This window comes from Agrobacterium sp. CCNWLW155, from assembly GCF_036888815.1.
Taxonomy (GTDB): Bacteria; Pseudomonadota; Alphaproteobacteria; order Rhizobiales; family Rhizobiaceae; genus Agrobacterium; species Agrobacterium radiobacter.
Map to the genome: position 1 here is coordinate 1 of NZ_JBAKFW010000020.1, position 41,034 is coordinate 41,034.

The following is a 41,034-nucleotide window of genomic DNA, read 5'->3' on the forward strand; positions in this document are numbered from 1 at the left end:
GCGACCACCGCCGGCGTGCGGCCCGAGCACCTGACGCTGTCGAAAGAAACCGGGCTGTGGCAGGGCAAGGTCACGGTCGCCGAACATCTCGGCTCCGACACATTCCTCCACCTCGACGTCCAAGGCATCGGCCCGATCACCGCCAGAACCGATGGTGAGTTCGAATGCAGACACGGCGATACCGTCTTCATCACTCCCGATGACAGCAAAATCCACAGGTTCGATGACAAGGGTATCGCCATATGAGGCCTTAAGTTCAGGCCTCACCGATCCTGACACCGTTTCGGTCAAAAACATGAAGCCGTTCCTGCGGGAAACCGACCCGCAGGGACTTGCCCGGCTGCAACAGCGCGCGATCAGACGAAAACAGCTTGAAGGGCAATCCATGCACGGTCAGGTGCAGGATGATGCCGAGACCCGTCGGCTCGACGAGATCGATGGTCGCCTCGACAGCACCATCCGCAGGCGAGACGGTGACATGTTCCGGCCGGATACCGAGTGTGACCGGCTCACCATCGGCAAGCTTCACGTCGCGGCCGAGTTCGAGGCGTGTGCCATCGCCGAGCACGACAAAACTACCGCCATTCTCCCGCCCGAGCCGTCCTTCCAGAAAATTCATGCCCGGCGAACCGATAAAACCAGCGACGAACAGATTGGCTGGGCGATCGTAAAGATCGAGCGGTGCGCCGATCTGCTGCACATGGCCGGCATTCATCGCGACGATACGGGATGCAAGCGTCATCGCCTCGATCTGGTCATGGGTAACGTAAACCGAGGTGGCTCCGAGATCAGCATGCATGCGCTTGATTTCGGCCCGCATCTGTTCGCGAAGCCGCGCATCTAGGTTGGAGAGCGGCTCATCGAACAGAAAGGCCTTAGGCTGGCGCACGATGGCGCGGCCCATGGCGACGCGCTGGCGCTGGCCGCCGGACAGCGCCTTCGGGCGGCGGGCGAGATAGGGATCGAGGCCGAGCTTGGCGGAAGCACCGGCCACGGCAGCCGCGATGGTTTCCTTGGTGCTGCGGCGCAGGCGCAGGCTGTAGCTCATATTGTCTGCCACGCTCATATGCGGATAGAGCGCATAGGACTGGAATACCATGGCGATATCGCGATCCTTGGGCTTGCGGTCGTTGACGCGTTCGCCATCGATGGTCAATTCGCCCGCTGAAATCTCCTCCAGACCGGCGATCATGCGCAAAAGCGTCGACTTTCCGCAGCCGGACGGACCGACGAGGACTATGAATTCTCCGTCCTCGATCTTCAGATCGACCCCGTGCAGCACGGCGAGGTCGCCATAGGTCTTGCCGACATTCTTCAGCTCGATGGAAGCCATGGGATTATCCTTTCACCGCGCCGGCCGTCAGGCCCTGCACGAGATAACGTTGAATGAGCAGGAAGAAGAGGCAGGCCGGAATGAGCGCCAGAACGCCCGCGGCCATCATCTGCCCGAAATCGACGGAAAATTTGGAAACGAAGGTCAACAGCCCGACCGGGAAGGTGGCGCTCTGGTTGCCCGAAATCAGCATCAGCGCAAACAGAAGCTCGCTCCATGCGGCGGTGAAGACGAAGCCGAGGGTGGCGGCGATGCCCGGCAATGTCAACGGCAGGATGATCTGGCGGAAGGCCGTAAACCGGCTTGCTCCGTCAATCATCGCCGCCTCTTCCAGATCCTTCGGAATACCGTCGAAGAAGGATTGCATGAGGAAGGTGGCAAAGGGCACGTTGAAGGCCGTGTAGACGATGACGAGACCGGTCAGACTGTTGGTGAGGCCGAGCGGCGAGAGCATCTTGAAGATCGGCGCTACCAGCATGACCAGCGGAAACATCTGGGTGATCAGCATCAGCGCTACTATCCAGTATTTGCCCTTGAAGCGGAAGCGCGACAGGGCATAACCTGATAGTGACGAGAGTACCGTAACCGCAAGTGCCGTGGAGCCGGCAACGATGACGCTGTTCTTAAAAAACGTCGGGAAGGCACTGTTTTCTATGACATATCTATAATGATCCAGCGTCGCGTGAGACGGCCACATCCGCACACCTTCGCTATAAAGCAGGTCGTTCGGCGTGACCGAGACCTTGAGCAGCCAGAACAGCGGAAACAGCGCAAAGACGATATAGGCGAGGATCGCCAGGCGATGGGCAAGGGTGAGGAATATCCTTGATGTCATCGGTCAGTCCTTCTCGATAAGGCGTTGGCGCAGGAGCACGATGAGCATGGAATAGGCCAGAAGCAGCACCAGAAGCACCAGCGCGATGGCCGAGGCATAACCGAAATCGAGCCGCCGGAACGCCTGCGTGAAGATGTAACTGGCGACAATCTGGGTGCGGTCTGCCGGTCCGCCATTGGTCATGACGATGATGAGATCGGCGAAATTGGCGATCCAGACGGTACGCAGCAAAACTGTGATGGCGATAGTGGGCGCCAGAAACGGCAGCGTAATCGAGGTGAAACGCTGCAACGGGTTTGCCCCGTCGATGGAAGCGGCCTCATAAAGATCGCGCGGGATGGCCTGAAGTGCGGCGAGCAGGGTGATCGCGAAAAAGGGAATGCCCCACCAGACATTGGCGATGATCGGCCCCCACATGGCGAGATGCGGATCGGCGAGAATATTGTTCGGCGCGGAGAGAAGCCCGAGCGAGACCATCCAGTGCGGCAGCGGCCCGATGACGGGGTTGAACAGCCACGCCCAGTTGAGACCAGCGAGGAACGTTGGCACGGCCCATGGCAGGAACACCAACGCCTGCGCCAGCCCCCTGCCCGCGAAAGGCTTGTCCAGCAGCAGCGCCAGAATGAGGCCGAAGAAGAATTGCAGGAACACCGAAGCACCGGTCCACCACAGCGTATTTTTCAAGGCCCGGTAAAAGGCCGCATCCTGCGACAGCGCCTCCAGATGTTTCAGGCCAACGAAACCACCGGAAAACGGATTGAGCAGCTGCACATCGCGAAACGCATAGGACAGGCCGAGCACCAGCGGCACCAGCATGACGGCGACGATGAGCACAAGCACGGGCGCACTGTAGAGCCAGGGTTCGGCCCAGTCGGCAAACCTTCGCATCGCTGGTTTGCCAGCCGGTTTGCGCGCGGCCACCGGCCCGGCGCCATGGGCATAGGACATTGTATCGCTCCCTGATCGGACGACGGAACGGACATGTTTCCAGCCTCGCGCCGGCCGATCCGAAAATTTCAAGAATAGGCCCGCCGCAGCGAAGGCCCGGCAAGACCGCCGCACGGGCATAAACGCCCGCGCGGCCGACCCGTATCGTTACTTGGAGGCCAGGAACTTCTGCTGCGCCTTGGTCATGTAATCAGCCCATTGCTTGGCGAGGTCTTCCGGCGTGATATCGCCGAGCAGCGCTTCCTGCGATGTCTTGATGACAAGCGAATCCTTGAAGAAGGCGAATTCCTCAAGATAGGTCGGCATCGTCGTGGGTATGGCGTTCTTGTCCGCCAGCTCATCGAACCAGCCTTTGAACTGCTCGCTGGCATAGAAGGGGTCCTTCTCCGCCGACTTGTGCACCGGCAGCGCGCCCGTCTTCTTGTTCCACTCGATATTGCCTTCCGGCCCTTCCAGCGTCTCGACCAGCTTCCACGAGAGGTCCTTGTTGGCGGAGGCCGACATGATCGACCAGCCGGCGAAACCGATGGTCGGGAAGGTCTTGCCGTCAGGTCCCTTCGGCATGGTCATGACACCGAAATCTTCCGGCTTCATGCGCTGGGCAATGGCGATAAGGGCATCCGGATCCTGATCGAGGAAGGCGCATGTGCCGGAATAAAAGCCCGCGACGATCTCGTTGAAGCCCCAGTTGACGCTGTCCTTCGGTGCCAACCCGTTCTTGTAGAGATCGATCACATAGGTCAGGCCCTTCACCCAGCCGGGGCTGTCGAAGGTGGACGTGCCGTCCTTGGTGAAGAACTCGTTCGATCCTGCCATGGACGCGCCGAACATGACCCAGCCGTTAAGGCCGCCGGGCCCCCCGCGCAGGCAATAGCCATATTTTCCGGGAAGTGCCGCGACCTTTTTCGAAGCATCGGCGAATTCGTCGAGCGTCTTCGGCGGCTCCTTCACCCCTGCCTGTTCAAGCAGCTTCTTGTTGTAGAACATGGCCCGGAGGTAAAAGCCGTAGGGCAGCATATAGGCCGTATTCTTCACATCGCGGCCGAGTTCGAGCGTGCGCTCGCTCAGACCCTTGGTGTGTTCCCACTTGGCAAGATAAGGTTCCAGGCTCTCGAGCATGCCGTTATTGGCATAAAGCGACAGCCATGTGTCAGGCATTTCCATCACATCAGGCACATCGCCGGCCGAGACCATCGTTGCGAATTTCTGGAAGGCCTCGCTCCAGGGCAAGGAGATGATCTCCACCTTGGTGCCGGGATTGGCGCTTTCGAACTTCGAAACGATGCCCTTCAGCGTTTCCGTCCGTTCGGGACTTGTAATGACTTCAACCAGTTTCAAGGTCGTGTCCGCCAGCGCCGTTCCGGTCATCAGGGCGGTGAAGATTGCTGCTGCTACCAGTTTTTTCATGTCGTTCTCCCCTTTTTTGTCGTCAGGTTTAAAACGCGTCAGGCGGCCGTGGCCGCCTTGATCGCGGGTTCGAGATCGTTCCAGAGCGCTTCCGTGCCCTCCAGTCCGACATGCAGGCGCACCGAACGCGCGCTGATGCCGAACGTGTGGGCGGAGTTTGGCTGCGCCTTCTGTTCAAGCACCACTTCACCGGGAACGATCAGGCTTTCATGCCCGCCCCAGGAAACACCCAGTTTGAAAAGTTTGAGGCGGTCGGCAAAAGCGCGCACATCCACCCCTTCCTTGAAAATGAAGGAAAACAGGCCGGACGTGCCGTTGAGGCCGGGCGGCAGGCGGTTCGCCAGTCCCGGATGGCAGACCTTTTCCACCACATCGAGCGCCTGCAGGCGGGTTGCGATATCCAGCGCCGAGGCCTGATGCGCCTTCATGCGCAGCGGCAGGGTACGAAGCCCGCGAATGAGCAGCCACGCATCGAAAGGCGACATCTTGCCGCCAAGATAAGGATAGGTTTCTGCCCGGATGCGGTCGATCATCGCCTTGGAACCGGCAACCACGCCGGAGACCACATCGCTGTGCCCGCCGAGATATTTTGACGCCGAATGCACGACGAGATCGACACCAAGCGAAATCGGCTGCTGGAAGACCGGGCTTGCCCAGGAATTATCGATGACGGTGACGGCACCATGGCGCTTGCCAATCGCGGCGAGTGCACCGACATCATGGGCCTCCATCACCCAGCTGGTGGGGCTTTCCATGTAGAACAGCTTCGCGCCCGGCATAGCCTTTTCAACCGCCGCCTCGTCGCGGCCGTCGACATAGACCACCTCGATATTCATGCGCTGCATAAAGGTGCCGAACAGGCGGAAGGCATCGGGATAAACGTGGCGCACCGCGACGATGCGGTCGCCCGGCGACACGAAGGAAAGAACGGTGGACGAGATGGCCGACATGCCGCTTGCAAAACCGAGCGCGTCTTCCGCGCCTTCGAGCTTCGCCAGCATTTCCTCAAACATCCTGACGGTCGGGTTCAGCCCGCGCGTATAGACCGGCCGCACCTTTTCGCCGCGATATGTGGAAACCATTTCGTCGTAGCTGGAAAAGGTGAAAAGCGAAGTCTGCACAAGGGGCGGCACCACGGCTTCGAAAGCGTGGGTCTCGTCATGGGCGACGATCAGGGAGGCGGGATCGAAGAGATCGTTGCCTTGGTTCATTTCGACATGTCCTTGATATCCTCCTCGACGACGGCGAGGATTTTCAGTGTTTCTTCACGGGCGGTCTCCGCATCGCCGGCGGCGATGGCGTTGAACAGCGTGCGGTGAAAGGGAAAAGAGCGACCTGCAAAATCCGGGCGGTCGAACGGCTTCGACCAGAAGCGTTCGAAGCCTTCGCGCATCTGCTCCAGAAGCTGCTTGAAAAGCGTGTTGTGGGTGGCGTCATAAATCGAAAGATGGAAGGCAAGGTCGGCCTTGCCGGAGGTTCCTTCGGCCAGATGCACCCGCTCCATCTCATCGAGCCGCGCTTCCATCGTCGCTATATCCTCGGCCGTCCGGCGGCGCGCGGCGGCCATGGAGGCCTCAACCTCAATGCCGCGACGCACTTCCAGCGTCATCAACAGCGCGTCGCGCAAGCTTTCGGCATCGATGGAAATCGGCATATGCACGGTGGCAGCGGAAATCGGCTTCAGCAGATAATTGCCGCTGCCCTTGCGGCTGTCGATGACACCCAGCGCCTGAAACTTGCGGATGACTTCACGGATGGTGGATCGGCCCACGCCCAGCGCCGCCATCAGTTCCCGCTCCGCCGGCAGCCGGTCTCCCGCCTTCAGCCCTGCCCGCTCCACATAGTCGGAAAGAGCGGCCTCGACCTGGCGCACGCGATCGCTCGGCGGAATCGGCTGCATGAGTTCCCGGCTGGATCTGTCCAAGACGCACCCTCTAAATTGGTCTGACATCTTACCATTTCAAAGGGTGGATGGATTGTCAACCGGCAAGGACGGATGCTGGTGGAGCCACTCCTTCACGATGTCCTGTTGTGCCTCCGAAATGGCACAAAATACCTGAAACGATTCAGGTCGCCGTGCGTGATTACGTGGGTTGACGTTGCGGTAAAAAAGTACCGCGCAACCGCCCGATACGGGAAAAGATCGAGACCGAAAGTGACTGGAGTTAAGAGCTTAGCGCACCGAATCTCGGCGACTGACGGCCGCCGGCTAAGCCACCGTAGCGCGGGCTACCCCACGCGCCAATGCATCGGCATACTCATTGCCGACAGTGCCGGAATGCCCTTTGCACCATTCCACGACCACATGGGGATGCCGCTCCAGCAGATTGTCGAGCTTCTGCCAGATTTCCCTGTCGGGGATCGGTCTTCGGCGGGTGCGCTGGTTAGGTGTGATCCGCTTCCAGCCATTGGTGCGCCAGATGGCCCTATATCGGCGGCAGCCTTCAATGACATGAACAGCGTCCGTCCAGAGCGTGACTGCCCGCGTTGGCGCCTCGGCGGCGATCCAGGACATTGCGTTCAGGACAGCGAGGACCTCGAACGTATTGTTCGATGCGCCAACCGTCTTGCCCGAGGCGGAATGGACTTGATGGCCTGCTTCATGAACGACGAACGCCCATCCTCCGGATCGGGAGGCATTATCGAAGGAGCCGTCGGTGAAGATGTGAAGCGCATCAGCCATGAAGATGGTGTGTAGCACCAATATGGAAATCGCCAAACGAGCCGTTCCGGGGCCATTGCGAAGGGATTGTCGCTCTGATGCTGTCCCGCCTTCTCGCTCAACAGCAGACGACATGTTTGCGCCAGCAAGTGGGTGTGACAACAGTGCATTCATAAACTATCGAATACATTCCCAACGGTCAGTAATCTACGGAGATGGAAATGCCTCTCGTGACTATTCAGCGTGTTTTGGAGCCAGCGGAAGAGGATCGAAAGGCCATCCTCGAGCCTCTTCTTGCTTACAATCTCTCAAAAGCGGGAGATGAAAATTACAAGCCGCTGGCGCTCTTGCTCCGCGATAACGAAAATGAAGTTCGCGGCGGCTTGTGGGCGAAGCTCTATTACGACTGGCTTTTCATCGAGCTGCTGTTCGTTCCGGAAGCCATGCGTGGCGAAAATCTCGGATCAAGGTTACTTCGAGATGCGGAAGACTGGGCAAAAGGTGAAGGTTGCAAAGGGACCTGGCTCGATACCTTCGCATTTCAGGCTCCCGAATTTTACAAGAAGCAAGGCTACGAGGTCTTTGGCACCATTGAGAACTATCCCGGGCCGCACAGCCGGTTTTTCCTGCGCAAGGTTTTTTGATGACGCAGCGAAATCTCGACGGCTTCTGCGCCTGCGGTCGAACTGCATAAATATCTGCACGGGCAAACCACAAAAAGCAGAGAGGGCGGCGCATGCCACCCTCCCCAGCTCATAGCGAAACTGCCCGTTTTACTGGCTGAGAACGGCCGCCGTAATCGTCTCGATATTGTGGTTGATCATGTCGATATAGGTGGCAGCCGGGCCGTCGGCGGTCGAAAGCGCGTCGGAATAAAGCGTGCCGCCAACCTTGAGGCCGGTTTCGCTGGCGATCTGGTCGATCAGCCGCTTGTCGGTGATGTTTTCTACGAAGATTGCCGAAGCCTTGTCGTGCTTCACCTGATCCACCAGCTTGGCGACATCGGCAGCGGAGGCTTCAGATTCCGTCGATACGCCCTCCGGCGCGAGGAAGTTCAGGCCATAGGCATGCTCGAAATAACCGAAAGCGTCATGCGAGGTGATGATGACGCGCTTTTCCGGCGGGATGGCGGCGATCTCGGTCTTCACCTTCTCGTTCAGAGCGGCAAGCTTGGCGATATAGGCATCCGAATTGGCGGTGTACGTGGCGCAACCGGCCTTGTCGACCTCGCAAAATGCGCCGGCAATGTTCTTCACGTAGATTTCGGCGTTCTTGATCGACTGCCAGGCATGCGGGTCGAACTCGCCGTGATGGTGATGCCCCTCATGGCCGTGATCGTGATCATGGGCCTCGGCCACCTCGTGCTTGTGGCTGGCTTCTTCTGCCTTGTGATCGTGACCTTCCTCTTCCTCCGCTTCCGGATGGGCGTGACCGGCCGGCTCTTCGGAAAGCTTGAGCGGCTCCACACCCTTCGTCAGTTCCACCACCGGCGCCTTTGTGCCGCTTGTGTCGATCAGCCGCTTCAGGAAGCCTTCGAATTCCAGACCATTGACCAGCACCACATCCGCCTTGCTGACGGCGACGGCATCGGCCGGGCGCGGCTCATAGACATGGGCATCGCCATCCGGCCCGACCAGCGTGGTGATTTCGACACGGTCACCGCCAACGTTTTTGGCGAAATCGGCAATGATCGAGAAGCTCGCCACGACCTTGAGTTCGGCGGCGGACGCCTGCGCCATCAGAACCGGGGAGAGGGAAAGAAGGCTGACGCCCGTTGCTAGACGGAGGGTTTTGAACATGAAGGTTCTCCTTTTTTCGAACGCTGTTTTCAGGCCGCTCTGTGACGGCCGGAACCGAGAAGATCGCTGAGCACGCCGCGCGTGCCGACGAGGATGGAGAGCGCATAGATGACGCCCGCGGAAAGGATGATCGCCGGGCCTGATGGCAGCGACGCGTGATAGGACAAAAGCAGGCCCGCAAAGCAGGAAACCATGCCGATGCCGATGGAGATGAAGCACATGGGCGCGACGCGGTTGGACCAGAAGCGGCTGGCGGCGGCGGGCAGCATCATCAGGCCGACCGACAGCAGCGTTCCCAGCGCCTGGAAGCCGCCGACCAGATTGAGCACGACAATGGCGAGGAAGAGGAAATGCACCGGGCTGCCCCAGTTGCTGACCGAACGCAGGAACAGGGGATCGAGGCATTCCGCCAGCAGCGCCCGCCAGAAGGTGATCATCACCAGAAGCGTCACGATGCAGATGCCGCCGATCAGGCCGAGCGCCTCATTGTTCAGCGCCAGCACCGTGCCGAACAGCACATGCATGAGATCGACGCTCGAACCGCGCCACGAGACGAGCAGCACGCCGAGCGCCAGTGAAATGAGATAGAAGGCGGCAAGCGAGGCGTCTTCCTTCTGGATAGTGAAGCGCGACACAGCACCCGCGCCCAGCGCGACCAGTAGGCCGACGGCCAGCCCGCCGATGGTCATGGGCAGGATTTCCAGCCCGTAGAACAGAAACCCGACCGCCGCCCCCGGCAGGATGGCGTGGGACATGGCGTCGCCTGTCAGGCTCATGCGGCGCAGCATCAGAAACACCCCGACCGGGCCGCAGCTGATGGCAAGGATCAAGGCACCGGCAAGCGCGCGCTGCATGAAGACATACTGGACGAAGGGTTGGATGAAGATATCAGCCATGGGCATTCAAATTCGCGTGTGAGTGGGCATGGGAATGGACGGATGCCGTTTGCGGACTTGCCCCGACTATTTGGGCCGAAGGCTCGTCGGCCGGCTCACACCAGGGTGCATTTTCCTCCCATGCCTCGTGGAAATGCCGCGCCTGCCGGATGTTCTCCGCCTTGAGGACATCAGCTGTCGTGCCCAGACCGACGAGCTTCCGGGCAAGGAACAGGGTCTGAGGAAAGTGCTGCCGCACCAATTGATGGTCATGAAGGACGGCCAGAACCGTGCGCCCCTCCGCCACCCATGATTTGATCAGCACCATAAGGTCGGCAACGGTGCGCTCGTCGACGGCGTTGAAGGGCTCGTCGAGCAGGATCAGCTGCGCATCCTGCAGCATGGCGCGGGCAAACAAAGCGCGCTGCATCTGGCCGCCGGACAACGAGTCGATATTGCGCCTCTCAAAACCGGAAAGCCCGACCGCTTCCATGACGCGGCCCATCGCCGCCCGGTCTGCGGGACGGTGGCGGCCGAGCAAGCCGCGTTTCGGCCAGAGACCAAGTGCCACCAGATCCCGCACCTGCGCCGGAAAGGAACGGTCGAGTTCCGATTGCTGTGGCAGATAGGCGACGGAAATACCTGAACTCAGCCGGCACTCGCCGCCGAGCGGCTTCAGAATGCCGGCAATGCCTTTCATCAGCGTCGATTTTCCAGAACCATTGGCGCCGACCACCGCAGTGAGCGAGCCTTTGGCGATATCGCCATTCAGATGATGCACCGCCGCGCGGCCGGCATATCCAAGTGTCAGGTTTTTGAAGGCAAGGCACGGATCGTTCATCGATCCCTCCGGGGCAGGATGTCATTCGATGACACCTAATATGTAATGTTATTACATTCGTCAAACGAATATGTAATGAAATAACATTAACTCTTGGAAAGATGACGTTGCGCTCTGTGCAAGCCACAGACCACCTCGCGTTGCGGGAGGTTTTTTTCTGTCGCCCGTTGACATGCGGTCAATATGTAATGTTATTACGTTACAGAATACGGACGGGGCAGCATTGAACCCGTCGTTTCCAGATCGTCCGCGTGTCCGCCGTGAGGTCCACGCGAGCGTTGCTAAAGAACGAGGTCCACATGTCAAAAAAACTTCCCGTCACCGTGCTTTCCGGCTTTCTGGGCGCCGGCAAGACGACGCTTCTCAATCATATTCTCGCCAATCGAGATGGTCTGCGCGTGGCGTTGATCGTCAATGACATGAGTGAGATCAATATCGACGCCGCGCTGGTGCGCGATGGCGGCGCCAATCTCTCCCGTACGGAAGAGCAGTTGGTGGAAATGACCAATGGCTGCATCTGTTGCACGCTGCGCGACGACCTGTTGACCGAGGTGCGGGCGCTGGCCGAACAGGGCCGTTTCGATTACCTGCTGATTGAATCCACCGGTATCGCCGAACCGCTGCCGGTCGCAGCAACCTTCGATTTTCGCGATGAAAACGGCCGCAGCCTTTCCGATGTCGCGCGTCTGGACACCATGGTGACGGTGGTGGATGCCGCCAATCTTCTCAAGGATTACGGTTCTTCCGATTTTCTGGCCGACCGGGGCGAAACGGCGGGCGAAGGTGACAACCGCACGATCGTCGATCTTCTGGTGGAGCAGATCGAATTTGCGGATGTCGTCGTCCTCAACAAGATCGGCACCGCCACGCCGGATGAGAGGGATGCCGCACGCAAGATCATCGTCGGGCTGAACCCGGATGCGAAACTCATCGAGGCCGATTTCGGCAAGGTGGCGCTGAAGGAGGTTCTGGGCACCGGCCGTTTCGATTTCGCCAGGGCCGACGAACACCCCCTGTGGTTCAAGGAATTGCACGGCTCCAAGGATCACATTCCCGAAACCGAGGAATATGGCATCCGCTCCTTCGTCTATCGCGCCCAAAAGCCGTTTGACCCCGTACTGTTCCAGCGCTTCATCGACCGCGCCTGGCCGGGGGTGGTGCGCGCCAAAGGCTTCTTCTGGCTGGCAACGCGTCCGCGTTATGTCGGCGAGATCAGTCAGGCCGGCGCATTGGTCCGCACCGGCAGGATGGGCCTCTGGTGGTCCGCCGTGCCTAGGGAGCAATGGCCGCGCGAAAAGCAGTTTCTGGATATGATGAAGCCCTATCTCGACCCGGTCTTCGGTGACCGGCGACAGGAAATCGTCTTCATCGGCTCCGATCCGATGAGCGAGGCGCGCATCCGCGCACAGCTCGATGCCTGCCTTATCGATACCGAAGCATTCACGCCGGATGCATGGCGGCACCTGCCGGACCCCTTCGCCAGCTGGGACAGGCAGGCAGCCTGATTGACTCCACTGCCCGCATTTTAGCCGAGCGGATGCGTCTTTCGCCTTCTCCCCGCCGGGGAGAAGGTCGCGGCAGCGGGTTGAGGGGGCAAGCTCTCCGCAAACCTCTGCGCTTGCCCCCTCATCTGACCCTTCGGGCCATCTTCTCCCCGCCGGGGAGACGAAAGGGAACACCCTCTCGCGAAAATAAACAATTGAAACACTACAGAAAATTCAGCGTTACCAACGCCAGCACAAGATAGCGCCCGACCTTGGCGATGGTGACCAGCAGCAGGAAGACCGGTAGCCGCTCCTTCATGATGCCGGCGGCAACCGTTAGCGGATCACCGATCAGCGGCGCCCAGCTGAGCAGCAGGGACCATTTGCCATAACGACGATACCAGTTCTGCGCGCGCTCCAGCGCCGCCTCCCCGACCGGAAACCAGCGTTCACGCCGAAAGCGCTCAATGCCGCGGCCGAGCAGCCAGTTGGCAAAGGAGCCTGCAACATTGCCGGCGCTGGCCACGGCGACCAATAGCCAGACAGGCTGGGATTTAAGAAGGATGAGGCCCGCCAGTGCCGCCTCCGACTGCATGGGCAGAATGGTCGCCGCGATAAACGCCGTCAGAAACAAACCCGCATATACTGCCAGATCGGCCATTGCCTGCCCTTCATCATCCGCGAATCTCACGGTCTTTGCCGAAGTGCCGGATGACGCCCCCGGCGTCAAGCGGGCTACATTTCACACGGCCTTACAGCACATCGGCGGCAATGGCCTGAACCACATCATGGCGGGCTACATCCAGCAGCGCCTTATGAACCGACAATTGCCGAGTCTTGCCCGATGCGGACAGAATGAGGATTACGGTTTCCTTCGGCGGGCAATTCGGCAGCGCGCAGGAAATCTCGTGGACGGAGACGATGTCGTCTTCTGAAAGGAACAGCAGTTCACGCGTCCAGTCCTTCATGATGCGGGCCTGCGAGACGATCGCGGAGCCGCTGCGCGCAAGCGGATTCGTTTTTACCGTCATCGGAATACCTTCCGCCCCGCCTGCGAGGCCAATGTATCGAACAGATCGCGGATCGGCTGCTGCGGCATATCCATGCCGATCAGGACGATGCGCGTTGCGCGGTTGCCATCCGGCCAGCTTTCCAACCGGGTCAGTGGATAAAGCCGATGCTGCACCGCATGGGCGACAACCGGCCGCTCCGGGTCGTCAGTCGCACCGAAAATTCCCTTGAGCCGCAACAGGCCGGAATGCACATTGCTGGTGACGAGTTCAAGAAAAGTGACAATCGCCTGCGGATCCAAAGCGCCGTCAAAGGTGAGATCGAAGGCCTCGACCCCGACACCATGGCGGTTGATATCGTGCTGATGGGCGGCATGAAGGCTCAGCCTGTCGGCCGCCAACCATCCCGGCGCATCCTCCGGCTTGCCGCGCAGCGAATAATCCGATGCCTTAAATAACGACATCAGGTCGAAGCCGGCCGCATTACGGTCATGAAACGACGCCGCAGGATTGAGATCGGCGAGGCTTTCGCGGTCAATAGCCGCAGCATCCGCAAGATCGGTTTTCGTCAGGACGACGTGGTCGGCAAAGGCAAGCTGTTTCCAGCCCTCGATAAAACTGTCGAGCATCGCCGGGCCGGCGACAACGTCGAAAGCCGTCACCACGCCTGAAAGATGGAAATGCCGGGCGACAATGTGATCACGCAGGCCAAGCGCCGGCGTGCCGCCGGCGATCAGGCTGTTGATGATCGGTGCGGGATCGGCAAGGCCGGTGGTTTCGATAACGACGCGCGATACACCAGGCACCACCCCTTCCAGAAAGGCCTGATGCAGCTCGTAAAGCGAGGTGCGGATATCGCTGGTGGCGGTACAGCAGATGCAGCCCGTCGTCGTTCTGAAATATCGTTCAGAACCCGTCCGAACCAGACCGTGATCGATGGGCACCGCGCCGAATTCATTGACGATGACAGCGGCATCACCCATGGCCGGCTCAGCCAGAAGCTCGTTCAGCAACGTCGTCTTGCCCGCCCCCAGAAAACCCGTCAGCAGGGTGACCGGCACCGTGCTGACGGATGGCGCGACGGTTGGGTCGTCCCTGCGCTCCACCGCCTTCTTCCGCTTCATTCCGAACACGTCAGCACCTTCGCTATCCATAAAATTCACGGCACCATAATACGTAATGTAATAACATATCAATGACGATTACGGGATTTCCGGCGAGAGCAATTCCCTTATGCCGGATAAGAAAATGTCATGACCACATGCTCCCAACTCTCGGGCGCATGAAAAAACCACGGAACGAAGGAAATGGAATAATAAATCCGTTTCCTTCACTTTCGTTTTAATCGTTCCACGTTCTCTTGCATTTTCGTTAGAGTTCGCTTTTAATCGGTAGTGCTAATACAGGAAAGATCACCCGCAGCCGGATCGAGGAGGATAGGCTGCAATTAAGGGGCTGTATCTTTTACTGTTTTCATAATGGGAGGAATCACCTTGAAAAAACTCAGCTACCGCCTCGCCGCGGCATCCGCGCTTTCGTTTTTTGTCACATCGAATGCATATGCAGTAACGGAAATCCAGTGGTGGCACGCCATGACCGGCGCCAATAACGAGGTCGTGGATACGCTGGCGAAAGAGTTCAACGAGAGCCAGAAAGATTACAAGATCACGCCCGTCTTCAAGGGCACCTATCCGGAAACCTTGAATGCCGGCATTGCCGCCTTCCGCGCCAAGCAGCCGCCCGCGATCATTCAGGTCTTCGACGCCGGCTCGGGTGTGATGATGGGTGCCGCCGGCGCCATCAAGCCGGTGGCGGATGTTCTGAAGGAAGGCGGTTATACCTTCAACAAGGACGAATATCTGGCCGGCATCGTCGCCTATTATTCCAAGCCTGACGGCACCATGCTGTCCTTCCCCTATAATTCGTCCTCGCCGATCCTCTATTACAACAAGGATGTCTTCCAGAAAGCCGGCCTCGATGCCGCCAACCCGCCGAAGACATGGCCGGAAGTTTTCGAAGCCGCCAAGAAGATCAAGACCAGCGGTGCCGCCCAATGCGGTTTCACCTCCACATGGCTCACCTGGATTCAGACTGAAAACTTCGCCGCGTGGAACAACGTTTCCTATGGCAGTAATGAAAACGGGCTTGGCAGCACCGATGTGAAGCTTGCCGTCAACGCGCCGCTCTTCGCTGAACACTTCCAGGCGATTGCCGATCTGGCGAAAGACGGCGTCTTCCGTTACGGCGGCCGCACTTCGGAAGCCAAGCAGCTGTTCATGTCCGGTGAATGCGGCATCCTGACCGAATCCTCCGGCGGCCTTGGCGATATCGTCAAGACTGGCATGAATTACGGTATCGGCCAGCTTCCCTATTATGAGGGCCATGGTCCGCAGAACACCATTCCGGGCGGCGCGAGCCTCTGGGTCTTCGGTGGCAAGAGCGATGCCGAATATAAGGGTGTGGCCGAATTCTTCCATTTCCTTTCCCAGACCAAGATTCAGGCACGCCTGCATCAGGTCTCCGGCTATATGCCGGTGACGATCGCGGCCTATGAGGAAACCAAGAAATCCGGCTTCTACGACAAGAACCCCGCCCGCGAAACGCCGCTGCTGCAGATGATGGGCAAGCCGCCGACGGAAAATTCCAAGGGCGTTCGTCTCGTGAACCTGCCGCAGGTGCGCGACATCATGAACGAGGAGTATGAGGCGATGCTGGCCGGCAAGCAGGACGCAAAGACGGCGCTCGACAAGATTGTCACGCGCGGTGATGCGGCCATCAAGCAGGCCATCGGCAACTAAACGATCCCTGCCCCCGCCCGCATCCTTATCCGGTGCGGGCGGCACTCCCATCTCATCAGGAGATCGCCGTGCAAAGCGTCGTATTCCCCAACAAGATCCTGCCCTATCTGCTGGTCGCACCGCAGATCATCCTCACGGTGATCTTTTTCTTCTGGCCTGCAAGCCAGGCGCTCTACCAGTCGACCATGCGCGAGGACGCCTTCGGGCTGAGCAGCAATTTCGTCGGGCTGGCCAATTTTTCCGCCGTACTTTCAGACGAGAGCTATCTGAACTCGCTGCAGGTCACGGTCATCTTCAGCATCCTGACCGCACTCGTCTCCATGGGGCTGGCGCTGCTTCTGGCAACGGCGGCGGACCGCGTGGTGCGCGGCAAGGGCTTTTACCGCACCATGATGATCATGCCTTACGCAGTGGCTCCCGCCGTGGCCGGCATGCTCTGGCTGTTCATGTTCAACCCGGCCATGGGAACCTTCTCCTATATCCTGCGCCGCAACGGCATCATGTGGGACCCGCTGCTCAACGGCAACCAAGCCATGCTGCTCGTCGTCGCCGCCGCGGCATGGAAGCAGATCAGTTACAATTTTCTGTTTTTTGTCGCAGGCTTACAGGCAATTCCTAAATCATTGCTGGAGGCAGCCTCCATTGACGGCGCGCGTGGTGCGCGACGCTTCTGGACCATCGTTTTCCCGCTGCTTGCGCCGACAACCTTCTTCCTGCTGGTCGTCAACACTGTCTACGCCTTCTTCGATACCTTCGGCATCATCCATGCCGTCACCGGCGGCGGGCCTGCAAAGGCCACGGAAACGCTGGTCTACAAGGTCTATAATGATGGCTTCGTGAACCTCAATCTCGGCTCTTCCGCCGCGCAATCCGTCATCCTGATGGTGATCGTCATCGCGCTCACCGCCTTCCAGTTCCGCTTCGTCGAGAAGCGCGTGCATTACGGCTGAGGATTTCCCATGATTGAAAATCGCCCCGTCGCACGCGTGATCGCCCATCTGATGCTGGTACTCGGCATCATCATCGTGGCCTTCCCAATCTATTACACCTTCGTCGCCTCCTCGATGACGTCGAACGACATCATCCGCCCGCCAATGTCGCTGCTGCCCGGCGGCCATCTCGGTGAAAACTATACCGACGCCATGGTCGGAGGCGTCGAGCGTGTCGTCGGCGTCAGCCTCGAGCGGCTGCTGTTCAACAGCTTCGTCGTGGCGCTCGCCATCGCCATCGGCAAGATCGTCATCTCTTTCCTGTCGGCCTTCGCCATCGTCTTCTTCCGCTTTCCCTTCCGCATGGGCTTTTTCTGGATGATCTTCATCACGCTCATGCTGCCGGTGGAAGTGCGTATCCTGCCCACCTACAAGGTCATCGTCGATCTCGGGCTGATCGACACCTATGCGGGGCTGACGCTGCCGCTGATGGCTTCCGCCACGGCAACATTCCTGTTCCGGCAGTTCTTCCTCACCATTCCCGGTGAGATGGTCGAGGCGGCGCGTATCGATAATGCCGGCCCGTTCCGCTTCATGCGCGATATCCTGCTGCCGCTGTCGAAAACCAATATTGCTGCCCTCTTCGTGATCCTGTTCATCTATGGCTGGACCCAATATCTCTGGCCGCTGCTCGTGACCAACGACGCCAAGATGAACACGATCATCATCGGCCTCAAGCGCATGGTGGATTTCACCGATGCCTCGACGCCCTGGAATTATGTGATGGTGACGGCGATCCTCGCCATCATCCCCCCTGTTATCGTTGTGGTGCTGATGCAGCGCTGGTTCGTCAAAGGTTTGGTGGAGACCGAGAAGTAATGGCAAAAATTGCGCTGAAAGACGTCCGCAAGGTTTATGGCGGCAATGTCGAGGCCATCAAGGGCGTATCGATGGACATCGCCGACGGCGAGATGATCGTGCTCGTCGGCCCCTCCGGCTGCGGAAAATCCACCCTGTTGCGCATGATTGCCGGACTGGAGGGCATTTCGGGCGGCCAGATCATAATCGGTGATCGCGTCGTCAACGATCTCGAACCGTCGGACCGAGACATCGCCATGGTGTTCCAGAATTATGCGCTTTATCCGCATATGACGGTGCGGCAGAACCTTGCCTACGGCCTGAAGAACCGCAACACGCCGAAGGACGAGATCGATCGGCGTATCACCGAGGCGGCCAAGGCGCTCGAAATCGAACAGTTCCTGGAGCGCAGGCCGCGCCAGCTTTCCGGCGGCCAGCGCCAGCGCGTCGCCATGGGCCGCGCCATCGTGCGCAAGCCGGCAGCCTTCCTGTTCGACGAGCCGCTCTCCAACCTCGACGCCAAGCTGCGCGTGCAGATGCGCGTCGAAATCCGCCGCCTGCAACGCTCGCTCGCCACCACCAGCGTCTACGTGACCCATGACCAGATGGAGGCCATGACGCTGGCAGACCGGCTGGTGGTGCTGAATGCCGGCCGCATCGAGCAGATGGGCACGCCGATCGAGCTTTACGAAAAACCGGCCACCACCTTCGTCGCCACCTTCATCGGCTCCCCCTCCATGAACCTGCTCAACCACGGCACGGCGACGGCCAACGGCTCTTCCGGCTGGTCGGTGCAGGGAACCACTGCACTGCCACAGGGCGTCGCCACGCTCGGCATTCGCCCCGAAGACATCACCCTTGCCGATAAAGCCCCCGCGGATGCCGCCTTCACCGGCACCGTACAGGTGGACGCCGTGGAACTGGTGGGTGCGGAAAGTTATGTGCACGGATCCTTCGCCGATGGCACTGCGATCGTTTTCCGCGTCCACGGCCGTTCGCAGTTGCGCATCGGCGAGACGCTGTGGATCGCCGCACAGGCAAAGGATTTCCACCTGTTCGATGCGGCGGGGACGCGGATTTAGGCTGGTCAAAGAAACGGGACACCCGCCACTCGGCGGGTGCTCGCGCCATCGCTGGAACCTTCAGCGCCTCCTTACCAGACGAGTTCCACCTGCGGCCGACCGTTGGAGGTTTTCTCCACCGTCCGGCCGGATGTATCGACGTTGCAGTGAACCCGCTGCCGGAAGGCGGAAAAGCTTTCGAAAGTCACCACATCCACCGGATCGTCGAGATGCAGGGTCAGCCGGTAGCGTTCGGGATCGCCGCCGAGCGCCTGTACGCCCAGCACCGAAGCCACGAAGGGCTGGCCTAGATAAAAGCCTTCCACCCTTGAGCCCAGAAGGTAGGGGTTGAAGGCGGGGCGGTTGCCGGCTGATGCGTGGAGGGTATTCCAGTCGCGGAAGCCATATTGCGCGGCGATGAGTTCCAGCGCTTTCGAATGGGTGATTGCCTGCCCCTCGCCTGCGAGAGCGGCGCGCAGGCGTTTCGCCTGTTCCTTCAGCCCCTCAAGCGCGGGAAGCGGTTTGGACACGTACATAACGGTTCTCCAACATGCGCATGCCGAATGTTCCGAAGGGGGTCCGCGTTGCCATCGACGACATGCAAAACATGGGGATGACCGTTATTCTGAAAAGAGCTTCACCAGGGGCGCAAACGCCTGCGGACGGCCGGGGCTCTTCTGCCCGTGGCCGTCCCTATAGCCGATATGACGCCGCCCGTCAAAGGCGGCGCAGCATCGAACCGTGATCAGAAGCGATAAGTAATACCCGCGCCGATCAGCCAGGGATCGAGCTTGGCCTTGCCGCTGATCGGCGTGCCACCCAATTCGGCAGTCCAGTCGGTCTTCAGGAAGATCTTCTTCACATCGAAGTTCACGCCCCAATGCTCGTCCAGCATATAGTCGAAACCGACCTGCACGGCAGCACCAAGCTTGTTCTTCACGTCGAGATTGCTGAAACCGGGCTTTTCCGACTGGTTGTAGAACAGCGAATAGTTCACGCCCGCGCCGATATAGGGTTTGAAGGCGCCGAAATCGGTGAAGTGATATTGCAGCGTCAGCGTCGGCGGCAGCAGCCATGTCTTGCCCACTGGCGTTCCGGCGAGCACGCCCTCGCCGTTGATCTTGGCGTAGGTGGTGCCAAGAATAAGCTCGGCGGCGATATTCGGGGTGAAGAAATAGCTGATGTCGAGTTCCGGGATCACGGTGTCCGAATAGGACAGGCCCGCGCCCGGCACACCGTCGACGCTGCCGCTGTCATTGGTGATGACGCCGAGGCCGCGCACGCGCAGCATCCACGGGCTTGCCGCGGCAATCGCCTCTTCGGCGGTGGGCGCCGGCGCTGCCGGGGCCAGATCGGCCGCCATGGCATTGGCGGATATCAGCGTGGCCGCAACACCAGCCATGACACTGGCAAGCAAGGCGGTTTTTCTGTTTCTGTTCGTCATTCCATCTCTCCTATAGCGCACCGCAGCCGGGCAAGTCCCCGGAAACCGGCTGATGACGGCGGGTCTGGCGAATCTTCGCTTGGCCGCAACCGCTTGGGAGCCAGTATGACAACGGGAAAGGCAGGCCGATTGAGATGGATCAAACCGGCGTGCCGATCACGCAAGGGAGCTGATAACCGGCACGCATTGTGACAATTGCGCAACAAAACCGTCCGGCGATCGAGCAGCGGTGCACGCCGCACCCGGCACATGCTCGGAAAATACAAAAAAGGCCCGCATCAGCAGGCCTTTTCCAGTGCATCACCTCTCTCACGCGGTCTGGGGCGTGAGGCTCGCGGAACCGGGCTTGCGCAGAAGCAGAACCGAGACGGCCGCGATCATGCACATCAGACCGGCAATCTGCAGCGCGGGCATATAGGTGTCGAAGTCGCTCTTGAAGAAACCGGCGCCAAAGGCGGCGGTGGCGGCTCCCAGCTGGTGGCCGGCAAAGACCCAGCCGAAAACGAGACCGGCCTTTTCGCGACCGAAATTCTCGGCGGCAAGCTTCACCGTCGGCGGCACGGTCGCCACCCAGTCCAGCCCGTAGAAGACGGCAAAGACCGAAAGTTCCACGAAGCTGAACCCCGAGAATGAGAGATAGAGCAGGGACAGGCCGCGCAGACCGTAGAACCAGAACAGCAGGAAGCGATTGTCGAACCGGTCGGAAAGCCAGCCGGCGAAGATCGTGCCGAAGAAATCGAAGATGCCGATTACCGCCAGTGTGCCCGCCGCCGTCACCGCTGCCATGCCGAAATCACCGCAGATTGAAATCCAGTGTGTCTGGATAAGACCGTTGGTCGAAAGCCCGCAGACAAAAAATGTGCCGAAAAGCACCCAGAAGACCGGGTTGCCCGATACGCTCTTCAGCGTCACCAGCGGCGATAGCAATGTGGCGAGAAGATTGTGATCCTGCTTGACCGGCTTTGTCACCACTGTCTCGCCATAGGCCGGCAGGCCGACATCGGCAGGATGGTCGCGCATCAAAAGCAGGACGAGAACCATGGCCGTGGCAATTACCGCCACGGACAGGGTAAGGGCGGTTCGCCAGCCATAGGCTTCCGTCAGCGCCGCCAGCAGCGGCAGAAAGACCAGCTGGCCAGTGGCATTGCTCGCCGTCATGAGGCCGATCACCAATCCGCGACGCTTGGAAAACCAGCGAGCCGCCACGGTGGCGCCCAATACCAGGGCGGTCATGCCGGTGCCGACACCGATCACCACGCCCCAGAGCAGCAGCAATTGCCATACCTCGGTCATGAAAAAGGAGGCGACGATGCCGCCCATGATCAGGGCGAGCGCGGTGGACACCACCTGCCGGACGCCGAAGTGATTCATGAAGGCGGCGGCAAAAGGCCCAAGCAGGCCGAAAAGCACCAGCCTGACGGCCATAGCGGAGGAAATATCGGCAATATCCCAGCCGAATTCCTGATGCAGCGGCTGGATCATCACCCCTGCAGATCCCATCGCACCAGCGGTGGCCAGCATGGTCAGAAAGGTGGTTGCGGCAACGAGCCAGCCATAATGCAGATTTCTGCCGGCCATCCAGCTGGCGAGGCTTGTGGAGAGCATGTTCAAATTCCCTTTCCAGCGGCCGTGGCCGATATTTTACGGGTATATACCCTATATTGCGGGCAGATACCCGCATATCCCCAAAAATTACAGGGCTGCGAGCAGTTCCTGCAATTGTGCTGTCTTTTCGGGCCCAAGCCGGGCCTCGATTTCATCCTGTACCCCATCCCAGAGCGGCGCACCCGCCTTCAGGATCGCGTGTCCTTCCGTCGTCACCGTCAGCATCGCTTCCCGCTGATCCTCGCCATGGCCGATAGCCACCAGACCCATACGAGCCAGCACCTTGGCATTGCGGCCAACGGTGGAGCGATCCAGTTCCACCCGCGCGGCCAGATCGGTTAGCGAGACGGGCGCGGTGCGGTTGATGTTCCGCAGCAGGCTGAACTGACCGATATTGACGCCAAGCGGCGCCAGGGCCTCGTCATAATAGGACGAGACCTTACGGGATGCTTTGCGCAACAGGATGCAGTGGCAACTATCGTTTGGCATTTGTCTCGGGTATATACCCGTAAATTTTTGCGTGCAAGAGGTGCTCGGGAATTATCTGTGCGGAGTCAGAGGTTTTGACCGGGACTCATCGAAATGACCCGAGAACTGCTGCAGATTAGATAAACAAACAAATGAAGAAACGAACAAACTCATTAATTTAATCAAATTTCACAGGTAAATTTCGGCTATCGTATAAATAAAATTCTAAAATTCTGCGAAAACACCCGTGAATTAGACCTCACTTTGAAAAATTTTCCGGTATCCCACTTAGATATTTGGGATTTTGCATTATATAAACCAAATAGTTATCATGCGGAACTGTAGGTGTACGGCGACCCGTCAGTAGATAGATCGGCTAAAAGCGAGGCAGTGGAGGCATAAATGCGACGACTCGGACGGAACGCGGGAGGTAAAGACGTGGCGGGAAGGCTTACTTCTTAAAGCGTGGCTGCGATCCGGCCCAATACGAAGCCAACGTCGCCGAAAGGAGAAGGCTGCAGAATACAAGGTAACTGGCACCCACGACCGCCCGTAGCCTACAAAACATAACTCAAGTAATTAAAGTTGGCATTCCCGAACTACCCCGATACGGAACCCTGACGCATGCAATAGCGCCTCTCAATCGGCACCGGACCTGAACCAACGCTCGAACACGCTCTTGACCTTCCGCTCACCATAGAAAAGCCTGCCAAGCACAATCGCCCGATCTTTCTTCTCCGGCTTCTCCGCGAACGTGTTCATCGCCCCTTGGAGCTTTTCACGCGTGCTCTCCTGTGAAGCTCCGATCATGTCTTTGACCTTCGTTTGGCCCAATGCCTCGAAGTCGTTGATGACAGTGTCGAGCCCACCTTCGAGGGCTGAGCACAGGAAGAAACGGACAAGCACGTCCTTCTCATCCTTTCGCAGCTGCTCCCAAGTTCGAATAACGTTGCTGACGGTCACGGGAAGGTATTGAACCGCGACCTTGAGGTTAGTCCGAGTTACATCCTTCACCCTCTCGCGCACCTGGCGGTACATGTCGCCGTGAAACCTCGGGTCGATGGCTTCCACAAGCAAATCGAGGCGGGTCTTTCCAGTTGGCGTCGCCCCACCCTCAAGGACATCAAGCACCATTTGAACGACGACATCACGGAACACCGGGTCGGCAATTCTGAAATCCGATCCCTCAATCATCTCGAGCAACAGGTCTCCCAAGTGGTCGCTCTCTAAAACATGCGAGGGCCAATCCGTGACAGGCACGGCGTCCAGCTCACGGGAAACACGCTCACGGAGCTTTGTCCAGTTACCGTTCCTGATTTCCCTGACATGGTGGAGAAGTCCGACAGAGCATTCACCGAGCGTGATGTGATGTGTGTCCTCATCAGCAATCCGTTCCTCCAGGCATACCAATACCTCGGTCATTGACTTACCGAGAATAGACTTCAGGAACTCAAAGTGAGTATTCAGTGTTGGCAAGTCGAGAGTCGGCACATTATCATTTCGTAGCCCGCGACCTATGGCCTCCCTCGTTAGCTTATTATCTGGCTGAGCTGCACCAAGACTGATGAGGCTTCCAAAGATATCTGCTGCCTTGAAGAGTTGAGCGAGCCTGTCAATTTGTTCGGGGGCAATGCCTTCGCCAGTTGAGAGAACGCCTGTGAACTTTGTGAAGGCCTCCGATAAATCCGCTAGAATTGAGCCATTCCGTGCTTTTTTCAGAGGCGTCGCCAGCGGTAGCCCAACGGCCTGCATGGCCAGGAAAAGTGCGTCGCCCAGGGCTGGATCACTCGGGGACTCCAAAGCCGCACTCAGATGGTCGAAGAAGCTCGACGCTTCAAATATCTTTTCGGCACCGAGACCTGCCCGCCCGTCTGTCGAAAGCATGGAGTATATTTCCGCGGTAAGCTGCAACTGCTCCCTAAATCGCGGCAGATCGTCGATCTCCGGTGCCTGGAGCTGCTCCGCGAGAGTTGAAAAAAGGCCAGCAACCATAGTTGTGTGAAGTATGTCAGCCGATACGATTTCGGGTAATGCCATTCGCATCTGCGCAGGATTATGCACGGCAAGGTCAAAGTACAGACGATTTTCGCCACCGAAATCGATGCCACCGTGCTTGAACCACGCTAGGCGCATTCCCTCTTTCGCGGCCTGCGCCGCGACGCCGAAGGTAAATCTTGCGTCGTGTGATATCTCGATGTCCTCAAGCACGCTCGGAAATATGTCGCCCGAACCCTCCGCTGCCACCTTTCGGCGCAACGAGCCGACTACCGAAACCCAACGAACTCCTTCGTCGACCTGCACCAAAGAATGACCGCCGACCGCAGCAGCGTGACTTTGCTCGATCAACGCCCTTACCAAATTCGGTAATCTCTCGGGTTCTGCCAGCTCAGTCACCGCAAGAAGCTTCTCAAAATCTTGCCGACTGGAACTCGCGTCTCCCATATGCATTACGGACGACACTAAGCTCTCTTGGTAATAATCCTTAGCGTCGCCAACGTACACTTTTGAGAGAGCGGCAAAATGCGACACGACGTCTGAAAAGTCGCCGCTTTTTTTCCACTCGTCCACGTTCTCCTGTATGACGTGATTAACCCGCACATCGAAACCAGCAGACTTCGAAATCTCGATCAACCTTTCGGAACTGTCGACCGCGGCGTCTTTGATGCGCTGATCGAGCAGCAGCTGAAGCGCTAGGTCAGGCTCGACGTTGAAGATCATCGCCGACAAGTTCTTTTCGAGCTCTTCGTCGTTGGCGATCTCGCGAACGCGCTGGTCGAGTGAGTTTGGATTGTTAAGGAGGTTGGGATCGGCTTCCAAGGCATCCTGATACGCTATGTAAACGGCCACCGTCGGCAGTTTAAAACGCCCGCTATGCAGGTCGTACATTCCGGCGAGTTCATTAATAAATCCAATGATTTGCCTCGGCGTGGCGCTCCCGCTCTCGGCTCGGATTATCCGGTCGAAAATGAGGTACACCCGAAACAGTTCGTCTCGATCCATAACCTCGGGTAACGCGTCACCCATTTTCTCTATGAAAAATTCACGGGTGTTTGACATGACAGGCGGCGAGACCTGGAGGATTTCATCGAAGGTCTTTGTAAAAATCTCGCGCGCACCCAACGGAGTCAGTGCGACTGGAACCTTCTTTTCCGAATCCGTCTTTTTTTCAGAATCTGCCTGCGTCTTTTCTTCAACCAGGTGACGATCGTAGGGAACGATAACGGTGACCGAGCCCGACGCGTCCTTTTCCTTGACCGCCGGGCTGCCGGAGAATACGGCACGCACCTGCGCCCAATAATCGTTGAGCTCTTTCTTCGGCAAACGGTCGATGTTGTCGAGAACGATTACGACCCGCACGTTATCAGACTGCACGATCGACAGAATTTCTCGAAGTGTCGTCTGGAATTCGAAGTCGTTGGGATCGACCTCCCGTATGTATTGGGTGACCGTTTGGTTTTCAAATTGCTTCGAGCCAATTAGCAGCGTCTGTGAAAGCGCCGACTTGAATTTGCCCGGCACACCTCTCCAGGATCGTCGTTTCGCCCGCCGCCATTCACGAATTGCTTTGAAAAATGACCACCCGATAGTAACGCCGACAAACAAGAGAAGAGCCAAGAACGAGTATGACCCGAGAAAGCCGATTCCGTTGGCCTCAGTAAATTCTTTCCGCGCCCAGAAATAATAGATGGGAAGAAAAGGAAGAAACGCAATTACGAGGACTCCCCACCAATCTAGGATCGACCTGTTATTGGAACGGACCTCTCGCACTTTGCCCTTTACCTTCTCTTCGACCTCGTTGAGCGCCTTGGCGTGAGCCGGAAAAGAGACAATCGTCCACTCGAGGAAGTGCTCGAGTAGTGATCTGCGGAACGAAGACCCCTGAGATTGCCAGATATCGAAAGTGAAGAAATGGTAGGCGCGGTTCTCGGAGGTCTTGCGTTCATAGAGGATTTTTCGTGCGATCTCGACAACGGTCGATTTGCCGCTGCCCCATGGGCCGTCGAGACCGATCGCGCGGTCGTCTTCGGAGAAATTCGCGATCGCTTTTGACAGCGCGACGGCAGTCCGTTGATGACCCTTGCCGTTGAAATGATCCTCGTTCGAAGGCTCGTCGATGAGGATCGACCTGCGTACAACACCCATAGTTACTGTGGACCCCCGCCCATGAAACAACTGATGAGTGTAGGAATATGTCCAGTTAGCCCTTCCGACAACGGTATTGGGGCGACAACCAAAGACGATCAACAAATAATATTTTGTATGGTGTCAGCGTCGCCTAAAAAACTGCCGACGCGGTCAAGCTAATGCCTGCTTGAGCCTCTACGGCGATAAGCGCCATGTTGATCTGAAGCAGCGTTATTAGCGCCCGCGGCGATGGCTGAGACGGAGCGCAGGCGAAGTGCAATTGAAGCGCTAGTCGCCATCGACGTGGGGTGCCGAGGCGGCTTGGAACTCGTGGCTGCGGTTGTGGACGCCGTTTGGTGGGCAAAGAGCGACCGAACTCGATGAGAAGTCCGAGACAATCTGCAAAATCCAAGGAACTGCCCGAAGTTTACAATCCGGCTTTCTCAATGTGGGTTGTCGAACAATCGAAAAATCCAAATGGAGGAACCTATGCGACGGTAAGATACGCTTAGCGATCTTTCGGCCCGCCACGAGATAGCAACGCGCCAACAGGGCCCTTGGGCCGAGGCTTGAACGTGATTTCAAAGAGTCCATTCTCGTCGCGTACGGTCTGAGGGCGATCACGCGCAGCGTCGAAGACTTCGGATATCCGATCTTCAGCGTCTCTCCGCTCCCAGGTAGCTACAAAATTCCGCACGTGACCCTCATAAACTGGAGTCTCACATTAAACGATTCCTTGAGAATTGTGAACGTCGGCGGACCAATACCGAAACGCGAGTCCTTCAAATACGTCTTTGCCTATGGGGCGGCCTCAGCCGCACTGACGAGCGATCGAATTCAACCTGGTCGGAGAATATCTACCAGATCGGGAGTCACAAAACGAGTTTACAGGGCAACGGAAGCGACAACCAGTCAGGTTCTGAAGGCATCGCCTGTCGCATTGAGAACATGCCTCCTAAGACGGGTATGGTCGATGTCTGCCGCGACACCTTACACCCGTCAAATTCTGAATCACAAATAGTTACGGTTGACCAAACGACACCTGCAATCAACATTTACCGAACCACCTCCACATTGTCCCGACGGAGACCCGGGCATGTTTCTGTTAGACACGAGTGTTTTAAGTCAGGTCCAATACAAAAAGGCGCACCCTTCTGTTGCTGGTTGGCTCGCCGAACAAAAAGATTTGGCGATACCCTTTCCGGTGCTTTTAGAAATTCAACAGGGCATCGTTGAAATAGGCGTGAGCCAGCCGGCTCTAGCCGCGGAGATCATGGCTTGGTTCGATGAGCTGCTCGAATGGGAATTCCTGTACCCCGACATCAACCACGAAGTAGCCAAAACTCTAGCCAAGCTCCATTGTTGCGAGCCACTAAGGCATCTCTGGTACACTAATCCAGAAAACACCAAGAAGCGAAAACCTGGTCAGGACCTCTTCATCGCGGCCGTCTCTATCGCCCACGATCTACCAATAGCCACGCTGAATGCCAAAGACTTTTCCCTGATCAATAAATATCATGCGCTCCCCGGCGTTTACAATCCGGGCTTTTCGGTGTGGGTGGTTCAACCGGGGAGTAGTCCAGAGATCATGACCCAACAGGCGATTCGGTTTGCCTAAAGCACTCTCGGGCCACGTGCGGAAAGATAAGCGCCAGTTGGCGCTTTACCCTCTGCCTTGATCGTGATTTCGAGGAGACTTTCATCGTCACCAACAATCCGCGGCACGCAGTTTTCGCCAACTGAAAGACTTCCGACATTCGAGCCTTGGCCTTGGAGCGCTCCAAATGTGCGCCGGTTTCATCAAGCGCTACCAACTCCGCTATCTGCGAACGATAAGGAATAGATGCTAGAAAGGTTCGTGTTTGCGCTACGTCGGACACACATGGGAAGTCGGTTGGCTTCTTGAAATTGCGGCAACTGGCTCCTGAGTAGAATATTCCAAGCGACACATAATTTTTGCATTTCTGTATCGTGCGAATGCATAGAGCCCATCCTATATGCTTGGGCAATCGAAATCCGCTAAAGGAACCCGGACATGGGCTGGATCAAAAGAATCGCCACTGCAACCGCACTTCAGGCAATAGCTTTCTCTCCGTCGATAGCAGGCGAGAACCTCGACCAGATCAAATCGGCAGGCGTCATCAAGATCGGCACCGAAGGAACCTACGCTCCGTTCACGTTTCATGACGCCTCTAACAAGCTGGTCGGATTCGACGTTGAGATCGGCGAAGCCGTAGCAAAGAAGCTTGAGGTGAAAGCTGAATTTGTCGAAGGCAAGTGGGACGGTCTTATCGCTGGTCTTGATGCAAAAAGATATGACGCGGTAATCAACCAAGTTGGCATCACGGAGGCACGTAAGCAAAAGTACGCGTTCTCAGAACCGTATATCGCCTCGAAAGCGGTCCTGATCGTTCGCGAAGGCAACACGGATATCAAGGGGTTTGAGGACCTGAAGGGCAAGAAGTCCGCGCAGTCTCTCACTAGCAACTTCGGTAAACTCGCCGAAGCTGCAGGAGCCGAACTGGTTGGCACCGATGGTTTTGACCAGTCCATCCAACTGGTATTGACCCGCCGCGCGGACGCAACCATCAACGACAGCCTGTCTTTCCTAGACTTCAAGAAGCATCAGCCTGATGCACCAGTGAAGATCGTTGCAGAAAAATCCGACGCTGACTTCTCGGGAATCATCGTCCGCAAGGGAGATGACGATCTGGTCGCGTCGATCAATAAAGCCCTTGCTGACATCAAGGCAGACGGAACCTACAAGGCCATTTCCGACAAATACTTCGGACAGGACGTCTCCAAGTAAACCTGTCGTCGTACGGCACGTTGCGTAGTTACGTTCAATCGGTCGTCCGGCGTTTTCGCCGGGCGGCTTTGTTTTAGAGGTGAGCTTTGCCCCACTGGCTTCAATTGATGTTGGATTCGTTCCCCACCCTGTTGTGGGCAGGCATCCGCTTTACCATTCCACTTACGCTGCTCTCGTTTGCGCTCGGACTCGCACTTGGTTTGGTGACGGCTGTTGCTCGACTCTTCGGACCTGCACCTATCTCGGCGCTTGCTCGTTTTTACGTGTGGATCATTCGTGGCACCCCTCTGCTTGTGCAGCTCTTTGTTATCTTTTACGGGCTGCCGAGCATCGGAGTTCTTCTTGACGCATTTCCGGCCGCACTGATCGGTTTCACGCTGAACGTTGGGGCTTACACATCTGAGATCATCCGCGCGGCGATCAGTTCCGTTCCCAAGGGGCAATGGGAAGCGGCTTATTCCACCGGTATGAACTGGCAGCAGGCGATGCGCAGAACGATCCTGCCGCAGGCCGCAAGGGTATCTGTGCCGCCTCTCTCGAACTCATTTATTTCACTCGTCAAAGATACGTCTCTCGCGGCGGCAATCACGGTTCCGGAGCTGTTTCAAGCTGCACAACGGATCGTAGCTACCACCTACGAACCACTCATTCTTTATATCCAGGCAGCGCTTATCTATCTTGTACTGAGCTCTGTCCTCTCCGCGTTGCAGTCGCGGCTAGAGATAAGGTTTTCGCGTTATGGCGGGCTGTTGGAGGCCAACCGATGATCGAACTCAGTAAGATCGAGAAACGCTTCGGGGAAGCGGTTATCCTCAAGGGCGTCTCGCTGCAGTTTCCAGAGGGAAGCGTGACAGCGCTCGTCGGTCCTTCCGGCGGCGGCAAGAGTACTTTGTTGCGCTGTATAAACCTGCTGGAACAACCTGCCTCGGGAACAGTAAGTGTCGGCTCCGAGCTCGTCGAGTTTCATCCCGGACGCAAGGCTCGTTGGCAGGACATCCAAAAAATCCGGAAGCAAACCGGAATGGTCTTCCAGAACTTCCAGCTGTTTCCCCACCGAACCGCCATAGAGAATGTGATGGAAGGTCTCCTCGTCGTCCAAAAATGGACGAGAGAGAAAGCTCAGGCCAGAGCCATGGAGTTGCTTACGAAGGTCGGCATGGCGCACAAAGCGGACGCTTGGCCTGCAAATCTTTCAGGTGGGCAACAACAGCGTATCGCGATCGCAAGGGCCCTGGCCCCCTCACCTCAGGTCCTTCTTTGCGATGAGCCTACTTCTGCTCTTGACCCAGAGTTGGCTGCTGAAGTGGTGGACGTTCTCGGCACGCTCGCGAGGGAAGGCACTACGATGGTCATGGCGACGCATGATCTGCGGCTCGCCTCTCAAGTGTCGAACCAAGTGGTGTTTCTTGAGGCAGGCGTGGTAGTGGAGGCTGGGCGTCCGGAGGACCTTTTCCGTTCGGCCCGGCATGAACGCACGCGTCAGTTCGTGTCCTCCATTAGCGCGGCGCAAGCTTTTTGATGAAAACTCTGGCTACAACATAGCCCCCTTTTTTAGCTCGTCAAAAGGAGCGGTGTTGGTTTCCGCGCAGAACTGAGCCGGTTAGGCGCAGCCATGTGAACCTTCCCCCAACGCGGCGAGCGACGGGGGCAACGGAGTGAACCACATGGGACATTTAAACAACCTCCGCCGGATGGCGCTGCGCGAGAAGCAGTCAATCCGAGAGATCAGCCGGCGCACTGGGCTGTCACGCAACACGATTGCGAAGTATTTGGGCGCTGGTACGGTTGAGCTGACGTTCACGGTATCTGGAGTTCTCTTAAACGGTTAATGTTGACGAGAAACCTTTTGCAGGCGATCCGTGCGAACCGCGAAGCCAGTGCCACACCGTCGATTGGAAACAGGTCACCATACAGCTTCACAAATCTTCGGATGGGCGGCAGGCACACGGAAGGCGGGCGGCCTAAAGAAGCCGGCAGGCCGCCCAAACCATTTCAACACTCATCATCCAATCAGTAGTCATTAGTGACTACTGATCTTCAAGGCGGACTTTGCGCAAAACGCGCTGTCTGCCTTGAGAGAAGTTATGGCCGGCAAACCAAAACACCGGCGGCGTTGTGTTCACCGTGGGGCGCTTCTCTTTACCTATGCCAGAGCCGCATTCTCGAAGTGTGGACTACTTGCAAGAATGGAATTCAGAATGGCGCGAAATCGATTTCGATGAAGTTATGGATAGGTGGCGAGGAAAGGCTAAAGACCTTGAAGTCGCCCGTCCAGAAAATCCTCAAAGCGTAGCAGCACCTCGTTGAATTTGCGGGTCTGCTCCCAATGTAGGGCATGACCGGCATTCTGAATACGGATCGGCTTTCCGCCCCAGACGTTCGCAAAATGGAGGCTATCGATGTAGTCTAAATTGATGACTGTATCGTTCTCACCGTTTATGATCGCAAGTGGGATCGTAGACGTCTCAGCTGTGTGCCGCTGATTGCTACCCTCCCCGGCAATGGCAGCTTCGATCATATATTGGCGAGCTAGGCCATCTGTTCGGCGAACGGCATCAAGAAAGAATTGATCACCAGATGCGCCGCGCCCCAAAGCGAGTTCGACAACCGTGCCGATTTGCTGCTCGGTCAAGACTGCACTCCCCGTATATTCCATCTCTGGGGTCGGCTTAAATCCGGCTTTCAGCCCGTCAAGGTTGTTCGCGATCGGCGGGGTACCGAAAATCAAAGCGCCGTCGACAGAGGCCTCTTTTGCAAGCATTTCAAGGACAACATGGCCACCTAGCGAGTGTCCGACGGCGACAAACCTATCGACGCTCAAGCCCTTCAAAGCTTCCAGCAGCGCGTCCGCGTAACCGGTAATGCTGTAGGTACGTCTAGGGTCGACTGCGTTTCCAGAGGCACCATGTCCGGGAAGATCGAATGCAATGACACGTCGCAGGCCCGCCAGCGCCGAAATCTGTGGTTTGAACGATTCCTTGCAAACGGAGTTTGCGTGGATCATCACCACGGGGACACCAGTCCCTGCCGTATCGATAAAAGCGATAGACCCGTGGCTGGTTTCTATTATCTGGTTGGACATCCCATCTCCTGCCGAATCTGTCCGTCAGAAATCAACAGTTCCGAATGTGTCCGTCAAGCCACGCGGCTGCGCGCTCGGATATGCAGTTGGTGCGGGAATGTCAACGTGATCACCTCAAGTTTCCCGCAGACGCTACGCCCGTTATCGGGCACGAACGGAAGCACTGGAAACAAATCGTTCGACGATTTACATTAAATTTTGAAAAGGTGGTACGCCGTCCCCGGTCCTGAACCTCCCAAGATTTTGGAAAGGCACACAATGATCCGCAGGTTTTCTCTTGTTATCGCCGGCGCATTGATGAGCGCAACTGCGATGAGCATCATTTATTCGTCTGTGGCACCTGCCGAAGCCGCCAATGAAACCACGTATAGGGAGTTGGCGATTTTCGGCGAAGTGCTGGAACGTGTCCGGGCGCAATATGTGACGCCGCCAACGGATGACAAGCTTATCGAGAATGCCATTAACGGCATGCTGTCGTCTCTCGACCCGCATTCCAGCTTTATGAACGCCAAAGACGCCAATGATACGCGCACCCAGATCAAGGGGGAATTTGGTGGCCTTGGTATTCAAGTGTCAATGGAGAACGAACTGGTGAAGGTGATCGCTCCGATGGACGATACACCCGCAGCGAAGGCTGGCGTTCTGGCCGGGGACTTCATTTCCGAGATCGATGGCCAGCCGGTGCGTGGCCTGAAGCTGGAGGAAGCTGTCGAGAAGATGCGCGGGCCGGTTAACACACCGATCAAGCTGACACTGATCCGCGAGGGCGCGGACAAGCCGATTGAATTGACAATCGTGCGTGACATTATTGCCGTAGAGGCCGTGAAATCCCGCGTCGAAAATGATGTCGGGTATCTCCGCATCGTTTCCTTCACCGAGAAGACCTATGACGACCTGGAAGCCGCGATCAGCAAACTTAAAAAAGACATTCCAGCCGACAAGCTGAGGGGCTATGTGCTCGACCTGCGCCTTAATCCGGGTGGGCTGCTGGATCAGGCTATAAATGTTTCGGATGCGTTTCTTGAGCGCGGTGAAGTTGTTTCCACACGGGGCCGCAATCCCGATGAGACCCGACGCTTCAGTGCAACCGCTGGTGATTTAACGGATGGCAAGCCTGTTATTGTGCTGGTCAACGGAGGGTCGGCCTCAGCTTCGGAAATCGTTGCCGGCGCATTGCAGGATTTGCGCCGTGCGACTGTTATCGGAACGCGTTCTTTCGGTAAGGGGTCAGTTCAGACGATCATCCCAATGGCTGATGTGGGCGCGCTACGTTTGACAACCGCGCTTTACTACACGCCGTCCGGTAAGTCGATCCAAGGGACAGGTATCACACCAGACATCACTGTCGAACAGCCGCTACCACCCGAGCTGTTGGGCAAGCTGGAAGCCACTGGTGAAACAAACCTGCGCGGCCACATCCAAGGTCAGAGTGAGACTGATGACGGCTCGGGGTCCTCTGCCTACGTACCACCTGAAGTCAAGGACGACCTTCAGCTTCAGTACGCGTTGGACCTGCTCCGCGGGAAGAGGATCAATCAAGCTTTCCCGCCGAATCCGGAAAAGGCAGCTTCCCTCAAGTAAACAAACATCGACTGGCAATAATCTATCGTGTCGCAAATGAGATGGCTAAGCAGCCAGATCACCTCGATGTTGTAATGGGTACTGCCTACAGAGGCCGGCTGGATCAAACGCGGTTGATGTAACTGTAAGCTTCAAAAGGTCGGCAGGATCGTAAATCGGACCGTCGGTTTCCTTTGCAGCCGGCGGCCTTGAGATCGAGGCCGTTCACGAAATACCTAACGGAGCGGACCCGGTGTCCTACTTGATCCCTTAGACTAGGGCAGGAAATATGGTGGGTTACCGCACGACGAATTCTACATCTACGGGGACTTCCAACGGTCAGTGCCACCTCACAAGACGGCCTTCACCGACTAGCCGCATTGGTAGAGAATGTCGTCGTGTATATCCAAGGAGGTAACGGTGTTTCATTGGGTTCATCGATTTCTGGCGGTTTTGGGAATTTCTATCAGCTCAGCCATTGCGGCGGACGGCGACGCAGTGAGGACTTTTCACGACGCTGTCCATGTGGGCGAAGTGGAAACTGTTCGGACGATGCTCGCGACAGAACCTGGCCTGGCGATGTCTAGGGACGAATATGGTTTCCAGCCGGTACACCTCCTCGACATGTATCCCGATGAAAAAGTACTCGATCTCCTGCTTGCAAACGGAGCCGACATCAACGCCGCGAACGACGACGGCGTGACCATTCTCCACATTGTCACCGACCCGGATGCTGTCCCGCTCCTTGTGGGACGAGGCGCAAATATCGAAGCTCGCGACAAAAGAGGATGGACGCCTTTGATTATGCAGGCGAACAACCAGCAAAATGGGCCAGACGTCGTGGCCGCCCTTCTTGCTCACGGCGCTGATCCGAATGCCGAAGGACACAATGGTGAGACTGCTCTTTCCTTCGCAAGGGAAACTGGCGATGGATCGTTTATCGAGGTCTTGATCGCTAATGGCGCAGTGAAGTGAAGTGAAGTGAAGTGAAGTGACGACCGTTTCAGCTTCGATGCTCCTACGCAAGCTGCATGACTGCTTCCGGCCCGAAGCGGACTATCTTCATCTCCCATGATATTGTAATTCTCTGGAAAGTATCCCCATCATCAGGTCGTCATGCCAGACGCCGTCAACGAATACAGTTTCGCGCTCCCGTCCCTCAACGATGAAGCCGCACTTTTGATAGGCCCTAATGGCTCGCTCATTATAGGCTAGGACCCGTATGCCAATCCGGTGGAGGTACAGCTCCGTGAAAGCGTGGTGCAAAAGCAGTCGGATTGCTTCGCTTCCAAATCCCTTTCCTAGCTGCTGGGAATCGTAGATCGCAATTGCCATCGACGCTCGTCGATCCTGAGCATTTACGCTGTGAAGTTTGATTTCACCAATCAACTGCCCAGCAACTTCAATGATCCAGGCGTATGGGTTGACCGAGTGGGCACGAGCCCACGCTTCTGCCGCATCCATTGTCATAGGTTTGGTATCAGCGTGGCTGACACCGAACATGCGCACAATTTCCTGGTTGTACCCCAACGAAAAGCGGGCTGCGGCATCATCAGCTGTCGCGGGCCGTAGGCGCAAGCTTGGCCCTTCCATGCAGGTCATTATCGCCTCAATCGGAGTGTCTGGTGAAGGTATTCTATGCGAAACCAAGGTTCGCACAATGACTGCATTTGGCGCATCTACGTCACAACGGCACCCGGCCTAAGGGGACTTCGGGGCTCGCGAAATTTGACGAGCGGTCGCTTTTTCTCCAGGCGACGAGCAGCCTCTCGACATTTGCATCAGCGCCGTCCTCGGACTGTAGTTCAATGTCATACCGCTTGCCGAAATGAATCGTCTCAAAATCCTTCTTGGCGCTACCCACCGGTCTGTTACCTCTCGCGGCTTCACGCTTGACCAGCATTTCGAGCGGACAATGTACAGCGGCGAAGAAGACATCGTGCTCCGCCAAAAGATCAACGAGTTCTTCCAGCCATCCCTCGGTATCGAGAATGTGTTCAAGGATCAGATGATTACCCGCATCGGCATATGCCCGCAGCGATCCATGGAACCCGTGGAAAAAGGCCATGCGAGCGTCAGTCCAGCGAAAATCACCACTCTTGAAGCGTTCGGTCGGAAGCACGCCAGCGTCGCGCAGATGATCGATCGATACGTGCCAGAATGGTTTCTCGATGCGTTTCTGCAATGCCCTCGCAATGGTTGACTTGCCGCTGCTCGACGCGCCATGAAGAAAAATAACGTGTGCCATCCTTTCGTCTCCCGGTTTCCAGGCCGCAATTAATGCAGGCATATGACACATCAATGACCGCTGATGGCGCTTTCCTCCCAAGGCGACTATTGGCGTAATCCGTCGAATCGGCCTTTGGTCCAAACCAGACAAACAACTATGTCCTGGTAGAGAAGCGAAACGCCAGTTCGCTTCCCAAATCGACCCTCTCGATCTCCGAAATGTCCGAGGCAGCCAACATTCGCTCCCAAAATGCGTTCCCGGGTTCGTTGTTCGACATGACGCTAAGCTCCCAGATACCGGAGCGGCCATCGAGGAGGCAGGAGAATGCCTGTCGCCCGATTCCGGCACTCCGGAACAAGGGCAGCACATAAAACTCGGCGATTGCAAAGTCGGTGCCTTTTCCCGAGGGCGACCAAGTGTTCACCAGAGCGAACCCAACGGTATCTCCGTCTTTGACAATTAGGTAGGGCCAACGGCCGTCGTCGGTCCAGTAACAGTCAAAGTAAGGGTATTCGAGGTCGACATCCCCGTACTGACTTAACTCTACCAGATAACCAGAAAGCATATCTCGTAATTCAGATTTCTTTGCCTCGCTGGCAGCTATAAGTCTGATCGTCATGATTTCCTGGCTCTTCGCGGTCATAGTGACCTGGTCTGGAGATAGCGGAGGCGGAGTGCTGTTCGGACAATCTGCTTCTGAGCCAGAAACATCACGAAGCCGGCGGCATCAATCGAGCTATATTTGCTGTGCAGTACCATACTCTTCACGGTGAAGCGGAAGCGATCTCTTTTAGGAGTTCAATGAACGCGCTGGTGCGAACCCCCTTCGGGTTCTGTCGTAAATCGACAGTTTGCACCACCACTAGACGTTTTGACGGGACGACCGCGATAATCTGCCCGCCGTAGCCGGAGGCGTAGAACGCGTTCTGACCCCAAGTATCTTCTGGAAGCGTCCACCACATGTAGCCGTAACCCTGCCGTATCCGCTTTGCCCACGAATAGGTAGTCGTCGATTCCCTGACCCACGCCGCTGGGATGATCTGCTTGATGCCCCACTTTCCGTCATTAAGGAAAAGCTGGCCAAACCGGGCTGCATCGCGGGCGCTGAGCTGGATTGGATAGGCGGGATGCTCGGACAGCTTTTCGAGATCGTATCGACCATCCTTGATCGAGAAATCCTCCATTCCGATCGGTCGAGCAATCCGCTTCTCGAATCCTGCGAAGATGTCCTCGCCAGTCTGTTGTCGATAGATAGTCCCCAGAACGTTAAAGTCCCAATTGTTATAGAACCAGAACGACCCAGGCGGGTGACTTCCGCGCGCAGGCCGCTTGCGCTTTATGTCGGCGGTCTCGTGACCGGCTGGATGATAGATACCCGACCGCGACATGAGCAGATCACGAACCGTCGCGGTTTTCTCCTCAGCCGAAAGGCTGGGAGTATTGTCATCAACGCCAAGTCCGGAAAGACGGGCTGAAAGTTTAATCCGCCCCTCGGCAACCGCAATGCCGTAAAGAGCGCTGAGCAGGCTCTTGCGAACGGATGCCATATTTACTTTGCGAGAAGTGTCACCCCAACGAGCGATCACCCGTCCATCCTGGATGATCATCACTGCGGTAGATTTGAGAGATTTCGACTGCAGACGCGCCGCCTCGAGCCGCTCCGTGGACCAGCCGGCGGTCCTCGGAGCGATGTCCTCCCATGTCTGGGCGCGGGCTGCACCCGCAATGAAAATCCCAAGAAAAAAAAGGAATGCGAATCGTCGAATGAACATAACGCCTCCCTCTCCGACGAAGGAATGAACATCCAATAATGGCGGCTTTCCGGCACATCAATACGGGCGACAGCCATCGGTGCGATTTCCGCACAATCCACAAAATTGGACAGGCAGGCCACCATAGCTTGACAACAACGCAACGGCCTTGCCGACACCTTCATGACAATCGACGTATCCCTCTAAGGACCGTGCGAGGATGAACGTTGTACTTTTGAGCGATCTCTCGAACGGATGCGCCGGCATTCAGCATGGTGCGGATTTCCCTGCATTGCACCTTAGTCAGCGCGGGACGCCGCCCAGGTACTTTCCCTTTTGCGTTTGCAGCCGCAATATCCGCGCTGCCATTGCGCTTCGTGTCGGTGATTGCTTAGATCAGCAACGGCGCGCACGCCCTCCGACGATCTACGGCTTTCTGGCTTTGAAAGGACGCTGGAGTAACTCGTTTGGAATCGCATACTCTCTCCATTCTCCCTCAACGAGAGAAAAGATACGGTTTCCGTAATCAAATACGTGCAGTCTGCCTTCCCGGGCAAAAATCGCTGATGGCTGAACCCGTTTGCTCCCGAGCTGGAGCTTCACCTTTGGTGTGAAGGTTTTTGCTAAATGTCCATCGAAGCGAAACAATTCCGAGTCAGCAATGAGGACCAATTCGTCGTCGAGATAAGCAGCATCAGAATAATGCTTTTCGCGGTCTTGCAACGATGAAATCTCAGAGAAACCGCTTTCGGGTGTTCCTATCATAACCAAACCGTCGGAGCCCACCAAATAATCATTGCCTCGATTGTCGGAAGCGACAGCGGCTAACGATGCATATGGTGGTGAAGTCCTGGCGATCCGTTCAGGCAATTCCTGACGTTTCCAACTGCCGGGTGTTCCTGTGTAAAGCGTAGTTAGAACCGGATGGGTACCCTTTTCAGCTCTCAGTCTTTTTTTCAGTTTGAAGCGTTCGTCTTCCGCCATGTCACTCCGATATAGGGGATGGCCCGGGTAAAGGTTGAAATATCGTTGGTTCGGTCTTTGGATCGCAACGATAAAGATTTCACCCTTGATATTCTCGCCGAGAATGGCCCATTCAGTCTCCGAGTAAGGATATTCAGTTGTAAGCGACGGCGACACGTCCTCCCAGCTCTCGCCTTTTCCGAGCTTCAAGAAGTTCCCGCTGCCTGCCACAAGCCAACGATTGTCGTAAGGAAGAATGGAGCGGAAATCGACTTCGGATGCGGTCTCGGATTCGGCTTGAGTTCCGGGGATGATGAAATGCTGTGAACCGTCTGGACCGACGACGTAAATATCGCCCTGAAGGCTGATCGTGACATAGGAAGGCCCTGCATCGTCTTTCAACGACGGTATCACGCGGATGTCGCGCAACTCCCTGCGAACATCCGACCGCGAGAATGTTTGTTCAACGGCGTCGCGTATGAGAATGATCGTGTACGGATCGTCCCAACGCGGTCCGCCCAACAGAGCAGCGAAGTGGCGGTCAGTGTGTCCCATGGATGCCTGATAGAGTTTGGGCTCCCATTTGCCGTACAGCTCTTCGAAATCTTGCTCGTCATTCAAAGTGTCGTCCAAGAAGGTCTCTCCTTTTTACGGATATTTTCCAGCACGAAGTACATCAGCGATCTTGCCTGTTGGAAGCGGTTTTTCCTTCGTCCTTCCCGGAGCGGAAAGACCTGTCTTCTTCTTCACCTGCTCTTCCGCCCGCGCGTTTGCTGCTTCTGCGCAGGCTTTGTCGATTCCTTTTGTTGCCAGCAGCGCATCTTGAGACGCCAACAAGATATCTTCCATAGGAGCTGTTCCCGGATAATCCGGATGATCAATCCCTTTCAGCTCGTTTCTGGTCAGTTCATGCACACCGCCAGAGCCGTTTTTTCGGCTGTGTTGGGCCTCAGTCAGACAAATTGACTCCCCTTCACCTTCGGTAGGAGCATTAGGCACTCTTTCCGTCGTTACTTTCCCTGGACGATCGCCCAGACGGTATGTCATGTCGGCGACGACGTGGTGGGCATAGTCGCCCGCGCCAGAACACTCCTCTTTAATTTCGTCGTACGGACCGATCAGACATTTTTTACGTCGTCTTTTCTTACCATCGATCCTGGTACTTGGACCGAGCGGCGGAGGAGGGACTGGTTGAGGACCAGGTTTGGGGTCTTCTTTTTTTTCTTGCTCCTCTTGCTGTCGGGCTTCTCTGATGTCTTTCAGCTTTTGCTCGATTTCCTCGTCAGAGAGACCTTGGAAGGGGGCCAGCAAACCGTTTACTTCCGCATCGGACATCGTTCGAACGTCCATTGGTTTGCCGGATATTGATGACAGGATATCGTTTGCCAGCGGCACCCTTTCTTCTGGATCGATGGCAATACCGTATTTTCCGGAGAAATCCCAAGTCTCGCGTTTCAAAATATTCCCAAAAGTGACAGGTTGGCGGCCACCAAGAAGCTTGTCCTGAACAATTACCGCCTGCCCTGGTTTGGACATTATCGCGCCCAAGGCACGCCCCTCAGTGGCCCGCTCATCCTCCGGCATTGAGAGGTCGCGGAGCATATCCTCGAGCACCATGGCCCAGATACCTTTCCGCAAGAGTTTCCCACCACCAACCTTTGGCAGACTGGGAGTTTTGGGAATCGGTCGAGATGTCGACGGAGCGTGTGCTCCACCACCATTTACAGTACCTGTGGCTGTACCAGTGAGTGCGCGAGTATTATTGCCATTGGACGAGAACCATCCATTGTTACCGGCATCGGTCATCGTTCCGGTTGCAGCTTGCGCCAACTGCACAGGCGCATCATCCTGCCATCTAAGCGACCCCCGCACCGGATCATCATCCTTGGGAGGATCATAGGTCTGCGTGCCGCGGACGAAGATCGCCTCACCCTGGGTATTCCTGCGGTTCATATAAAAACGATCGAGGTGGCGAATGACATGCGAGCCTTCGGCACGGACCTGATCAGCATGCCCGATGGGTTCGCAGATGCTTTCCACCGTGCCGGATTTTACCCCCTTACGGTTACCGGGCGCGTCACCGTGCACATGTGTCGTACACGAACGCATCACCATTGCCTTTTTGCCGGTGAACCGAACAGACGGCGTATAGTTTTT

Annotated in this window: 39 protein-coding genes; 13 read left to right on the plus strand and 26 right to left on the minus strand. The window is 56.9% G+C overall.

What is annotated here, in order from left to right; translation table 11 throughout:
• Window positions 1–246, plus strand: a 246-nt coding sequence (locus V6S97_RS26840; protein WP_334428107.1) for a TOBE domain-containing protein, incomplete at its 5' end; no start/stop codon positions are given.
• Between the two features lie 10 nt (window positions 247–256).
• On the opposite strand, the gene V6S97_RS26845 is transcribed toward V6S97_RS26840, so the two are convergent.
• The 7 genes from V6S97_RS26845 to V6S97_RS26875 form a co-directional block, all read right to left on the minus strand.
• Window positions 257–1,333 carry an ABC transporter ATP-binding protein gene (locus tag V6S97_RS26845; protein WP_112593260.1) on the minus strand — a complete coding sequence of 359 codons (1,077 nt, stop codon included), beginning with the start codon at window positions 1,331–1,333 and terminating at the stop codon, window positions 257–259.
• 4 nt (window positions 1,334–1,337) lie between these two features.
• Window positions 1,338–2,168, minus strand: coding sequence for a carbohydrate ABC transporter permease (locus V6S97_RS26850; protein WP_003510396.1), 831 nt, complete (start codon window positions 2,166–2,168; stop codon window positions 1,338–1,340).
• Between the two features lie 3 nt (window positions 2,169–2,171).
• A complete protein-coding gene (locus tag V6S97_RS26855) occupies window positions 2,172–3,116 on the minus strand; it encodes a carbohydrate ABC transporter permease (RefSeq protein WP_003510397.1) in 945 nt (314 codons plus the stop codon).
• A gap of 147 nt (window positions 3,117–3,263) precedes the next feature.
• Entirely contained in the window at window positions 3,264–4,523 is a 1,260-nt protein-coding gene (locus V6S97_RS26860) for an ABC transporter substrate-binding protein (RefSeq protein ID WP_111791773.1), read from the minus strand.
• Window positions 4,524–4,561: 38 nt separating this feature from the next.
• A complete protein-coding gene (locus V6S97_RS26865) occupies window positions 4,562–5,734 on the minus strand; it encodes a PLP-dependent transferase (RefSeq protein WP_107677433.1) in 1,173 nt (390 codons plus the stop codon).
• Window positions 5,731–6,423 carry a FadR/GntR family transcriptional regulator gene (locus tag V6S97_RS26870; protein ID WP_162686919.1) on the minus strand — a complete coding sequence of 231 codons (693 nt, stop codon included), beginning with the start codon at window positions 6,421–6,423 and terminating at the stop codon, window positions 5,731–5,733. The genes V6S97_RS26865 and V6S97_RS26870 overlap by 4 nt, the downstream gene beginning before the upstream one ends.
• Window positions 6,424–6,732: 309 nt before the next feature.
• Entirely contained in the window at window positions 6,733–7,206 is a 474-nt protein-coding gene (locus V6S97_RS26875) for a ribonuclease H family protein (protein ID WP_111791799.1), read from the minus strand.
• A 200-nt stretch (window positions 7,207–7,406) separates the two neighbouring features.
• On the opposite strand from V6S97_RS26875, the gene V6S97_RS26880 reads away from it, so the two are divergent.
• Complete coding sequence (locus V6S97_RS26880; protein WP_003510404.1) at window positions 7,407–7,829, plus strand: GNAT family N-acetyltransferase; 423 nt, start codon at window positions 7,407–7,409, stop codon at window positions 7,827–7,829.
• 129 nt (window positions 7,830–7,958) lie between these two features.
• Here the strand turns inward: V6S97_RS26880 and aztC are convergent, their stop codons facing one another.
• From aztC to aztA, 3 genes are read right to left on the minus strand one after another with little or no spacing between them, the layout of a single operon-like run.
• Window positions 7,959–8,984: a zinc ABC transporter substrate-binding protein AztC gene (gene aztC, locus V6S97_RS26885; protein ID WP_112593258.1), complete on the minus strand. Its 1,026-nt coding sequence runs from the start codon at window positions 8,982–8,984 to the stop codon at window positions 7,959–7,961.
• Between the two features lie 29 nt (window positions 8,985–9,013).
• Window positions 9,014–9,880: a zinc ABC transporter permease AztB gene (aztB, locus tag V6S97_RS26890; protein WP_077998654.1), complete on the minus strand. Its 867-nt coding sequence runs from the start codon at window positions 9,878–9,880 to the stop codon at window positions 9,014–9,016.
• Window positions 9,873–10,700, minus strand: coding sequence for a zinc ABC transporter ATP-binding protein AztA (gene aztA, locus V6S97_RS26895; protein WP_020813358.1), 828 nt, complete (start codon window positions 10,698–10,700; stop codon window positions 9,873–9,875). The genes aztB and aztA overlap by 8 nt, the downstream gene beginning before the upstream one ends.
• A gap of 299 nt (window positions 10,701–10,999) precedes the next feature.
• Here aztA and zigA point away from each other — a divergent pair, with 299 nt between their 5' ends.
• Entirely contained in the window at window positions 11,000–12,205 is a 1,206-nt protein-coding gene (gene zigA, locus V6S97_RS26900; protein ID WP_334428112.1) for a zinc metallochaperone GTPase ZigA, read from the plus strand.
• Between the two features lie 202 nt (window positions 12,206–12,407).
• Here the strand turns inward: zigA and V6S97_RS26905 are convergent, their stop codons facing one another.
• The 3 genes from V6S97_RS26905 to V6S97_RS26915 all read right to left on the minus strand — a co-directional run bounded on the left by V6S97_RS26905 (window position 12,408) and on the right by V6S97_RS26915 (window position 14,348).
• Entirely contained in the window at window positions 12,408–12,845 is a 438-nt protein-coding gene (locus tag V6S97_RS26905; protein ID WP_003506741.1) for a YqaA family protein, read from the minus strand.
• A 91-nt stretch (window positions 12,846–12,936) separates the two neighbouring features.
• Entirely contained in the window at window positions 12,937–13,215 is a 279-nt protein-coding gene (locus V6S97_RS26910) for a hypothetical protein (protein WP_020813361.1), read from the minus strand.
• The gene (locus V6S97_RS26915; protein ID WP_162709157.1) at window positions 13,212–14,348 is read right to left on the minus strand and encodes a CobW family GTP-binding protein; all 1,137 of its coding nucleotides are present in this window, start codon (window positions 14,346–14,348) and stop codon (window positions 13,212–13,214) included. Before V6S97_RS26915 ends, V6S97_RS26910 begins: the two co-directional genes overlap by 4 nt.
• 333 nt (window positions 14,349–14,681) lie before the next feature.
• Here V6S97_RS26915 and ugpB point away from each other — a divergent pair, with 333 nt between their 5' ends.
• From ugpB to V6S97_RS26935, 4 genes are all read left to right on the plus strand, one after another.
• Entirely contained in the window at window positions 14,682–15,992 is a 1,311-nt protein-coding gene (gene ugpB, locus V6S97_RS26920; RefSeq protein WP_173992200.1) for a sn-glycerol-3-phosphate ABC transporter substrate-binding protein UgpB, read from the plus strand.
• 68 nt (window positions 15,993–16,060) lie between these two features.
• Entirely contained in the window at window positions 16,061–16,942 is an 882-nt protein-coding gene (gene ugpA, locus V6S97_RS26925; RefSeq protein WP_003506735.1) for a sn-glycerol-3-phosphate ABC transporter permease UgpA, read from the plus strand.
• Window positions 16,943–16,951: 9 nt separating this feature from the next.
• Window positions 16,952–17,800, plus strand: coding sequence for a sn-glycerol-3-phosphate ABC transporter permease UgpE (gene ugpE, locus V6S97_RS26930; RefSeq protein WP_003506733.1), 849 nt, complete (start codon window positions 16,952–16,954; stop codon window positions 17,798–17,800).
• A complete protein-coding gene (locus V6S97_RS26935; protein WP_334428118.1) occupies window positions 17,800–18,861 on the plus strand; it encodes a sn-glycerol-3-phosphate import ATP-binding protein UgpC in 1,062 nt (353 codons plus the stop codon). Before ugpE ends, V6S97_RS26935 begins: the two co-directional genes overlap by 1 nt.
• A 71-nt stretch (window positions 18,862–18,932) precedes the next feature.
• Here V6S97_RS26935 and V6S97_RS26940 read toward each other — a convergent pair whose 3' ends face one another.
• From V6S97_RS26940 to V6S97_RS26960, 5 genes are all read right to left on the minus strand, one after another.
• Window positions 18,933–19,376 carry a glyoxalase superfamily protein gene (locus V6S97_RS26940; RefSeq protein WP_112212285.1) on the minus strand — a complete coding sequence of 148 codons (444 nt, stop codon included), beginning with the start codon at window positions 19,374–19,376 and terminating at the stop codon, window positions 18,933–18,935.
• Between the two features lie 209 nt (window positions 19,377–19,585).
• Entirely contained in the window at window positions 19,586–20,284 is a 699-nt protein-coding gene (locus V6S97_RS26945; RefSeq protein ID WP_020813366.1) for an OmpW/AlkL family protein, read from the minus strand.
• Between the two features lie 309 nt (window positions 20,285–20,593).
• Window positions 20,594–21,889 carry an MFS transporter gene (locus V6S97_RS26950; RefSeq protein WP_112593255.1) on the minus strand — a complete coding sequence of 432 codons (1,296 nt, stop codon included), beginning with the start codon at window positions 21,887–21,889 and terminating at the stop codon, window positions 20,594–20,596.
• Window positions 21,890–21,976: 87 nt separating this feature from the next.
• Window positions 21,977–22,378 (minus strand): MarR family winged helix-turn-helix transcriptional regulator, encoded by a 402-nt coding sequence (locus tag V6S97_RS26955; RefSeq protein WP_020813368.1) that lies wholly within the window; start codon window positions 22,376–22,378, stop codon window positions 21,977–21,979.
• Between the two features lie 618 nt (window positions 22,379–22,996).
• Complete coding sequence (locus tag V6S97_RS26960) at window positions 22,997–26,500, minus strand: P-loop NTPase fold protein (RefSeq protein ID WP_334428120.1); 3,504 nt, start codon at window positions 26,498–26,500, stop codon at window positions 22,997–22,999.
• A 1,078-nt stretch (window positions 26,501–27,578) separates the two neighbouring features.
• Between V6S97_RS26960 and V6S97_RS26965 the strand changes: the two genes are divergently transcribed.
• The 4 genes from V6S97_RS26965 to V6S97_RS26980 all read left to right on the plus strand — a co-directional run bounded on the left by V6S97_RS26965 (window position 27,579) and on the right by V6S97_RS26980 (window position 30,810).
• Entirely contained in the window at window positions 27,579–28,100 is a 522-nt protein-coding gene (locus tag V6S97_RS26965; protein WP_111782282.1) for a PIN domain-containing protein, read from the plus strand.
• Between the two features lie 417 nt (window positions 28,101–28,517).
• On the plus strand, window positions 28,518–29,291 hold the full coding sequence (locus tag V6S97_RS26970) for an amino acid ABC transporter substrate-binding protein (RefSeq protein ID WP_334428121.1): 774 nt from the start codon (window positions 28,518–28,520) through the stop codon (window positions 29,289–29,291).
• A gap of 86 nt (window positions 29,292–29,377) precedes the next feature.
• On the plus strand, window positions 29,378–30,058 hold the full coding sequence (locus tag V6S97_RS26975; protein ID WP_262568825.1) for an amino acid ABC transporter permease: 681 nt from the start codon (window positions 29,378–29,380) through the stop codon (window positions 30,056–30,058).
• Window positions 30,055–30,810 carry an amino acid ABC transporter ATP-binding protein gene (locus tag V6S97_RS26980; RefSeq protein WP_334428122.1) on the plus strand — a complete coding sequence of 252 codons (756 nt, stop codon included), beginning with the start codon at window positions 30,055–30,057 and terminating at the stop codon, window positions 30,808–30,810. Before V6S97_RS26975 ends, V6S97_RS26980 begins: the two co-directional genes overlap by 4 nt.
• A gap of 729 nt (window positions 30,811–31,539) precedes the next feature.
• Here V6S97_RS26980 and V6S97_RS26985 read toward each other — a convergent pair.
• Window positions 31,540–32,373, minus strand: a complete 834-nt coding sequence (locus V6S97_RS26985; protein WP_334428123.1) for an alpha/beta fold hydrolase — start codon at window positions 32,371–32,373, stop codon at window positions 31,540–31,542.
• A 258-nt stretch (window positions 32,374–32,631) separates the two neighbouring features.
• On the opposite strand from V6S97_RS26985, the gene V6S97_RS26990 reads away from it, so the two are divergent.
• Window positions 32,632–33,954, plus strand: coding sequence for a S41 family peptidase (locus V6S97_RS26990; RefSeq protein ID WP_334428124.1), 1,323 nt, complete (start codon window positions 32,632–32,634; stop codon window positions 33,952–33,954).
• 399 nt (window positions 33,955–34,353) lie between these two features.
• Window positions 34,354–34,908 carry an ankyrin repeat domain-containing protein gene (locus V6S97_RS26995; protein WP_334428125.1) on the plus strand — a complete coding sequence of 185 codons (555 nt, stop codon included), beginning with the start codon at window positions 34,354–34,356 and terminating at the stop codon, window positions 34,906–34,908.
• Window positions 34,909–34,995: 87 nt separating this feature from the next.
• Here the strand turns inward: V6S97_RS26995 and V6S97_RS27000 are convergent, their stop codons facing one another.
• From V6S97_RS27000 to V6S97_RS27030, 7 genes are all read right to left on the minus strand, one after another.
• Complete coding sequence (locus V6S97_RS27000; RefSeq protein WP_334428126.1) at window positions 34,996–35,535, minus strand: GNAT family N-acetyltransferase; 540 nt, start codon at window positions 35,533–35,535, stop codon at window positions 34,996–34,998.
• Window positions 35,536–35,617: 82 nt separating this feature from the next.
• Window positions 35,618–36,181: a chloramphenicol phosphotransferase CPT family protein gene (locus V6S97_RS27005; protein ID WP_334428127.1), complete on the minus strand. Its 564-nt coding sequence runs from the start codon at window positions 36,179–36,181 to the stop codon at window positions 35,618–35,620.
• Between the two features lie 136 nt (window positions 36,182–36,317).
• Complete coding sequence (locus tag V6S97_RS27010) at window positions 36,318–36,782, minus strand: GNAT family N-acetyltransferase (protein WP_107676629.1); 465 nt, start codon at window positions 36,780–36,782, stop codon at window positions 36,318–36,320.
• A 145-nt stretch (window positions 36,783–36,927) separates the two neighbouring features.
• Window positions 36,928–37,935, minus strand: coding sequence for a serine hydrolase domain-containing protein (locus V6S97_RS27015; RefSeq protein WP_334428128.1), 1,008 nt, complete (start codon window positions 37,933–37,935; stop codon window positions 36,928–36,930).
• Window positions 37,936–38,095: 160 nt separating this feature from the next.
• Complete coding sequence (locus V6S97_RS27020; protein WP_107676553.1) at window positions 38,096–38,302, minus strand: helix-turn-helix domain-containing protein; 207 nt, start codon at window positions 38,300–38,302, stop codon at window positions 38,096–38,098.
• Window positions 38,303–38,340: 38 nt separating this feature from the next.
• On the minus strand, window positions 38,341–39,510 hold the full coding sequence (locus tag V6S97_RS27025; RefSeq protein ID WP_334428129.1) for a hypothetical protein: 1,170 nt from the start codon (window positions 39,508–39,510) through the stop codon (window positions 38,341–38,343).
• 15 nt (window positions 39,511–39,525) lie between these two features.
• Window positions 39,526–41,034, minus strand: a 1,509-nt coding sequence (locus V6S97_RS27030) for a DUF4150 domain-containing protein (RefSeq protein WP_334428130.1), incomplete at its 5' end; no start/stop codon positions are given.

Coding starts and splice junctions, on each gene's coding strand:
- V6S97_RS27015 (WP_334428128.1), bottom strand. CDS start 37,935: ATGTTCATTCGACGATTCGCATTCCTTTTTTTTCTTGGGATTTTCATT.
- ugpE (WP_003506733.1), top strand. CDS start 16,952: ATGATTGAAAATCGCCCCGTCGCACGCGTGATCGCCCATCTGATGCTG.
- V6S97_RS26960 (WP_334428120.1), bottom strand. CDS start 26,500: ATGGGTGTTGTACGCAGGTCGATCCTCATCGACGAGCCTTCGAACGAG.
- V6S97_RS26980 (WP_334428122.1), top strand. CDS start 30,055: ATGATCGAACTCAGTAAGATCGAGAAACGCTTCGGGGAAGCGGTTATC.
- V6S97_RS26915 (WP_162709157.1), bottom strand. CDS start 14,348: ATGGATAGCGAAGGTGCTGACGTGTTCGGAATGAAGCGGAAGAAGGCG.
- V6S97_RS26950 (WP_112593255.1), bottom strand. CDS start 21,889: ATGCTCTCCACAAGCCTCGCCAGCTGGATGGCCGGCAGAAATCTGCAT.
- aztB (WP_077998654.1), bottom strand. CDS start 9,880: ATGGCTGATATCTTCATCCAACCCTTCGTCCAGTATGTCTTCATGCAG.
- V6S97_RS27000 (WP_334428126.1), bottom strand. CDS start 35,535: ATGACCTGCATGGAAGGGCCAAGCTTGCGCCTACGGCCCGCGACAGCT.
- aztA (WP_020813358.1), bottom strand. CDS start 10,700: ATGAACGATCCGTGCCTTGCCTTCAAAAACCTGACACTTGGATATGCC.
- aztC (WP_112593258.1), bottom strand. CDS start 8,984: ATGTTCAAAACCCTCCGTCTAGCAACGGGCGTCAGCCTTCTTTCCCTC.
- V6S97_RS26965 (WP_111782282.1), top strand. CDS start 27,579: ATGTTTCTGTTAGACACGAGTGTTTTAAGTCAGGTCCAATACAAAAAG.
- V6S97_RS26860 (WP_111791773.1), bottom strand. CDS start 4,523: ATGAAAAAACTGGTAGCAGCAGCAATCTTCACCGCCCTGATGACCGGA.
- V6S97_RS26850 (WP_003510396.1), bottom strand. CDS start 2,168: ATGACATCAAGGATATTCCTCACCCTTGCCCATCGCCTGGCGATCCTC.
- V6S97_RS26945 (WP_020813366.1), bottom strand. CDS start 20,284: ATGACGAACAGAAACAGAAAAACCGCCTTGCTTGCCAGTGTCATGGCT.
- V6S97_RS26955 (WP_020813368.1), bottom strand. CDS start 22,378: ATGCCAAACGATAGTTGCCACTGCATCCTGTTGCGCAAAGCATCCCGT.
- V6S97_RS26910 (WP_020813361.1), bottom strand. CDS start 13,215: ATGACGGTAAAAACGAATCCGCTTGCGCGCAGCGGCTCCGCGATCGTC.
- V6S97_RS26875 (WP_111791799.1), bottom strand. CDS start 7,206: ATGGCTGATGCGCTTCACATCTTCACCGACGGCTCCTTCGATAATGCC.
- zigA (WP_334428112.1), top strand. CDS start 11,000: ATGTCAAAAAAACTTCCCGTCACCGTGCTTTCCGGCTTTCTGGGCGCC.
- V6S97_RS26870 (WP_162686919.1), bottom strand. CDS start 6,423: ATGCAGCCGATTCCGCCGAGCGATCGCGTGCGCCAGGTCGAGGCCGCT.
- V6S97_RS26905 (WP_003506741.1), bottom strand. CDS start 12,845: ATGGCCGATCTGGCAGTATATGCGGGTTTGTTTCTGACGGCGTTTATC.
- V6S97_RS26935 (WP_334428118.1), top strand. CDS start 17,800: ATGGCAAAAATTGCGCTGAAAGACGTCCGCAAGGTTTATGGCGGCAAT.
- V6S97_RS27005 (WP_334428127.1), bottom strand. CDS start 36,181: ATGGCACACGTTATTTTTCTTCATGGCGCGTCGAGCAGCGGCAAGTCA.
- V6S97_RS26940 (WP_112212285.1), bottom strand. CDS start 19,376: ATGTACGTGTCCAAACCGCTTCCCGCGCTTGAGGGGCTGAAGGAACAG.
- V6S97_RS26985 (WP_334428123.1), bottom strand. CDS start 32,373: ATGTCCAACCAGATAATAGAAACCAGCCACGGGTCTATCGCTTTTATC.
- V6S97_RS26845 (WP_112593260.1), bottom strand. CDS start 1,333: ATGGCTTCCATCGAGCTGAAGAATGTCGGCAAGACCTATGGCGACCTC.
- V6S97_RS26990 (WP_334428124.1), top strand. CDS start 32,632: ATGATCCGCAGGTTTTCTCTTGTTATCGCCGGCGCATTGATGAGCGCA.
- V6S97_RS26880 (WP_003510404.1), top strand. CDS start 7,407: ATGCCTCTCGTGACTATTCAGCGTGTTTTGGAGCCAGCGGAAGAGGAT.
- V6S97_RS26865 (WP_107677433.1), bottom strand. CDS start 5,734: ATGAACCAAGGCAACGATCTCTTCGATCCCGCCTCCCTGATCGTCGCC.
- V6S97_RS27010 (WP_107676629.1), bottom strand. CDS start 36,782: ATGACGATCAGACTTATAGCTGCCAGCGAGGCAAAGAAATCTGAATTA.
- V6S97_RS26970 (WP_334428121.1), top strand. CDS start 28,518: ATGGGCTGGATCAAAAGAATCGCCACTGCAACCGCACTTCAGGCAATA.
- V6S97_RS26855 (WP_003510397.1), bottom strand. CDS start 3,116: ATGTCCTATGCCCATGGCGCCGGGCCGGTGGCCGCGCGCAAACCGGCT.